Annotated in this window: 49 protein-coding genes and 3 tRNA genes (1 of these 52 running past the window's edge); 47 read left to right on the plus strand and 5 right to left on the minus strand. The window is 44.1% G+C overall.

The features are described 5' to 3' along the window. Nucleotides 1-85 precede the first annotated feature (85 nt). From DWW81_RS10190 to DWW81_RS10200, 3 genes are all read right to left on the minus strand, one after another. Nucleotides 86-170 (minus strand) — tRNA-Tyr (locus tag DWW81_RS10190). 21 nt (nucleotides 171-191) lie between these two features. Beyond that, a tRNA-Thr gene (locus DWW81_RS10195) sits at nucleotides 192-267 on the minus strand. A gap of 98 nt (nucleotides 268-365) precedes the next feature. Further along, nucleotides 366-442 (minus strand) — tRNA-Pro (locus DWW81_RS10200). A 390-nt stretch (nucleotides 443-832) separates the two neighbouring features. On the opposite strand from DWW81_RS10200, the gene DWW81_RS10210 reads away from it, so the two are divergent. The 38 genes from DWW81_RS10210 to DWW81_RS10390 all read left to right on the plus strand — a co-directional run bounded on the left by DWW81_RS10210 (nucleotide 833) and on the right by DWW81_RS10390 (nucleotide 41,731). Beyond that, nucleotides 833-1,804, plus strand: a complete 972-nt coding sequence (locus DWW81_RS10210) for a hypothetical protein (protein WP_117897627.1) — start codon at nucleotides 833-835, stop codon at nucleotides 1,802-1,804. A 251-nt stretch (nucleotides 1,805-2,055) separates the two neighbouring features. After that, nucleotides 2,056-2,925, plus strand: coding sequence for a substrate-binding domain-containing protein (locus DWW81_RS10215; protein WP_117897631.1), 870 nt, complete (start codon nucleotides 2,056-2,058; stop codon nucleotides 2,923-2,925). Nucleotides 2,926-3,129: 204 nt separating this feature from the next. Beyond that, complete coding sequence (gene pstC / locus DWW81_RS10220; RefSeq protein ID WP_117897630.1) at nucleotides 3,130-3,966, plus strand: phosphate ABC transporter permease subunit PstC; 837 nt, start codon at nucleotides 3,130-3,132, stop codon at nucleotides 3,964-3,966. A gap of 5 nt (nucleotides 3,967-3,971) precedes the next feature. Further along, a complete protein-coding gene (gene pstA, locus DWW81_RS10225; RefSeq protein ID WP_022287587.1) occupies nucleotides 3,972-4,817 on the plus strand; it encodes a phosphate ABC transporter permease PstA in 846 nt (281 codons plus the stop codon). Between the two features lie 3 nt (nucleotides 4,818-4,820). After that, complete coding sequence (gene pstB, locus DWW81_RS10230; RefSeq protein WP_022287586.1) at nucleotides 4,821-5,576, plus strand: phosphate ABC transporter ATP-binding protein PstB; 756 nt, start codon at nucleotides 4,821-4,823, stop codon at nucleotides 5,574-5,576. A gap of 36 nt (nucleotides 5,577-5,612) precedes the next feature. Further along, nucleotides 5,613-6,272: a phosphate signaling complex protein PhoU gene (gene phoU / locus DWW81_RS10235; RefSeq protein ID WP_117897626.1), complete on the plus strand. Its 660-nt coding sequence runs from the start codon at nucleotides 5,613-5,615 to the stop codon at nucleotides 6,270-6,272. Between the two features lie 159 nt (nucleotides 6,273-6,431). Further along, nucleotides 6,432-8,213, plus strand: coding sequence for a Na/Pi cotransporter family protein (locus DWW81_RS10240; protein WP_117897625.1), 1,782 nt, complete (start codon nucleotides 6,432-6,434; stop codon nucleotides 8,211-8,213). A gap of 18 nt (nucleotides 8,214-8,231) precedes the next feature. After that, a complete protein-coding gene (locus DWW81_RS10245) occupies nucleotides 8,232-8,909 on the plus strand; it encodes a response regulator transcription factor (RefSeq protein WP_117897624.1) in 678 nt (225 codons plus the stop codon). 27 nt (nucleotides 8,910-8,936) lie between these two features. After that, nucleotides 8,937-10,667, plus strand: coding sequence for an ATP-binding protein (locus tag DWW81_RS10250; RefSeq protein ID WP_117897623.1), 1,731 nt, complete (start codon nucleotides 8,937-8,939; stop codon nucleotides 10,665-10,667). Nucleotides 10,668-10,980: 313 nt separating this feature from the next. Next, nucleotides 10,981-11,754: a DUF4261 domain-containing protein gene (locus DWW81_RS10255; RefSeq protein WP_022287580.1), complete on the plus strand. Its 774-nt coding sequence runs from the start codon at nucleotides 10,981-10,983 to the stop codon at nucleotides 11,752-11,754. 280 nt (nucleotides 11,755-12,034) lie between these two features. Then, on the plus strand, nucleotides 12,035-13,456 hold the full coding sequence (locus DWW81_RS10260) for an MBOAT family O-acyltransferase (protein ID WP_117897622.1): 1,422 nt from the start codon (nucleotides 12,035-12,037) through the stop codon (nucleotides 13,454-13,456). A 14-nt stretch (nucleotides 13,457-13,470) separates the two neighbouring features. Next, entirely contained in the window at nucleotides 13,471-15,729 is a 2,259-nt protein-coding gene (locus tag DWW81_RS10265; protein ID WP_117897621.1) for a DHHW family protein, read from the plus strand. A 975-nt stretch (nucleotides 15,730-16,704) separates the two neighbouring features. Further along, on the plus strand, nucleotides 16,705-17,010 hold the full coding sequence (locus tag DWW81_RS10270; protein WP_117897620.1) for a hypothetical protein: 306 nt from the start codon (nucleotides 16,705-16,707) through the stop codon (nucleotides 17,008-17,010). Between the two features lie 79 nt (nucleotides 17,011-17,089). Continuing rightward, nucleotides 17,090-17,254 carry a hypothetical protein gene (locus DWW81_RS13280; protein WP_181981542.1) on the plus strand — a complete coding sequence of 55 codons (165 nt, stop codon included), beginning with the start codon at nucleotides 17,090-17,092 and terminating at the stop codon, nucleotides 17,252-17,254. 59 nt (nucleotides 17,255-17,313) lie between these two features. Beyond that, entirely contained in the window at nucleotides 17,314-17,895 is a 582-nt protein-coding gene (locus DWW81_RS10275; RefSeq protein WP_243004738.1) for an L-2-amino-thiazoline-4-carboxylic acid hydrolase, read from the plus strand. A 21-nt stretch (nucleotides 17,896-17,916) separates the two neighbouring features. Continuing rightward, entirely contained in the window at nucleotides 17,917-18,501 is a 585-nt protein-coding gene (locus tag DWW81_RS10280) for an L-2-amino-thiazoline-4-carboxylic acid hydrolase (protein WP_117897619.1), read from the plus strand. Nucleotides 18,502-18,521: 20 nt separating this feature from the next. Further along, the gene (locus DWW81_RS10285) at nucleotides 18,522-18,959 is read left to right on the plus strand and encodes an N-acetyltransferase (protein WP_117897618.1); all 438 of its coding nucleotides are present in this window, start codon (nucleotides 18,522-18,524) and stop codon (nucleotides 18,957-18,959) included. Between the two features lie 25 nt (nucleotides 18,960-18,984). Next, nucleotides 18,985-20,784, plus strand: a complete 1,800-nt coding sequence (locus DWW81_RS10290; RefSeq protein ID WP_117897617.1) for an HAD-IIIC family phosphatase — start codon at nucleotides 18,985-18,987, stop codon at nucleotides 20,782-20,784. Beyond that, nucleotides 20,777-21,022 (plus strand): acyl carrier protein, encoded by a 246-nt coding sequence (locus DWW81_RS10295; protein WP_022288344.1) that lies wholly within the window; start codon nucleotides 20,777-20,779, stop codon nucleotides 21,020-21,022. Before DWW81_RS10290 ends, DWW81_RS10295 begins: the two co-directional genes overlap by 8 nt. Before the next feature lie 183 nt (nucleotides 21,023-21,205). Next, nucleotides 21,206-21,769 (plus strand): hypothetical protein, encoded by a 564-nt coding sequence (locus DWW81_RS10300; RefSeq protein WP_022288345.1) that lies wholly within the window; start codon nucleotides 21,206-21,208, stop codon nucleotides 21,767-21,769. Between the two features lie 19 nt (nucleotides 21,770-21,788). Then, nucleotides 21,789-22,319: an inorganic diphosphatase gene (locus tag DWW81_RS10305; protein WP_038670519.1), complete on the plus strand. Its 531-nt coding sequence runs from the start codon at nucleotides 21,789-21,791 to the stop codon at nucleotides 22,317-22,319. A 772-nt stretch (nucleotides 22,320-23,091) separates the two neighbouring features. After that, a complete protein-coding gene (mraZ, locus tag DWW81_RS10310) occupies nucleotides 23,092-23,511 on the plus strand; it encodes a division/cell wall cluster transcriptional repressor MraZ (RefSeq protein ID WP_256320806.1) in 420 nt (139 codons plus the stop codon). Then, nucleotides 23,511-24,446, plus strand: a complete 936-nt coding sequence (rsmH, locus tag DWW81_RS10315) for a 16S rRNA (cytosine(1402)-N(4))-methyltransferase RsmH (protein WP_117897616.1) — start codon at nucleotides 23,511-23,513, stop codon at nucleotides 24,444-24,446. The genes mraZ and rsmH overlap by 1 nt, the downstream gene beginning before the upstream one ends. 73 nt (nucleotides 24,447-24,519) lie before the next feature. After that, nucleotides 24,520-24,996 carry a cell division protein FtsL gene (locus DWW81_RS10320; protein WP_038670523.1) on the plus strand — a complete coding sequence of 159 codons (477 nt, stop codon included), beginning with the start codon at nucleotides 24,520-24,522 and terminating at the stop codon, nucleotides 24,994-24,996. Between the two features lie 155 nt (nucleotides 24,997-25,151). Then, nucleotides 25,152-27,485 carry a penicillin-binding transpeptidase domain-containing protein gene (locus DWW81_RS10325; protein WP_117897615.1) on the plus strand — a complete coding sequence of 778 codons (2,334 nt, stop codon included), beginning with the start codon at nucleotides 25,152-25,154 and terminating at the stop codon, nucleotides 27,483-27,485. A 25-nt stretch (nucleotides 27,486-27,510) separates the two neighbouring features. Then, nucleotides 27,511-28,959, plus strand: a complete 1,449-nt coding sequence (locus DWW81_RS10330) for a UDP-N-acetylmuramoyl-L-alanyl-D-glutamate--2,6-diaminopimelate ligase (protein ID WP_038670527.1) — start codon at nucleotides 27,511-27,513, stop codon at nucleotides 28,957-28,959. Between the two features lie 165 nt (nucleotides 28,960-29,124). Then, nucleotides 29,125-30,486, plus strand: coding sequence for a UDP-N-acetylmuramoyl-tripeptide--D-alanyl-D-alanine ligase (murF, locus tag DWW81_RS10335; RefSeq protein ID WP_117897614.1), 1,362 nt, complete (start codon nucleotides 29,125-29,127; stop codon nucleotides 30,484-30,486). Next, the gene (locus tag DWW81_RS10340; RefSeq protein ID WP_117897613.1) at nucleotides 30,483-31,526 is read left to right on the plus strand and encodes a hypothetical protein; all 1,044 of its coding nucleotides are present in this window, start codon (nucleotides 30,483-30,485) and stop codon (nucleotides 31,524-31,526) included. Before murF ends, DWW81_RS10340 begins: the two co-directional genes overlap by 4 nt. A 24-nt stretch (nucleotides 31,527-31,550) precedes the next feature. Then, the gene (locus tag DWW81_RS10345; protein WP_117863108.1) at nucleotides 31,551-32,777 is read left to right on the plus strand and encodes a putative peptidoglycan glycosyltransferase FtsW; all 1,227 of its coding nucleotides are present in this window, start codon (nucleotides 31,551-31,553) and stop codon (nucleotides 32,775-32,777) included. Between the two features lie 15 nt (nucleotides 32,778-32,792). Further along, nucleotides 32,793-33,920: an undecaprenyldiphospho-muramoylpentapeptide beta-N-acetylglucosaminyltransferase gene (murG, locus tag DWW81_RS10350; RefSeq protein WP_117892253.1), complete on the plus strand. Its 1,128-nt coding sequence runs from the start codon at nucleotides 32,793-32,795 to the stop codon at nucleotides 33,918-33,920. A gap of 28 nt (nucleotides 33,921-33,948) precedes the next feature. Beyond that, a complete protein-coding gene (locus DWW81_RS10355; RefSeq protein ID WP_117897612.1) occupies nucleotides 33,949-34,854 on the plus strand; it encodes a hypothetical protein in 906 nt (301 codons plus the stop codon). A gap of 61 nt (nucleotides 34,855-34,915) precedes the next feature. Continuing rightward, nucleotides 34,916-36,175: a UDP-N-acetylglucosamine 1-carboxyvinyltransferase gene (gene murA / locus DWW81_RS10360; RefSeq protein WP_117897611.1), complete on the plus strand. Its 1,260-nt coding sequence runs from the start codon at nucleotides 34,916-34,918 to the stop codon at nucleotides 36,173-36,175. An 18-nt stretch (nucleotides 36,176-36,193) separates the two neighbouring features. Beyond that, nucleotides 36,194-37,297: an FtsQ-type POTRA domain-containing protein gene (locus tag DWW81_RS10365; protein ID WP_117897610.1), complete on the plus strand. Its 1,104-nt coding sequence runs from the start codon at nucleotides 36,194-36,196 to the stop codon at nucleotides 37,295-37,297. A gap of 255 nt (nucleotides 37,298-37,552) precedes the next feature. Continuing rightward, nucleotides 37,553-38,683 carry a cell division protein FtsZ gene (ftsZ, locus tag DWW81_RS10370; protein ID WP_117897609.1) on the plus strand — a complete coding sequence of 377 codons (1,131 nt, stop codon included), beginning with the start codon at nucleotides 37,553-37,555 and terminating at the stop codon, nucleotides 38,681-38,683. Between the two features lie 319 nt (nucleotides 38,684-39,002). Then, nucleotides 39,003-39,992 carry a hypothetical protein gene (locus tag DWW81_RS10375; RefSeq protein ID WP_022288360.1) on the plus strand — a complete coding sequence of 330 codons (990 nt, stop codon included), beginning with the start codon at nucleotides 39,003-39,005 and terminating at the stop codon, nucleotides 39,990-39,992. Nucleotides 39,993-40,001: 9 nt separating this feature from the next. Further along, nucleotides 40,002-40,559 carry a FumA C-terminus/TtdB family hydratase beta subunit gene (locus DWW81_RS10380; RefSeq protein WP_022288361.1) on the plus strand — a complete coding sequence of 186 codons (558 nt, stop codon included), beginning with the start codon at nucleotides 40,002-40,004 and terminating at the stop codon, nucleotides 40,557-40,559. 236 nt (nucleotides 40,560-40,795) lie between these two features. Then, nucleotides 40,796-41,356: a sigma-70 family RNA polymerase sigma factor gene (locus DWW81_RS10385; protein WP_117897608.1), complete on the plus strand. Its 561-nt coding sequence runs from the start codon at nucleotides 40,796-40,798 to the stop codon at nucleotides 41,354-41,356. Between the two features lie 96 nt (nucleotides 41,357-41,452). Next, entirely contained in the window at nucleotides 41,453-41,731 is a 279-nt protein-coding gene (locus DWW81_RS10390; RefSeq protein WP_022288363.1) for a zinc-ribbon domain containing protein, read from the plus strand. Nucleotides 41,732-41,780: 49 nt separating this feature from the next. On the opposite strand, the gene DWW81_RS10395 is transcribed toward DWW81_RS10390, so the two are convergent. After that, nucleotides 41,781-42,605 carry an AraC family transcriptional regulator gene (locus tag DWW81_RS10395; RefSeq protein WP_243004737.1) on the minus strand — a complete coding sequence of 275 codons (825 nt, stop codon included), beginning with the start codon at nucleotides 42,603-42,605 and terminating at the stop codon, nucleotides 41,781-41,783. A gap of 100 nt (nucleotides 42,606-42,705) precedes the next feature. Between DWW81_RS10395 and DWW81_RS10400 the strand changes: the two genes are divergently transcribed. Together DWW81_RS10400 and DWW81_RS10405 are read left to right on the plus strand one after the other, a co-directional pair. After that, a complete protein-coding gene (locus DWW81_RS10400; protein WP_117897606.1) occupies nucleotides 42,706-45,708 on the plus strand; it encodes a glycoside hydrolase family 2 TIM barrel-domain containing protein in 3,003 nt (1,000 codons plus the stop codon). A 10-nt stretch (nucleotides 45,709-45,718) separates the two neighbouring features. Further along, complete coding sequence (locus DWW81_RS10405) at nucleotides 45,719-49,204, plus strand: sugar-binding domain-containing protein (RefSeq protein ID WP_117897605.1); 3,486 nt, start codon at nucleotides 45,719-45,721, stop codon at nucleotides 49,202-49,204. A gap of 37 nt (nucleotides 49,205-49,241) precedes the next feature. On the opposite strand, the gene bsh is transcribed toward DWW81_RS10405, so the two are convergent. After that, the gene (gene bsh / locus DWW81_RS10410) at nucleotides 49,242-50,216 is read right to left on the minus strand and encodes a choloylglycine hydrolase (protein WP_117897604.1); all 975 of its coding nucleotides are present in this window, start codon (nucleotides 50,214-50,216) and stop codon (nucleotides 49,242-49,244) included. 190 nt (nucleotides 50,217-50,406) lie between these two features. On the opposite strand from bsh, the gene cls reads away from it, so the two are divergent. From cls to DWW81_RS10445, 7 genes are all read left to right on the plus strand, one after another. Continuing rightward, the gene (gene cls, locus DWW81_RS10415) at nucleotides 50,407-51,963 is read left to right on the plus strand and encodes a cardiolipin synthase (RefSeq protein WP_117897629.1); all 1,557 of its coding nucleotides are present in this window, start codon (nucleotides 50,407-50,409) and stop codon (nucleotides 51,961-51,963) included. A gap of 291 nt (nucleotides 51,964-52,254) precedes the next feature. Continuing rightward, nucleotides 52,255-53,685, plus strand: a complete 1,431-nt coding sequence (gene mgtE / locus DWW81_RS10420) for a magnesium transporter (protein WP_117897603.1) — start codon at nucleotides 52,255-52,257, stop codon at nucleotides 53,683-53,685. A 501-nt stretch (nucleotides 53,686-54,186) separates the two neighbouring features. Then, a complete protein-coding gene (locus DWW81_RS10425; protein ID WP_022288371.1) occupies nucleotides 54,187-54,723 on the plus strand; it encodes a sigma-70 family RNA polymerase sigma factor in 537 nt (178 codons plus the stop codon). After that, a complete protein-coding gene (locus DWW81_RS10430) occupies nucleotides 54,716-55,387 on the plus strand; it encodes a DUF4367 domain-containing protein (protein WP_117897602.1) in 672 nt (223 codons plus the stop codon). The genes DWW81_RS10425 and DWW81_RS10430 overlap by 8 nt, the downstream gene beginning before the upstream one ends. Before the next feature lie 39 nt (nucleotides 55,388-55,426). Then, nucleotides 55,427-55,636 (plus strand): hypothetical protein, encoded by a 210-nt coding sequence (locus DWW81_RS10435; protein WP_117897601.1) that lies wholly within the window; start codon nucleotides 55,427-55,429, stop codon nucleotides 55,634-55,636. 15 nt (nucleotides 55,637-55,651) lie between these two features. After that, on the plus strand, nucleotides 55,652-56,863 hold the full coding sequence (locus DWW81_RS10440; RefSeq protein ID WP_117897600.1) for an ABC transporter permease: 1,212 nt from the start codon (nucleotides 55,652-55,654) through the stop codon (nucleotides 56,861-56,863). 1 nt (nucleotide 56,864) lies between these two features. Further along, nucleotides 56,865-57,671, plus strand: partial view of a hypothetical protein gene (locus tag DWW81_RS10445; RefSeq protein ID WP_117897599.1) — the 5' portion only. It continues 471 nt past the right edge of the window; 807 of the gene's 1,278 nt are visible here — the first part of the coding sequence; the start codon lies at nucleotides 56,865-56,867; its stop codon lies beyond the right edge, outside the window.

Genomic DNA, 57,671 nt, shown 5'->3' on the forward strand with positions numbered 1-57,671 from the left:
GCCTATCGAATTTCTTAATAATAGTGTCCAATATGATTGACAAACCTACAAAACAAAAAAAGCCCGCAGAAGTCTGCGAGCTTTTTGGTGGGAGAAGGTGGATTCGAACCACCGAAGCTAGAAGCAACAGATTTACAGTCTGCCCCCTTTGGCCACTCGGGAATTCTCCCATATGAATGAAAACAAAATAATGGAGCTGGTGGACGGACTCGAACCCCCGACCTGCTGATTACAAATCAGCTGCTCTACCAACTGAGCTACACCAGCTTGTATTGCTTGATCTGTCGAACTGACGATATCTATTATATCATATCTCCAAGCACTTGTCAAGCACTTTTTATTTTGTTTTCATTTTTTTAATAAAGTGGTCGAGGCGACAGGACTTGAACCTGCGGCATCTTGGTCCCAAACCAAGCACTCTACCAAACTGAGTTACGCCTCGTAGTTGACGTTGCACACGGTGGGGAAAAGTCTCCAGCCACGGAAAAGTTCCAAGCTTTGTGTGCCTTGAGCTTCATAGATGTTTCTGTGAAGCATTTGTCTGCGTCATCAGACAGCTTAATTATTATACTCCCCAATGCCTGCTTTGTCAATAGGTTTTTTATCACTTTGTATACTTGCACAATTACACCCTGCTTAAAAGCGATACAAATGTCATTCTTCAACAAATTACACCGTGATATCATACTAAAATATCAAAAATAATGTCCATAAAAGAGCCTTTTTTAAAAGAATGGTATAATTTGATGATATTTTGGTGAAACCTGTTGATTTTTAAAATGGTTTGTGTTATCATTATATTTAACAGATAATATTCGGGAGGAAAGTAAAAATGAAAACAAAGGAATGTCCTTTTTGCCATAAGGAAATATCCGAAGAAGCAATACTCTGTAAGTATTGCCATAACCTGCTTATAGACGAAAGCACGCCTGTTACGGAAGACAGCAAGCAGGAGGAGCAGAATTTCACCTCTGCTGACGATGCCGACAGAACAAGAGTGTTCACAAAGCAGGAGGCACAGGAGTATGAAGAGAAAACAAGAGCCTTTACCGTGCCTAAACAGCCGGAAGAGCCTACAGAGTTTTTCTCCACACCAATAGCTGATAGCCATGATAATAATGACGGCTCTGAGAATTATCAGGATAATTATGATAATGGCGGTTATCCTGACGATGAAAACGATTATTCCGATGATGATACAGAGGATAACGATGACGCTTCCAGAAAGAAGCTCTTTGCAATTACTGCCACTATCACAGTGGGTATACTTGTGGTGGTCATTCTTGCTATAGTCGCAGGCTATAAGATCTTCGGCTTTGGCGGAACAAATAATAAGACCACTACTACCACAAAGCCAAAAACAACTGTTGCCGATGATGACGACAGTAAGGGAGGCGTGTTTGTCGATACCGAGAGCAGTGCAGTTTCTACCGACACAAATACCACTACCTCACAGCCGGCTGACGAAAGCTCAACACCAGCCACCGAAACTTCTGCACCTGATACAGAAACAACGACAACTACCACGACAACTGCCTCAGATACAGAAACTACCACAACTACCACAACTACAGCAGACTCAAAGCCTGATGAAACTACAACAACTACATCAGCTGAGAGCGGAGATTCTGCAAAGGCTGTCACCGCTATCTCAGCTCAGATAGACGGCAAGGTGTCTTCATATGAATACAGAACTGAGGACGCAGGCTTCCTGTATTATTACTTCTTTACAGAAGACGGTCACGGCTACAGCGCTGCATATAATAAGGCAGACGGCTCAGTTGTTCTTGAACAGAACTACTGATTTTAAATAGAATATCACCGATTTTACAAAGTGCGTTTTCCTTGTGAGAACGCACTTTTTTTGTGTGTAAACTCCTTTGCAAACATCTTACAATGACTTTACTTTACTTCGGTTACTGATTTTACAATGCTGATGTATCATAAGTATATCACCTGAATAGAAATAACATGAGGACCTGCACACAGGGTGCAGAGAGAAAAGGTGCAAATCAAAAAGCCCCAAGGGCAAGTATAAGAAAGAGGTTTTATATCATGAAAACAAGAACATCAAAACTGGCAGCGATCTTTACATCAGTTGCACTTGCAGCTGCAATGCTCGCAAGCTGCGGTGGAAGCTCAGATAAGATCACAGTTATCTCCCGTGAAGACGGTTCAGGAACAAGAGGCGCATTCATCGAGCTGACTGGTATCGAAGAAAAAGATTCAAACGGCAATAAGACCGATAACACAAAGAAAGACGCCCTTATCTGTAAGTCAACAGACGTTGTGCTTACTCAGGTGTCAGGAGATAAGAATGCTATCGGCTACATTTCATTCGGCTCACTGAACGATACAGTAAAGGCTCTTAAAGTAGAGGGCGTTGAGCCTTCAACAGCAACTATCGAAAGCGGTGATTATAAAATAGTAAGACCTTTCAATATCGCTGTTAAAGACGGACTGTCAGACGCCGCTCAGGACTTTGAGAACTATATCCTCAGCTCAGAAGGTCAGGATATCATCGAAAAGGCAGGCTACATAAAGATCGACAAGAGCGCAGCAGCTTATGCTTCAAACAACGCTTCCGGTAAGGTAGTAGTCAGCGGTTCATCATCAGTAACACCGGTTATGGAAAAGCTGGCAGAAGCATATCAGAAGGCAAACACAAACGTAACAGTAGATGTTCAGCAGTCAGACTCCTCAACAGGTATCAAGGACGCTATCAACGGCACATCTGATATCGGTATGGCTTCAAGAGATATCTCAGATGACGAGCTTTCACAGGGTATCAAGTCTGTAACTATCGCTCAGGACGCTATCGCAGTTATCGTAAATAAGGATAACGCAGTTGACGATATCACAATGGACGAGATAAAGGCTATCTATACAGGCTCAAAGACAACATGGTCTGACGAAAGCAAATAAGCTATCAAGTTAATTCTCCATAAAGATTTGCACAAGACAAAACTTTGGGCGGCACAGCAAATTGTCGCCCCATTTGTCTGAGCAAAAACAAGTGAAAAATTTTCAGAGGTGATAATTACGTTGACGGAAAACACAGCGGTGGCAGCGAATACAGCCGCTCAGAAGCCAACAGCAAAACAAAGTTCCCACCTGCTTGAGAAAGCGATGAAAGCATTGTTTTTCCTTTGCGCCTGCGTTTCAGTTGCGGCAGTAATAGTAATATGTATCTTCATGTTCGCTAAAGGCTGTCCTGCGATCGCCGAAATAGGCGTGGGAAACTTCCTCTTCGGAACAGACTGGAGTCCTAGAAACGTCCCTGCTTCATATGGTATCTTCCCTATGATAGTAGGCTCTCTATACTGCACAGCAGGAGCTATCATAATAGGCGTGCCTATAGGACTTTTAACAGCGATATTTATGGCAAAGTTCTGCCCTAAAAAGCTTTTCAAATGGCTCATGCCTCCAATAAATCTTCTTGCAGGCATACCGTCCATTGTATACGGCTTTTTCGGCATGGTAGTTGTAGTTCCTGTCATAAGAAACCTTTTCGGCGGAACAGGAAACAGCGTGCTTACAGTTTCCATTATCCTCGGTATCATGATACTTCCTACTATCGTGGGCATGAGCGTGAGCGCACTTAAAGCCGTTCCTGACAGTTACTACGAGGGCGCAGTCGCCCTTGGCGCAACACACGAAAGAGCAGTGGCAACAGTCGTTTTCCCTGCCGCAAAGTCAGGCATACTGGCAAGCGTTATCCTTGCAGTGGGCAGAGCCATAGGCGAAACAATGGCAGTTATCATGATAGCAGGAAACTCCACTATCATTCCACACTCCCTCCTGGACAGCGTCCGTACCCTCACAGGCAATATCGTAATAGAAATGAGCTATGCCGAAGGACTTCACTATGACGCTCTTATAGGAACAGGCGTTGTGCTGTTCGTGTTCATTCTTCTTCTGAATCTTTGCTTTAACCTTGTCACAAACAGAAAGGATAAAGGGTGATAAAAATGTCAGACAGAATGAAAACCTATAAAACACACCCCATGTCATTGGTGTTCAATATCCTAACCAAAATAGCAGTTGTGCTTACTATAAGCGTGTTCGTTCTTATCGTGGGCTATGTGGTGATAAAGGGCGTTCCTTATCTGAAACCGTCCCTCTTCGCAAAGACCTATACCACCGAGAACGTGTCAATGCTCCCCGCTATCGTGAACACCTTTGAAATGCTTCTGGTGTCCCTGGCAATAGCCGCACCTCTGGGCATATTCTGCGCAATATATCTCGTTGAGTATGCAAAGAAAGGCAATAAATTCGTCAGAGTCATAAGACTTACTACAGAAACACTCTCAGGTATCCCGTCCATAGTGTACGGACTTTTCGGAAATATGTTCTTTGTGCTTGCCCTTAACTGGAAGCTCTCAATGCTTTCAGGTGCGTGTACATTGGCAATAATGGTGTTGCCGCTGATAATACGTTCTACCGAAGAGGCTCTCAAATCTGTCGATGACAGCTTCCGTGAGGGCAGCTACGGACTTGGCGCAGGAAAGCTCAGAACTATCTTCGTTATCGTTCTGCCTCCTGCAATAAGCGGTATCCTCTCAGGCGTTATCCTTGCAATGGGAAGAATTTTCGGCGAAACAGCCGCCCTTATCTATACCGCAGGAACTATCGCCAAGTATGCAGGCCTTACAGACTCAGGACGTACCCTTTCTATCCATATGTATTCACTTTCAAACGAGGGACTTTATATGAACGAAGCAAGCGCTACAGCAGTTGTCCTGCTGGCAGTAGTCCTGCTTCTTAACGGACTTGCGTCCCTTGTTGCCAGAAAGCTTTCCAAAGGAGGAAACTAATAAATGACACAGCCAAAACTGCAGGTGAAAAACTGCGATCTCTTTTACGGAGATTTTCAGGCTCTCAAAAATATAAACTTGTCCATAGCCGAAAAGGAGATAACCGCATTCATAGGCCCTTCAGGCTGCGGAAAATCTACTCTTCTTAAATCCCTCAACCGTATGAACGATCTCGTGGAGGGCTGTAAGATAACAGGGGATTTTACCCTTGACGGGGAGAATATCTATAAAGATATGGAAATAACCGAGCTTAGAAAGCGCGTGGGAATGGTTTTCCAGAAACCAAACCTCTTTCCGATGTCCATATATGATAATATTGCATACGGTCCAAGAACTCACGGCATAAAGAAAAAAGCCGACCTTGACGAGATAGTAGAAACAACTCTCCGTCAGGCTTCCGTGTGGGACGAAACAAAGGACAGACTTAAAAAGTCAGCACTGGGTATGTCAGGCGGACAGCAGCAGCGTATCTGTATCGCAAGAGCACTCGCCGTAAAGCCGGAGGTGCTTCTTATGGACGAGCCTACATCAGCCCTTGACCCTATCTCCACTATCAAAATAGAGGAGCTTGCCACAGAGCTTAAAAAGAATTACACTATCGTTATCGTCACCCATAATATGCAGCAGGCGACCCGTATATCCGATAAAACAGCCTTTTTCCTCCATGGCGAGATAGTCGAGTTCGATGAAACTCAGCGTATCTTCTCAAATCCAAAAGAGCAGAAAACACTGGAGTATATCACAGGACGTTTCGGATAAACGCTTTGGAAATATAGGTGAAAGGAAGAAATATCTATGCGTGCAAATTTTGACAATAAGCTCAGCGAGCTTAATAAAAAGCTGCTTTCTATGGCAGCAATGACAGAGCAGATAATCGCAATGTCAATAAAATCTCTTGAAGAGCAGGATACAAAGCTTGCCCGTGAAACGGTGGAGTTTGACGCCAAGATAAACGAGGCGGAGCGTGAGGTAGAGAGGATCTGTCTTAACCTGCTCTTGCAGCAGCAGCCTGTTTTTGCCGAGGATCTCAGACGTGTGTCCGCTGCACTTAAAATGATAACCGATATCGAGCGTGTTGGCGATCAGTCAGCAGATATTGCAGATCTGAATATCCGGCTTATAAAGAAAAAGCAGAAATGGGATCTTAGCGATATCAGTGAAATGGCAAGAGCCGCCACACAAATGGTGAACGACGCTATCGACGCCTATGTGAACGACGACGAGAACCTCGCCCGAAAGGTCATAAGCTCTGACGATAAAATAGACGAGCTTTTTGTAAAGACCAAGGATAAGATAATCGACGAGATAGCAGCCGATAAAGCAAACGGTGAAAAAGCCATAGATACCCTCATGGTGGCAAAATACTTTGAGCGTATCGGTGACCATGCGGTAAATATCGCAGAATGGGTAGTATTCTCCGTAACAGGCGTCCATAAAACAGAAAGAATCATGTAAAATATCATTATAAAAGGCGGAAATACCGCCTTTTTGCTCTTCTTGTACGATTTTACTCAGATTTTACTCAGCCTGATTTGTTATTTTACAATTATGTTGTATAATGTTCATTGTAAACATTGTAACAATAGTGTAAAATTATTATCAGGGAGTGTCAGTATGACGATTTTTAATGTTCTGACCCTTATAGGCGGTCTTGCAATGTTCCTCTACGGAATGAATGTAATGGGTAACGGGCTGGAAAAACTCGCAGGAGGAAAGCTTGAAAAGATATTTGAAAGGCTCACCTCAAACCCTATCAAGGCAATGTTGCTTGGACTTTCTGTAACAGCGGTCATTCAGTCCTCCTCAGCCACCACAGTAATGCTGGTGGGCTTTGTAAACGCAGGCATCATGAAGCTCCATTCCGCCATAGGCGTTATAATGGGCGCAAATATCGGTACTACCGTAACAGCGTGGATATTGTCTTTGTCAGGACTTAACGGCGACAGCTTTCTTATCAATATGCTCAAACCGTCCTCGTTCTCGCCTATCCTTGCGATAATAGGCGTTGCAATGCTGACGTTCTCCAAAAACGATAAGAAAAAGGATATCGCATCTATACTCGTAGGCTTCGCAGTGCTCATGTTCGGAATGGACTCAATGAGCGGTGCAGTCGCACCTCTGAAAGACGTTCCTGAGTTCGCAGAAGTCCTTCTCTGGTTCAAAAACCCTATTCTGGGCGTTCTTGCAGGCGCACTTCTTACCGCTATCATTCAGTCCTCATCTGCTTCTGTTGGTATCCTTCAGGCTCTCTCAGCCACAGGTGCAATAACCTTCGGTTCAGCTCTCCCTATAATTTTAGGACAGAATATAGGTACTTGCGTAACAGCCCTGCTTTCATCAATAGGCACAAGCAAGAACGCAAAGCGTGTTGCAGTCGTACATCTCTATTTTAATATAATAGGAACAGTGCTTTTCCTTACAGTTTTCTATCTGCTCAATGCCTTTATCGGCTTCTCGTTCGTTGACGGAGTTGTGGGCGCAAAGGAGATAGCTATTGTGCATACTATATTCAACCTGTCAACATCTATCATACTTCTGCCATTTATCAAAGTCCTTGAAAAGCTTGCCTACCTCACAGTCAAAGACAAAGAGGGGGAGGGAAATAAGGACAATATTGAAGAGCAGTTCAAGCTTCTTGACGAAAGATTTCTCCAGTCACCGTCTTTTGCAGTTGAAAAGTGCAGAGAGCTTACAAACCGCATGGGCGAGATAGCAAAAGAAAGCATAGACATGGCAATGAGCATCTGCGTCGATAAGTACGATAAGGAAAAGGCAGAGCAGATAGCCGCAAATGAAGCAGCCGTCGACCTCTATGAGGATAGACTCGGCACATATCTTGTAAAGCTTTCGAGCCGAGATCTTTCTGCAAAGGATTCTCAGTCGGTTTCAACTATACTTCATGTTATAGGCGACTTTGAGCGTATCTCCGACCACGCCATGAATATGGTGTCCGTTGCCGAGGAAAAACAGCAGAAGGATCTGAATTTCACATCACAGGCAACAGCCGAAGTAAAAGTTATGTGCAGTGCCGTAAGAGATGTTTTGGATATCGCCATGGAAGCCTTTGAAAAGCACGATCTGGAGCTTGCCACAAGAGTTGAACCGCTTGAGGAAGTGGTGGATAAGATAAGAACAAAGCTTAAAAACCGCCATGTAAAAAGGCTTCAAACAGGTGAGTGTACAATAGAGATGGGCTTTGTGTTCTCCGACCTGCTCACAAATTTGGAAAGAGTTTCAGACCATTGCTCAAATATAGCGGTTTGTCTTATACAGGAAAATGACGAAAGCTTTGACGTCCACGAGTATGTTCAGATGCTTAAAAATTCAGGCGAGGGCTTTGACGGACAGGTCAAACGCTACAGCGAGAAATACGCTCTGCCTGCTAAAGAGTTTTAACGAAAAGGGGTAAGATCTATGGCACTTATATATTGTGTAGAAGACGATGACGGAATAAGAGAGCTTATATCCTGCGCACTTAAATCAGGCGGATATGAGGTGAAAGCATTTCCAAAAGCAAAACCGTTTTATGAAGAGATAAGAAACAAAGAGCCTTCGCTGGTGCTTCTTGACATAATGCTTCCTGACGAGGACGGCTATTCTATACTTTCAAAGCTCAAAAAAGACAGCCACACTCAGGACGTTCCTGTTATAATGCTTACCGCAAAATCAAGCGAGCTTGATAAGGTGTCAGGTCTTGAAATGGGCGCAGACGACTATATAACAAAGCCGTTCGGCGTAATGGAACTGCTTTCAAGAATAAAAGCCGTTTTAAGACGTGCAGGCAAGCAGAACGCCGAGGCCGATGTCATAGAAGAACAGGGTGTATCCCTTGACGCATCAAGACGTATCTGTACATATAACGGTCAGGAGGTCGTTTTGACCTATAAGGAATTTGAGCTTTTGATGTATCTTATGCGACATAAGTCCATAGCCGTGAGCCGTGATAAGCTTATGGAAATGGTCTGGGGCTATGAGTTTGCAGGGGAAACAAGAACTGTTGATATGCACATCAAGACCCTCAGACAAAAGCTTGAATCCGCAGGCTGTACGGATCTTATCAAAACAGTCCGTGGCATAGGCTACAAAATATAAAAATTTTCAGATAAGGAGGAACAGCATATGCAGAAAAAACTCTATAAAGTCATGACGATACTTGTTTCATGTACAGTGCTGTTTTTTCTTTTAGTAGCAGGCTCTCTCGGATATTCTACCTATCAGCGTTTCACTAAAAATGAGCTTAAATCCGCTGCAAAGCTCGTTGCCGCAGGAAACAATAAACCCTCAGAAATGGCTGATATTTTGGAAAGATCAGTAGAATATGATGTCCGTGTCACCTTCATCGACGCACAGGGCAATGTAAAATATGACTCCGAAGCAGATCCCGCCAAAATGGAAAACCACTCCGACCGTGAAGAGTTCAAAGAGGCTATGGCAAATGGCGAGGGCGAATCCACAAGATTTTCCAAAACCCTTGGATATAGTACATATTATTATGCCATAAAGTATAACGGCGGCGTGTTGAGATTTTCTACAGATAAGGCGAACCTTGCAGGGGTGTTCCTTGCAGTGATACCAATGCTTGTGGTGTTCGCAGGAGGAATAATCTTTATCACCACCATAATCTCCATAAAGCTTTCAGAAAGCATGATAAAGCCGATAAATTCCCTTGTAAAACAGCTTGACCTGAGAAACGAGAATATCGGTCAGTTTGAAACGCCTTATGAAGAACTTGAACCTATCATAAAAAATGCAGACGTTCTTATGGGACGAATACATAAGAACATGAATAAAATAAAGGCAGAGAGAGAAAAAATATCACTTATCACTGAAAATATGGTTGAGGGCATGATACTTCTTGACGAGGACATGACAGTGCTTTCAGTAAATAAGAGCGCCTTGAAAATTCTCGGCAACAGCTTTGATCCTACGGAGCATACCAAGATAGACCATATGACCAACGATCAGCAGATAATAGGTCTGCTTGAAGAAGCCAAGGAAAGCGGTGCAGCAAACGGTATCATCACAGAAAAAAGCCGTTTTTACCGTACCTTTGCAAATAAGGTCTACAGCGAAAATACCCTTGATTTTGGTATCATAATCTTCTTTGTTGACGTAACAGAGGAGATACAAAGTGAGCAGATACGCCGTGACTTCTCAGCCAACGTATCTCACGAGCTTAAAACTCCGCTTACCACCATAAAAGGCTTTGGCGAGCTTCTTGAAAACGGCATTTTCACCAAGGAAGAGGACGTGAAGAAATACGGCGGTATGATATATCGTGAAAGCGAAAGACTTTTGTATCTTATAAACGATATTATCAGGCTTTCCCAGATAGAGGAGCAGGAACACGTTTTGTCTGATAAAATAGACCTGCTGAAAACCGCCCATGACGTAGAGGAGATACTCCGTCACAAGGCAGATAATAGAGAGGTCACAATGACCATTGAGGGCGAACCTGTTCAGATATACGGCAATCAGAGCTACATCACAGAACTGTTTTTAAATCTCATGGACAACGCCATAAAGTACAATCGTGAGGGCGGAAGTCTTAAAGTAACGGTCGGCGCAGAGGACGGCAAAGCCGTGGCAGTGTTCAGCGACACTGGCATAGGTATATCCGACGAACATCAAAGCCGAATCTTTGAACGTTTTTACCGAGTTGATAAAAGCCGTTCAAAGCAGACAGGCGGCACAGGCTTGGGGCTTTCTATTGTAAAGCATATAGTCGCATATCACAGCGGCGAAATACAGCTTGAAAGCGAACTGGAAAAAGGCACGACCATAACAGTGAAGCTGCCTTTCAACGAGCCTGAAACACAGCAGGCTGAGGAAACAGCGGTAACAGAATAATAACCACGCCGTTCTGACGAGAAGTCGGAACGGCGTTTTTGTCAGGTACATGGTATACAAATTATTAAGGGGAAGGGCGATAAAGAAAGGACAAAAAAACAAGCGGGCGACCAAAGGTCGCAACCAGTATGCCGCAAAAGTGTTAAATCAACGGGCGAACGCTGTTCGCCCCTACAAAAAAATCATCGCCGCAGGCGATACCATAATTCCTCACTCCTCATTCCTCATTCCTCATTTACCTCCCCCCTGTTGCATTTTCTCCCTAAGTGTGCTATAATGACCTCAACAGACTTTATCTTATGGAGGTAACAAAATGTCAGAAGAAAACAAAAACGTTCAGGAAACCAAGGACGATAAAAAGGAAGGCAACGTCCTTGCAGGATTCGTTCTCTACACAGACGCTAATATGGATTGGCTCAGATTTAAAAAGTTTCTGAAAGACGATTGGAACATCGTTCCGCAGGACGATGTAAAAGACAACGCTATGGTATTCAAGGTTGGCGATATGGTGGTCGCTTGCTCACTTATGCCTAATCCGGTTCCTAACAAGGAAGCTGAAAATGCGGCGAAATATAACATTCTCTGGAAAGAGGGTGCAAACGAGGTCGCTAAGCATCAGGCGCACGTTATGCTCGCTGTAATGAACAAAACAAGCGCTGTTGAGCAGGCTATACTCTTTGCAAAGGTGGCAAGCTCTCTGCTCAAGCTCGATAACGCTATCGGTATCTATAAAGATCCGACAGTTTATGAGAAGAATTTCTATGTGAACTTTGCCGAAACTATCAAAGACGGCGAGTATCCGATGCCTATTCTTATCTACACAGGTATGTATCTTGCTAAAACTGGTCTTTGCGCTTTCACATCAGGCATGAGATTTTTCGGATATGAGGAAATGGAGATAGTTGACTCTCCAAAACAGCCTAACGACCTGCTTGGATTTTTGCTTTCTATCTCCGAGTATGTGCTTTCTGAGGGCGTTGAGCTTAAAGACGGCGAAACTATCGGCTTCTCTGAGGAGCAAAAGCTCCCTATCACTCTGTCAGACGGCGTGAGCGTACCTGGAAAGACCCTGAAAATAAAGTATTGATAAATACTATCAATGTTATTGTAGGGGAGCGGTGCAATTTCTGCTTTGCAAAAATACGATGTCCCGTTTGTGGTTATTCATTCAATTTGTAAAGAATAAATTTTCATATTATTAGCCGTACAAATTGTGCGGCTTTTTTTGTGCATAACCGAAAAACTTTCCGCGGACCTCTGTTTTAATTGACTTTTAGTGTGTTCAGTGATATACTTAAATGTGTATCGCCTTTTGTCGGAATAAGCCGACAATGGCTGTTTTATCAATTTTTGTTAGGAGTTTTGTTGTGGTATTTGCAGATCTATTTTTCTTGTATTTTTTCCTGCCTGTGTGCCTGATATGCTATTTTATCACACGCAGTACAGCCATAAGAAATGCAGTGCTGGTGGTGTTTTCACTTATCTTTTACGCATGGGGCGAGCCTGTCTGGGTGAGTATCCTCATAGTTTCCTCCCTTGTGGACTACATAAATGGTCGGGTGATAGAAAAACACCCCGAAGGCTGGCAGGCAAAAGCGGCGCTTGCATGGTCGCTTGTCTTTAACCTTGGGGTGCTGTTCGGTTTCAAGTATACGGCGTTCTTTGTGGAAAATCTCAACAATTGGTTCGGTCTAGGCATACCGGTGCCTAATATCGTTTTGCCTATCGGTATCTCTTTCTATACGTTCCAGACTATTTCCTATACCGTCGATTGCTATTGGGGCAAGGTCAAGCCGCAGAAAAACTTCGGCAGATTTCTTTTGTATGTATCCATGTTCCCACAGCTCGTTGCAGGACCTATCGTAAGATACTCCGTTATCGGCGAGGAGATAAACGAAAGAAAGACCACCGCCAAGGATATCTCCGACGGCTTTTCAAGAATAATCCTCGGACTTGGCAAAAAGGTCATTATCGCAAATAATCTCAGCACCATTGTAACAGCCCTTTTCGGATCTGTTTCAAACGGCTATGAAAATATAAAGACCCTCTCTGTGGCAGGCACATGGCTTGGCGCAATTCTTGTGGGTCTGTGGTATTATTTTGACTTCTCAGGCTATTCAGATATTGCTATCGGTCTTGGCAGGATATTCGGCTTCCACTTTGATGAGAACTTTAAATATCCTTTTATCTGCAAAACTATCTCAGAGTTCTGGCAGAGGTGGCATATCTCCCTTAGCTCATTTTTCAGAGATTATGTGCTTTATCTCCCTATCTTCGGCAAAAGAAGAAAATACGGCGGACTTTTCCTTGTATGGTTCTGCACAGGACTTTGGCACGGCGCAAGCTGGAACTTTGTTTTCTGGGGACTTTACTATGGAATGTTCATATTCTTTGAAATGCTCATAGGCAAAAAGCGCATGAAGAAAATGCCCGTACCCCTTGCACATATCTATACAAAGCTTGTTATTTTCATAGGCTTCGGAATATTCTATTTTGAGAACCTCGCCTCCCTTGGTACGTTCTTCAAGGCACTTGTTGGAGCAAATGGAAACAAGCTGACCGATACAGTTACACAGCATCTTTTCATGAACAATATCTGGCTTTTTGCAGTGGCAGTGCTTTTCACAATGCCTGTTATACCAAAGATCAAAGAAAAGGCGCTCTCTGCAAAGGGTACGGCTTGTCTTATGCAGTCAGCAGGTATCCTATGCAATGCGGCGATACTTGTTCTCTCAAGCGTTCTGCTTGTGAACACAACAAACAATCCGTTCTTGTATTTCAGATTTTAGGCAGGTGAAAGAGTATGGCAAATAATAAAGATTTTGAAAAGGACTTCAAACTGCCTGATACAAAGGCTCTTTCAGAAGCCTATACAGAATATCTTGACAGCGTTACTTTCGGTGGAAAGCCTATAGGAGAGGAAAAGAAAAAGCCTGAAGCTGTCAGCACGGCAAAAGTTGACGAAACGGAGAAAAGCTCCACTGTCCATGACGAGATAGTGGAAAAGATAGTCAGAAAAAACAAGGCTCTCAGCCACAGCATTTGGACGGACGAGCCTGTTTTGAAGCCAAAGAAAAGCGTATGGCTAAATACTGATGATGATAATGAAGAAGCATTGAAAAAAGTTGAGAAAAAAGCTGAAAAAGTTGAAAATTCTCAGTCTGTACAAAAAGCTCAGGATAAAAATGCTGAGGAAAAGGCTTCTGATAATGAAGTTATTATCCCATTTTCCAAAGAGAAAAATCACATAAATGGCACTAAAAAAGAGATATCTGTGGCAGTTTCAGCAGACGGAACTGTGAAAAAGCTGCCGAATAAGAAGAATTTCGTGCTGAAGATACCTGACAGCTATTATAGGGAATATGACGCAGCGGCACAGGATAAAGGCCCTGTTATCGCAGGAAAAAGGGTCGAGATAATCGACAAGAGAAGCCCTGAGAAAAAGCCTGAGAATGCTCAGAAGCCAAGCAGGGTAGAGGCGACAATAAATGTCAGAGTGCCTGTTCAGAAAGAGCAGGAGCCTGTCAGGAAAGCTGAAAAAAAGGCTGAACCTAAATCTGAGCCGAAACCTGATCCTGTGGAAAAAGAAGAAAGCGATGCTAAGGCAGAGGAAGCTTACAGAAAAGGCATCGAAAAGGCAAAAAAACGTCGTGAGGAACGTGAAAAGGCTAAGAAAAACAATATTCATGAGCTGGAGTTTAATGTTATAAACTCTGTTGTTTGCCTGCTTATTGTTTTCGGCGTGTTTGCGGCACTGCTTGTGATGAAGCGTGAAAGCGGTTTTATACAGTCAGAAAACAGAAACCTTGCGACATTTCCAAAATTTTCGCTGTCATCATATTTTGACGGTGACTTCACAAGCGGAATAACCAAATATTTTACCGACACTGTTCCAAACAGAGAAAAGCTTAAATCTTTCTGCTCTGATTTCACGAATATGCTTGGAATAAAGCTTAATGATACTGTTATATCGGGCGATTTCAAGACGGTGGAAAAAGAAGAACTGGATCAGGATAAGATCGCAAAAACAACAACTGTAACAGCTTTTACAGGCTCGAGGACCACCACCACTGCGGATACAAAGACCACCGACACAAGCACAACTACGAAAAAATCAACGGAAAGCGAAAAGGTAGTTGACGTGCCTGACAATCTTGACGACGGTCAGTGGGAGGGTGACGTTATAGTATCAGGCAAGGGCAAAAACGTCCGTGCAATGGGTGCTTACTACGGCACTTTCGAGAACGGCGACAAGTATGCCAACACCATAAACAAATGGAAGGCTGACCTTGGTGACAGCGTGAACGTATACAATATGTCTATCCCGACTTCGGCGGCTTATTATATGCCGAACAATCTCAAGGACGCTGTTTCAGATCAGAAAGACAATATCGACAATATTGCCGCAGGTCTTAACGGAATAATCAACACCGATGTTTATGACGCTCTGGCTGAGCATACAAAGGAATATATCTACTCAAGAACGGATCATCACTGGCAGCCTTTGGGAGCATATTATGCGGCGCAGGTTTTTGCCGATCAGTCGGGAATAGATTTTCCAGACCTTGATACCTACGATAAATGGGAGATAGACGGCTTTGTGGGAACGATGTATGCTTACAGCAATTACAACAGCGAGTTGAAAAAATATCCTGACAAGTTCATTTACTATAAGCCTGACAATAATGATGATCTGACGGTAAAGTATTACGATACGGAGTTTAAAAACCCTGTGGAGTCTACGCTGTTTTTTGACTATGCAGAGGGCGTGAACTGCTATTCTGCGATACTCAACGTGGATCAGGAGATAGCAGAGATAGACACGGGCGTGGACAATGGCAGAGTGCTTGTGGTGTTCAAAGACAGCTTTGGAAATGCTCTGATACCATTTTTCACCCATGGCTTCTCAAAAATCTATGTTTGTGATTTCAGATATTTTGATATAAACGCTATTGATTTTTGTAAAGAAGTGGGTTGCACAGACCTGCTGTTTGCAATATCGTTGACGAGCTGTTCAACGCCTAGTAAGGTGGATTGTTTGAATAATATTAGGATACAGTAGGAGCTTAAGTGAGGAGTGGAGTTAAGTGAGGAGTGAGGAGTGAGGAGTGAGGAATGAGCATAGCAGACCAAAGTAAATTGCAAGCATAAAGTAAAATAAAGCACCGAGCGAAGCGAGAGATAAAGCGCACGCTCAAGCCCGGCGCTAGAGGGCTTGTGTGGTCTAGGGGCAAAGCCCCTAGCGGAGTATGAGGCAGAGCCTCATTCGGCGCAAGCCGACAAGGTGCAGATTTAATGAAAAATAGCATAAAGAAGTCAGATATTAGATGAAAGTGATATTGGAGAATTAAATCTGCACCGCCTTTCTAGCCCATAGCAAAACGTAGGTACGCAAAGAGCGGAGCGATTTTGCGGAGGAATAAACTATCCCGAATATCTGTAGGGGTGAACAGCGTTCGTCCGTGTTTAGAATTTGTTATAATTTCAGAATTGTAGGGGGACAAAGGCTGTCGAGGGGTCGGGACGTCGGGGGCGCCGTCCCCTACAAGCGTGATAGGATAGTTTTTTTTGTTCTGTCCTGCAATGGTTGTAATCGTGGACTTGTTTCTTCGACGGGCGAACGCTGTTCGCCCATACAGACTTGTTGCCGTAATGTTGTCCGATATATATATTCAATTTTCAAGTTGCGTTCGGGGTGTGACATTGGGAATTATGCCCTTGGTTGCGTATACACAAAATATCATATGCACACCCACGCTTTGACACAAGTACTCTACAGCCTGTTCCAGAAACGCACCTCGGATTCACTAAGTCGCAGGGCTTGTACGTGCCCGCAAGTATCAAAACGCTTTCTACTTATCCCGAAAATCACCCCTTTTGTTGCATAAAAAATGCAACAATTGCAGAAATGTTGCCAAATTAAAAGATAAATCATTTGTTTGCACAAATTTGTGGGGCGAATTTTGTGCAGGGTGATGATAAAATGTGAGTTATCAGAAAATAAAAAATAGATGCTTTTGGCATAGGGGGTATGCATATGAAGAAATTTTTGGCTATAGCGGCTCATGTTATCAGTGGTCTGGGAAATGACATTTTGGGCTGGGTGATAATCATTAGCTTTGAGCTGACAGGCAGTGAGGGGAAGTTTCCGGACGATGTTTTTCATTGGATAATTTTTGCTTGTGGTTTGATACATATTGCGGTGAGCGTGCTGTACAGTTTGTTGGTTTGGAAAAAGGGTATGGCGAATTGTCACGCTCGGTCGGGGAAAATTTTGGCGGTGTATGATATAATTATGGCACTGGTGCCCTATTTGTACTGGTTTGCGGTGTGTGTGTTCTAGGTTTGGGTAAGGTAAAGCTAACGGACGAGGTTTGCCGTATGGCTTTGGATAATATGTGATAGGCTGGAGGTTGAGCGTTATGAAAAAATTTAGGACGGTGGCGGCTGTTGTTATCATGTTTTTTGCGGCTATGGCTGGCTATTTTGTCGGGGCAGCATTGCAGGAGGAAATGGGCGGTGCGATACTGTTTGCGGTGATAACCGGGTTTGCTTGCGTTATTTACAATATAGATAATCGGGAATAGAGTTGGCGTTGTTTAACGTATAGAAAGGTGAAAATATGGAAAATACGTTTAGTGTGAAGATGATATTTCACTTTTATCACAGTGTGGTAAAGGCGGAGCTTAAAAGGAGAGGCTTTCCTAAAGAGGTGGCTAAGAAGATAGAGGAAGAACATGGGAAGATAGTTGCGAGGGCTAAGGATATTGGTAAGTCAAAGCTTTTGAGTTCGTACATTATGGCGAGCTATTACATTGCCATGAACAGGAGCACAGGAAAGTCTGCGGAGGAGAATTACGAGATATTCCGTGACGGGCTTTGTGCTTCAAAGCTTTTTCACAAGGTCATGGGTGATGTGGACAGTTATCTTGACCCTAAGAAGATGCCGGGGCGTTTGAAATGGTCGGAAGACAGCCACAAGAGGTTATATGAGAACGATTGGGTGGTGGATATTCTGCCGGGCAATGGTGAATATGACCTTGGGTATGATTATCACGAATGTGGGGCGTGCAAGCTTTGTAAGGACGAGGGGTGTCCTGAGCTGGCGGCTTACATATGCAGAATGGATTTTGTGCTGGCGGACATGATGAACATGAAACTCGTTAGGACGGGGACTATTGCTGAGGGTGCATCTTACTGCGATTTTAGGTACAGCAGGAAGAAGTGACAGCAGAAAGGTGCGGTGAAAATGAAAATAAAACAGCAAAAGCAGATAAAGGCGTTTTTGGCAGAGAGTTTCGGTAATGACAGGGGCGGAAAGCTGTTTGAGATGCAGGACAAGGCTCTTGGGGAAATCATCGGGAACACAAAGGGCAAGACGGAAAATCAGATGAAAACGCTTATACAGACCATTTTGCCGAGGATAGCCCTTTACAAGAGTTTCATTGCGGCGGGGCTTTCTGATGATGATGTATACAAGTATATGCGCAAATATATGCTGGAGATAGTGGCGGCGAAGAAACATTCTTCCACGGTGAAAATGGAGATAGTGCCTGGGTTTTATGCGATATACAGCAGGGTATTTTTGAAGATAATGCGCACCACTGATCTTCAGGAGAGCGTTCAGGAGCATGGTAAGGATTATTTCAACGTCACCATAACAAAGTGCCTTTGGCACACGGCTTGTGTTGAAAATGGCTGTGAGGAGCTTTGCAGACTGTTTTGTGATGTTGATGATGTTACATACGGCGGACTTAAAAAGATAGGGTTTACCAGGACTAAGACGCTGGGGTACGGCGGTGACTGCTGTGATTTTCATATGTTTAGGAAGTAGTGGGAGCTTGGTGAATTATCATGCAGATAAGAAAGCTTCAAAAATCGGACATTGACAGGGTGGCTGATATATGGCTAAACGCCAATCTGAATGCACATTACTTTATTCCTTCTCAATACTGGAATGATAATTTTGAGCCAGTAAAAGATATGCTGCCGCAGGCGGAAGTTTATGTATACGAATGTAATGGAAAAATACAAGGCTTTATCGGGATAAATGGTGGATATATCGAGGGCATTTTTGTTTCAGAAGAAGTGCGGTCGCAGGGGATAGGAAAACTGTTGCTGAACTATGTAAAAGATAGAAAAGCTAAACTGTCTTTAAACGTTTATCAGAAAAATACTCGGGCGATACGTTTTTACGAGAGAGAGGGCTTTGATATCAAATGCGAGGGTCTGGACGAAGCTACCGGTGAAAAAGACTATGAAATGATATGGGAACGAGAACCGGATCTATAGGTCATATACAAAAAGCGAGGGCAATATGAAAGAGTTGGAGTATCCATTTGACAATGGGTTTATAATGAAAAAGAAAAGGTCGCTGAAAAGGCAGCTTTTGGGCGACGGAACGGTGCGGCTGAAAAAGAGAGTGGCTGTGCTGGGCGGCTCGACTACGGACGATATCGTGTCGGTATTGGAGCTGTTTTTGCTTGACATGGGCTTTGAATGTGAGTTCTATCAATCGGAATACGGACAGTTCTGGCAGGACGCTGTGTTCTCAAACGAGGAGCTTGACCGCTTTAAACCTGATATCGTTTATATACACACGAGCCTTAGAAACCTCAGCTTTTCACCTACCCCCAGATCGGGCGAAGAGGAGATAGAGCAGGGGTTGAACGCTGAGCTTGACAGGCTTTCTCAGGCTTGGGACGGAGTGAAAGAGCATTTCGGCTGTCCTGTGATACAGAACAATTTTGAGCTTCCGTTTTTCCGCCTTATGGGAAACATGGACGCTTCCGACAGGCGTGGAAAGGTGAACTTCGTCACAAGGCTCAATTCGGCTTTGTATGACAGGATAGCCCGGAGGCCGGAGGTTTATCTCAATGATATAAACTGGCTGTCAGCGGCATATGGGCTTGAAAAGTGGAGCGAGCCTAAGTATTGGTATCTCTACAAATATGCGCTAAATATCGAGGCTATACCTGAGCTGGCTTTTCAGGTGGCGAATATTATAAAGGCTATCTTTGGCAAGAACAAAAAGGCGCTGGCTCTTGACCTTGACAACACTCTTTGGGGCGGCATCGTTGGTGACGACGGTGTGGAAAATCTGGAGATAGGCAAGGAAACGGCTGAGGCAATGGCTTATTTTGAGTTTCAGCAGTATGTTAAGGCGCACAAGGACTTGGGCGTGCTTTTGACGGTATGCTCCAAAAACGAGGAAGAGAACGCTTTGGCTGGGCTTTCCCACCCTGAGGGCGTGCTTAGACCTGATGATTTTGTGGCGATAAAAGCCAACTGGCTGCCAAAGGACAAAAATATCGTTGACACGGCTGAGGAGCTTAACATTCTTTCTGAGGCGTTTGTTTTTGTGGACGATAACCCTGCGGAGAGGGAGATAGTCAGGGGACAGCTTGGGGGAACGGCTGTGCCTGAGATAGGGGAGGTCACGGACTACATAAGAGTGCTTGACCGTTCGGGATATTTTGAAACTGTTACGCTGTCGGAGGACGATCTCAAACGCAATGATATGTACAGGGCGAACGCTCAGCGTGCAAAGGCGCAGAGCAGGTTTGCGGATTATCATGATTATCTTTTGAGTCTTGAAATGACGGCAGAGATAGGGGATTTTTCGCCTTTGTATCTGCAAAGGATAACTCAGCTCACCAACAAGAGCAATCAGTTCAATCTCACCACAAAGAGATACACTGCGGAGCAAATGGAGGCGGTCTATAACTCTGATGAATACATAAGGCTGTATGGAAAGCTTTATGACAAATTCGGTGACAACGGCGTTGTGGCGGTGACTATCGGAAAGACAGACAGCGAGGACAAGGGCAGGCTTGATATCGAGCTTTGGCTGATGTCATGCCGTGTGCTGAAAAGGGATATGGAGCTTGCTATGCTGGATAGTCTGGTGGCACAGGCGAAAAAGCGTGGCATAAGGGAGATATACGGGCATTATTACCCTACGGCGAAAAATAAAATGGTGGCAGGGCTGTATGAAAGCTTTGGCTTTGAGAAGATATCTCAGGACGAAGAGGGCAACACGGCTTGGCGGCTAATGGTTGAGGGGTATGAGGATAAAAATACTGTTATAAAGGTGAAGGAGGAGCATTATGCTTAGCAAGGACGAGATAATTGAAAGACTTGATGATGTTTTCAGAGATGTTTTTGATGATGATACTTTGGAGGTGGACGAGAACACCACGGCTGACGATATTGAGGATTGGGACTCTATCGAGCATATCACTCTTATCGGTGCGGTGGAGGACGAGTTCAAGATGAGGTTCAAAATGGGCGAAGTTTCAGGTATGAAAGATGTGGGCGAGATGATCGGCATTATTGAGCAGAGAGGCAAGTAACAGGCTGTTTGCGAAATATGCGTGAGAACGCTGTTCTTTTTCTGAATTTTGTGATCTCTAGCGGCGGTATGGCTGAAAGGCTGTACCGCTGTAAACTTTTAATGTAAATTCATAGGTTATACTTGAAATATCTGCGAAAATGGTTTATACTATTGGTAATAAAACTATTTTACGGAGGATATTATGGAAGATAATTTTACCCTCTGTCAGGGCGTATCTGTGGGCGGAGCGGAAAAACTGCGGTCTTGTTGCCACATTCAGGGGGATAATATAAGGGGTGTGTTGAGTTGTGACATCATGGCGAAGGTCGCCTGCGGTGTTATAGAGAAGCTCGCTGAGCCTATATTCTTCTTTCTGGAGCTTCCTGACAGCGAGAGAGATGGATACAAGACCTATTATCTTGATAACTGCACGAAAGAGGTCGCCCTTGCCATAATGAAGCGTTACGGCACTGTGCTTGTAAATGACGGAGTATCGAGATTTGGATTTGGCTCGCACAAGAATGACGAGGAGATATATTTCACAGACTATCAGGAATTTCAGATATACTCACGCAATCCAAAGAAACTTGAGAAGCTTTTTGACAGGCTTGGGATAGACGTTGTGGGCGAAGATGAAGTTGTAACACTGTGGGACTTGATAAACGAGGACAACGCCGGTTGTATCTCATGCGTTGAGGCAGACGGCGAAACGGTTTTTGACATACCTGAAAATCTAAAGTCTGAGGGTATGTACGAAGCTGAATGAAAATACAGGAGGAATGTACATGAACATCTGGCACGATATTTCACCAAAAGTGATAACAAAGGAAAAATTCACGGCGGTAATAGAGATACCAAAAGGCTCAAAGGTAAAATACGAGCTTGACAAGACCACGGGTCTTCTGAGAATGGACAGGATACTTTACACATCGACCCACTATCCTGCAAACTATGGTTTTATCCCTAGGACGTATGCAGAGGACGGCGACCCGTTGGATGTACTTGTGCTTTGCTCGGAAACGCTTGCACCTTTGTCTTTGGTTGACTGTTATCCTATAGGCGTTATCTCCATGCTTGACAATGGTGCGGCTGACGAGAAGATAATCTGCATTCCGCTCAATGATCCTACATACAACATATATAAGGACATTTCAGAGCTGCCTAAGCACATTTTTGATGAGATGTGTCATTTCTTCTCGGTATACAAGGCACTTGAACACAAGGACACTGTGGTCGATGATGTTAAGGATCGTGAACACGCTACTGAGATCGTGGCACAGTGTATCGACAGATACATTGAGAATTTTTGCAAGTAAATAACTGAGGCTTGGCGGACGCACCGATGTGCGTCCGCTTTTTTACTGCATATTGTATTTCTACCCTTGCAGTTGCCTTTTTTGCCACTTTATTTTGCGGTTTTGTGCAATTTTACTATTATTTTTGGCTGTTTTAACGTTAAAAACCCTCTCTCACGCTCCATTCCTCTTCAAACTTTATTTTCTTTATCTAAGCAATGAAAATTTACAAAATCGGATAGTGTAATAATTAAATTAGAAAACAAATTTCCTTGTTACCGAATTTTAACCTTTTTACGACACTATATTCTACCGTTCATCACCCTTCTTGCTTTTTCTGTCACAGCGTCAGAAATAATTGTGCTTTTTTTCGCAAAACCTATTGACGTATACTATATGTTGTGTTACAATAACTTTATAAGGTCAATACGATGTGAATGTATGGGAGTTTTACGGAAATATCTGTTATCTTTATACAGGTGCAAATGTTTAAGGTACCACAAGATATTGTATGATGTAAAATTAATTAAAAGTTTACAAATTACAAGATGGTGACAAATTAAAAGACGAAAGTTACAAAATCCCCCTAAAATCTCTCTAAAATTGACCAAGTGTCCAAGAAAAATCCCTTGCAAAAATTCACTTTGGGAAATATTACTGTTGCAATTTTCTATAATATAGTGTATAATTATTGTACGGTGGTTAAAAGTGCAAAAAAGTGGTGATGAGTGCTTCAAAAGTGGCATTTCATTGCTTAACTCGGTCAAGGGAGGTGAACGGCTTGCAGGCGTGCTTGCTTAAAGGAACTTACAATCAGACTATGGACGCTAAGGGAAGAATGACTTTTCCTACTAAGCTCAGAGAGCTTATCGGCGAGCGGTTCATTGTAACTAAAGGTATAGACGGCTGTCTGTTCGTTTATTCCCTTGAGGATTTCGAGAAAAGAGCCGAAAAGATCAGAAGTCTGCCTATGGCTAAGGCGAGAGCTTTACAGCGAAGCTTTATGGCGTGGGCGTGCGAGGTCGAGCCTGACAAGCAGGGCAGGATACTTGTTCCGCAGTCACTGAGAGAGGTGGCAGGGCTTGAAAAGGAGATCGTTGTGGCCGGAGTATCTGACAGATGTGAGATATGGGATAAAAAGCGCTGGGACGATTTCAACAGCAGCATTGATGATAACGAGCTTATGGAAGCTCTGGAGGGGCTTGATTTTTAATGGAATTTAACCACATTCCCGTACTGCTTGATGAGTGCCTGGAGGGTCTGAACATTCGACCTGACGGCATTTACTGCGACGGCACTGCCGGAGGGGCAGGACATTCGAGAGAGATCGCTAAAAGGCTTGACGGCGAAAAGGGCGGCAGGCTTGTGGCTATAGACAGAGATCCCGAGGCGGTGAAAACTGCGACTGAGCGGTTGGCAGGCTATCCTGCGACTGTTGTGAGAGGGAATTACTCTGAGATAGACGAGATATTTGAAAGGCTCGGAATAAGCGGTGCTGACGGCATTCTTATGGATCTGGGCGTTTCCTCTTATCAGCTTGACAATGCGGAGAGAGGCTTTTCCTATCACAATGACGCGCCTCTTGACATGAGAATGTCAGGGGAGGGGCTTTCCGCCAAGGACGTTGTGAACGGATATGATTATCAGAGCCTTGCGAGGATAATTTTCGAGTACGGCGAAGAAAAGTTTTCAAGAAGCATTGCTTCTAAGATAATAAAATACAGAGAACAAAAACCGATAGAGACAACTATGGAGCTTGCCGAGATAATAAAAAGCGCAGTTCCGCAGAAGGCAAGGCGTGAGAAAAACCCTTGCAAAAAGACTTTTCAGGCTATCAGGATAGAGGTAAATAAGGAGCTTGAACATTTGAATATCGCTCTTGACAAGGCGTTCGATTGTCTTAACGTGGGCGGCAGGCTTTGCATAATCACTTTCCACTCGCTGGAGGACAGATTGGTAAAGCAGAGATTTCAGAGCTTCTGCAAGGGCTGTATATGTCCGCCTGATTTTCCACAGTGCATATGCGGAAGAACGCCTAGGGGAAAGCTTGTGAACAGAAAGCCTATAGAGGCTGATGAAAAGGAGCTTGCGGAGAATAACAGAAGCCGCAGCGCTAAGCTCAGGGTGATCGAGAAGATCAAGGACTGAGTGAAATTTGTGTGAAATTGGGAATGTGTAAATAACGGGCTTGCCCGTGGATCGTGAGAGGTGTTTTACCGCAATGGCAAAGGTACATAACTTGGCATTTGATTACAGTGCCTATGACAACGCTCAGGAGGCGGAGGCTCAAAGAGCCATAAAATATAAGAAAAACCCTGCACTAAAGCAGAAAACCGTATCGGTAGTAGCTGTGATAGGCATTTGTTTGCTGGTGGCTGTTGTTCTTGGAACGATGATATACGGCAGAGTCGAAATATCAAGCCTATGTTCGGAGCAGACCAGACAGGAGGAACAGCTTGCTCAGCTTCAGGGAGAGAATGTAAGCTTACAGTCAGAGCTTGCTCAGAAGACCAATATGTCAAAGGTCGAGGAGTATGCTGAGAATGAGCTGGGACTTAAAAAGCTGGATAAATCTCAGATAGAGTATGTAACTGTGGAGTCAGACTCGGTGGCAAAGGTGGTAAAGGCCGAGGACGACAATGTGTTCGTTAAGATAAAACACTGGTTCAGCTCTGTTCTGGAATATATCGGGGCTTAGTGAATAAAATAATTATGGGGAAAGTTAGGGACAAGATATTTGTGCTTAGCTTTCTTGTTCTATTAATTTGTATGTGTGAAAATACGATATTTGCCGTATCATGCTAAATTATTGAAGATTTTGTATGTGCGGTGATGTCCTGAGAGGAGATATTTATGACCGACAGACCAAGTGCCAGAATGAAACAACGTCTGAATATTTGGCTGAGCCTGCCTGTGGCGGCGATACTTATATATACGGTTGCGACCATCTTTTCAGTGTCTATAAAGGACGGCAAGAAGTGGCAGTCCCTTGCAAACGCTCAGCAGCTTAAAAGCACGGCTGTTTCAGCGTCAAGAGGCACTATTTATGATTCAAACGGAACGGTGCTTTCTCAGAGCGCAACGGTCTATACTGTTTATGCAGACCCTCTTATGCTCAAAGAAAAGCTTGATGACAACGACAAGAAGATAGAGGAGCTTAAGGGATATATAGCCAAAGAGGACGATGCGTCCAAGAAGGCTACATATCAGCAAAGACTTGACGCAACGAAATCAGGGGACGAATGTCTTGACGAGCTTGTGGAGTTTTTGGCACTCAATCTTGAGATAGACACTAACACTGTGAGAGAAAAACTCACTAAGACGGATACTCAGTACATCGTGCTGAAAAAAGAGGTGGAAAAGACCGTTTCCACGGCTATCGAGGATAAGCTCACGGAGCTTGGCATTGACGGCGTAAGGTGCGACCCTACCACAAGGCGACTTTATCCACAGAATACTCTTGCTTCTGTTGTTCTTGGTCACACGGACTATGAGGGCAACGGCATATATGGTCTTGAAGCTTACTATGACGATTATCTCAGCGGCATTGACGGCAGGATAATCACTGCAAAGGCAAGCGACGGAACTGAGATACCATACAGATACAAGCAGAGCTATGACGCTCAGGACGGCGACGATCTTAATCTGAATATCGACGCCAACATTCAGTATATCCTTGAAAAAGAGCTTGCAAAGGCAGTTAAGGAAAATCAGCCTACTGACAGAGCCTGCGGTATCATAATGAATCCTAAGACGGGTCAGATATACGCAATGGCGACTTCTGATCCTTATGACCCTAATGAGCCTGCGGCTATCTCCGATGAAAAGACGGCGGCGGAGCTTGCGGGGCTTGATGAAGATTCAAACGATTACAAGCAGAAACAGCTTGACGCATGGTCCCTTCAGTGGAAGAACAAGGCGGTTTCAGAAACATACAATCCGGGTTCTGTATTCAAGGTCATAACAGGTGCTTCGGCTTTGGAAGAAAAGGCTATCACTCTTAATGATACTTTTGGCTGCGGCACTCAGATACAGGTGGAGGACACGACTTTCCACTGCTGGTCAACTACCGACCACGGTTCGCAGGATCTTGCCCAGGCAATGCTAAACTCATGTAACCCTGTATTCATTCAGATAGGCATGAAGCTTGGCTCTGAAAAGTTCTGTCAGTATTACAATGCGTTCGGCTTCAACGAGCTGACAGGTATCGACCTGCCTGCGGAATCAAATTCTATCAGTATGCCGCTTAGCAACATGGGCCCTGTTCAGCTTGCTTCATCTTCATTCGGTCAGACAAATAAGGTAACGCCGATACAGATGATAACAGCTTACTCGGCGGCTATAAACGGCGGTTATCTTGTTACACCGCAGGTAGTGAACAGCATAACTGACGAGAACGGCAACATTGTAAAGAAAATGGACACTGTTGTAAGACGTCAGGTCATTTCTGAGGACACCTCCGCTTCTATGAGAGAGATACTCGAGGGCGTTGTTGAAGGTCAGCCCGGCTCTAACTGCTATATAAAGGGATACAGGATAGGCGGTAAGTCGGGTACTTCACAGAAAATGGACGAGGACCCGACCGGTCAGACGTATGTTTCTTCATACTGTGCATTCGCTCCTGCTGACGATCCGGAGATAGTAATGCTCGTAATGGTAGACCACCCCACAGGCGAGAAATTCTACGGAAGCCAGGTGGCAGCACCTATATGCGTGAACGTGCTTTCAGACGTTCTGCCTTATGTGGGGATCTTCCCTGAGTATGACGAGAGCGAGCTTGCAGACTTGCAGGTTTCAGTACCTAGCGTTCAGTATTATACTGTTGAGGAAGCCAAAAAGACACTTGAAGATCTTGGACTTGAGGTCAAGGTCAAGGGCGAGGGCGACACTGTTGTTAAGCAGACGCCTGTTGCCGCAAAGATAGAGCATGGCGGATCGGTTGTGCTTTACACAGAAGCAAACGCCAAGGAAGAAACTGTTACGGTGCCTGAACTTAAAGGACTTACAAAGGAGCAGGCAAAGGCTACGCTTGATATGTATGGTCTTAACTTGACGGCAGAAGGCTCAGGCTATGAGGAGGAGGGTGCAGTTGCACAGTCCGATCAGAGCGTGGGAGCAGGACAGAGCGTTCCAATGGGAACGGCTGTGTCGGTAACATTTGCAGTGACCTCGGTAGGCTCACAGTAAGAAACCATGATAAGGAATGATAATTATGAAACTATATGATATCATAAAGGACGTTGCGAAAACTTCTCTGCCTGATATGGAGATAAGCGACGTTACGAGCGACACAAGAAAGGCTGTCAAGGCAGGCTCGATGTTCGTGTGCATAAAAGGAAAGACCTTTGACGGACATGACGCTGCTAAGGACATGATAGAAAAGGGCTGTGCAGTTGTAGTCTGCGAAAGAGATCTGGGGCTTGACTGTCAGATAATCGTGGAGAATACGAGAGAGGCTTTCCCTCTGCTGTGTGCGGCATTTTTCGGTCACCCTGAAAAGGAGCTTACTCTTATCGGTGTAACAGGCACTAACGGAAAGACGACTATAACAACTGTTATAAAGAAGGTGCTTTCTTCATTCGGCTGTAAGGTTGGTCTTATCGGCACTTGTCAGAACGAGATAGGCGACGACGTTTATCCTACTGCAAGAACTACTCCTGAACCTTATGATCTTTATGAGCTTTTCAGAAAAATGGCTGACGAGAAGTGCGACTATGTTGTTATGGAAGCTTCCTCGCAGGGCTTAGAGCAGAAAAGACTTTCAGGCTGTCATTATAAGGTGGGCGTTTTCACTAACCTGACGCAGGATCATCTTGACGTTCACGGCACGATGGAAAATTACTATCAGGCTAAGAAGATACTTTTCACTATATCTGACAACGCTATCATCAATATAGACGATGAATACGGCAGAAGATATCTCAAAGAGATAAGCTGTCCTGCGAAAACTTATTCATGCTGTACAAAGGCTGATTTCAGAGCAGAGGATATACTGCTTTCAGCAAGCGGTGTGAAGTATGTTTTCACTGACGGAAAGATAAAGCACAATGTTTCATTCAATATGCCCGGACTTTTCAACGTTTCAAACTCGCTGGCTGTTATAGCCTGCTGTGAGACCCTTGGATTTGACGTTGACAAGACTATCAGAGCTTTGGGGACTATGCAGGGCGTAAGAGGAAGAGCGGAGATAGTTCCAACAGGCAGAGATTTCACTGTTATATGCGACTATGCTCACACTCCTGACGCACTTGTGAACGTGCTTTCGGCTATAAAGAACAGTGCAAGCGGAAAGGTAAAATGCCTTTTCGGCTGCGGCGGAAACAGGGACGCTTCTAAGAGAAGCCTTATGGCTGCGGCTGCGGCGGATAATGCTGATTTTCTTATCGTCACTTCCGACAACCCGAGGAATGAAGATCCGCAGGATATCATAAATGATGTTCTGGTTGGTTTGGAGGGCAAGACAACCCCTTACATAACTATCGTTGACAGGCGTGAGGCTATCCACTGGGCTATACATCATGCGGAAAAGGACGATATCATCGTGCTTGCCGGCAAGGGCCATGAGGATTATCAGATACTTGCAGGTGGTGTGAAGATACATTTTGACGAGAGAGAAGTCGTTGCGGACGCTCTTAAAGAGCTTGAAGCTGAGGGCAGATAAGAGATAGAAAATAACATATTTGTTATGTAGTGGAGCAGCGCAATTTCTGCTTTGCAGAAATACGATGTCCCGTTTGCATCGTTTCGGCGATGAATGAAAATAGATATATATTTATAAGAAAAGGGAAAGGAGATACTGCCGAGAAATTGGCGGATAAGAATTAAAATGGAAAAATTAAGCTTACAGGAGATAATATCGGCGGTTCACGGAAGCTACGGCTATCCTGCTGACGTTGAAATTTCCGATATCTCCACCGATACGAGAACAATAAAGCCAGGTTCGCTTTTTATTGCACTAAAGGGTGAGAATTTTGACGGACATAACTTTGCCGCAAAGGCTATGGAGCTTGGTGCGGAGGCTGTTGTCACGGAAAGACCTGTGGAGGGTGCAAGATGTATGATAGTTGACTCCACTGCAAGGGCATTGCTCGACATTGCGGGGTATTACAGGTCTAAATTCGATGTTAAGGTAGTTGGCGTAACAGGAAGCGTGGGAAAGACCACCACTAAGGATATGATAGCCCTTGTTGTGGCGCAGAAATACAAGACGCTGAAAACTCAGGGCAACCACAACAATGAGATAGGTATGCCGCAGACGCTTTTCGGTCTTGACAGCAGCTATGAGGCGGCTGTTATCGAAATGGGTATGTCACATCAGGGGGAGATATCGAGAATGTCAATGTCATGTCAGCCTGACGTGGCTGTTATAACAAACATCGGCATTTCACATATTGAAAATCTCGGCACGCAGGAAAACATTCTCAAGGCGAAGCTTGAGATACTTGACGGTGCGGCTTATGACGCTCCGCTGATACTTTGCCGTGATGATAAATTGCTTGCAGGGGTGCAGTTACATTCTGACAGAAAGGTTTATTACTATTCTGTATCAAAGAAGGACTGCGATGTTTATGCAAGCGGTGTTAAGACTGTTGACAACAGCATAACATTTACTATAAACTATGAGGGCGGAAAGATAGCCGCCCAGATAAACTGCTTGGGCGAGCATAATGTAAAGAACGCTCTTGCGGCGTTCTGCGTGGGTCTTGCGCTTGATATTTCTCCTGAGGATATTGTAAAGGGCATTGCTCAGTTCAAACCGGAGGGTTTAAGACAGAATGTTACCGTCATTGACGGAGTTACATATATAGTTGACTGCTACAACGCTGCACCTGACTCAATGAAAGCGAGCCTTTCGGTGCTTTCACAGGCACAGGCGGAGGGCAAGCGTATTTGCGTGCTTGGAGATATGCTTGAGCTTGGCAAGAACTCAAAGACCTATCACAGAAATGTGGGAGAGTATGTTGCGGCTTCAAAGGCTGACCTGCTTTACTGCTTTGGCGAGGACTCAAAGTGCTATATAGAGGGTGCTGAGAAAAAGGGCTTTGCAAAGGAAAATTGCAGGCACTTTGAAAGCAGAGATGACCTTGCGGCGGCTTTGAAAGAGGTAGTTGCAAAGGGCGATGCTGTGCTTTTCAAGGGAAGCAGAGGAATGAAGCTTGAAGAAGTGTTCAATGCACTGACAAAATGAGTTGGAGCGTGCAGGCGGTGATACTGGGGTGTGAAATGGTGCTGGGATATGTTCTCGGCAGAGTGTTCATACCATATTTCCGCAGGATAAAAACAGGCAAATTCGATTTTTATATAGGCAACAGGTTCGCAAAGGACGGCTCTGAGCCGAAATTCGGCGGAGTTGTCATAATGCTCTGCGTTATATTCGGCATTGTTACGGGAGTTATATTTTATGACTCGCAGGCGGTGCTGAGTTTTGAGAACGGAGAGTTTTCAAGGCGTGTGTTTATCGCTCTGGGCGGAGTTTTGATGCTCACGGCTATCGGGCTTTCGGAGGACTATGTTAAGGAGAAAAAGCTTGGCATAGGCATGAAGCCTTTTTACAAGATATGTATGGAGTATCTTATATGTCTTGGAGTGTGCGTGGGACTCAGATACTGCGGAGGAGTGCAGACGGCAGTGCTTATGCCTTTTCACTTGGGCTATGTGCAGTTCGGCGGGCTTTTTTATCCGCTTTTTCCGCTGTTTATGACAGTGGGGATAAACATGGTGAAGATACACGATTGCGCAGGCGGTAAGACCGACACGGGTACTGACGGGCTGTGTGCTGTAACGGCTTTGATATTTTCGGCAGGGCTGTCAAGCGGTCTTGCGGCAGGGGCAGGCTCTGACGCCGCTCGGCTTTTTGCTGTTTGCACAATGGGTGCGGCAGGAGGCTTTCTCTTTTGGGGGTGCAGTCCTGCGAAGCTTTATTTGGGCGAGTCGGGTGCGCTGGCGCTTGGGGGTCTTATGACTATGGCGGTGCTGCTTTCGGGAGAATATTTCGTTTTCCTGCCGGCAGGTGCGGCGGTGGTCGTTGACGGAGCTTGCGGGCTTTTGCAGTATATCGTTTTTAAGATAAGAAAAAAGCTGCTTATGAAAGGTTACACGCTTCATGAGCATTTGCAGAAAAAGGGTCACGGGGATCATGCCGTGATCGGGATATTCGCTGTGATATCTGTGGCAGGGGCTGCGGCGGCGATAGCGTTTTTGATATATTCGGGAAAGTTTTTCATATAGAGATTTTGTTGGGAGGTTGTTTGTTTGGCTATAAGAGGTCCTAGACGTGAACGTGACGGAAGCATAGTGTATAATAGTCACGTTCCTCTTAAACAACCTGTGGCACAGGCAAAAAGAAAACATAGATTCAGATTTATACTTACGGAGATAGACAAGCCGTTTTTTATTCTAGTAATGGTATTGCTTGTATTCGGACTTCTGATGATGTTTTCTGCAAGCTATGCGTGGGGTCTGAGTGAATATAACGATGGATATTATTATCTGGTGAGCCAGCTCAAGTCTGCCGGACTTGGTCTTCTTCTGATGTTTGCAACGAGCTATCTTGATTATCACTTCTTTCAGAACACTAAGATAGCATATATTGCGTTTATCGCCACATATCTTCTTACGTTTTATACAGCTCTTTTCGGAATAGACGTTGCCGGTGCAAAGCGTTGGATACAAATAGGTCCGATCAGCTTTCAGCCGTCGGAGCTTCTGAAGGTAACGTTCATTATTATTTTCGCATACATAATGTCGGTGAATTATCCTAAGTTCAAGGATTGGAAATTCTGTATTATACCGTTTACTGTGATAATGGGCGCGGTGGCGCTAGTGCTTATTTTTCAGAGGCATATGTCGGCTGTTATGCTGGTGGGTATCATGGGAGTGTCTATGATGTTCATAAGCGGTATGCCAAAAAAGACCTTCTGGAAATTTATCGGTGTGTGTGCTGTTTTCGGGGTGCTGCTGCTGATATATAAAATGGCGTCAGGCTCAGGCTTTTCTTATATTTCAGATCGTATACAGAGCTGGAAAAATCCTGAATCCGACCCTAGCGGAAAGACCTTTCAGACCTATGAATCTCTATTGTCTATAGGCTCGGGCGGCTGGTTCGGTCTTGGATTTGGAGAGTCAAGGCAAAAATACTATCTGCCTGAGTCGCAAAACGACTTCGTTTTCGCTATTATCTGCGAGGAGCTTGGCTTCGTGGGTGCAATGGTAGTGGTACTGCTGTTTGTGCTTTTTATAATCGAGGGCTTCATGATCGCTTCAAGAAGCAAGGATCGTTTTGGTATGCTTCTTGCGGCTGGTATAACAATACAGATAGGCTCGCAGGCACTTTTCAACATTATGGTAGCCTGCAACGCTTTCCCTAACACGGGTATTTCACTGCCGTTTTTCAGCTACGGCGGTACTGCACTGATGATACAGCTTGCAGAAATGGGTATCATGCTCAACGTTTCACGTCAGTGCATCAAAAAAAAGTAAAGAGGTATTAGTTCTATGCTCAGAGTTTTACTTGCAGGCGGAGGCACGGCAGGTCATGTAAATCCTGCTCTTGCCATTGCGGAGATCATAAAAAAACATTATCCTGACGCTGAGATAAGCTTTGCGGGAAATCCTGAAAAGCTTGAGGCAAGGCTCGTGCCTGCGGCGGGATATAAGTTCTATCCTATAAAGATAGAGGGCTTTCAGAGAAAGCCTAACTGGGTAAATCTCAAAAGAAATATCCATGCGGCAGGGTGTCTTGTAAAGTCAGGAAGCACTGCAAAGAAGATAATAAAGGAAGCAAAGCCTGATCTTGTTATAGGAACCGGGGGCTATGTTTCAGGACCTATAGTTAGAAAAGCCGCTAAAATGGGCATAAAGACGGCTATCCACGAGCAGAACGCTTTTCCGGGCGTAACAAACAAGATACTTGCAAAGTCTGCAGACGTTGTTATGCTCACTGTGAAAGAGGCAGAAAAGTATATGCCCGAAAATGCCAAGACTGTGGTGACAGGTCTGCCTGTAAGGGGAGCTTTCAACACCATGTCAAAGTCGGAGGCTAAAAAACAGCTTGGTTTTGATGAAAATGAAATATGTGTGCTTTCAACAGGCGGAAGTCTGGGTGCGAGAGTGCTTAATGAGAATATCGCAAAGCTTTTGAAATGGTATCAGGACAATGATGTTAAGGTCTGTCATATACATTCCTACGGCACTTATCAGGGCTATAAGGACTATCCTGAAAAGCTCAGGGCTATGGGTATAGATATCAACAACAGCAGACGTATCATAAAGGATTATATCAATATGCCTGTGGCAATGGCTGCGGCTGACCTTGTTATATCAAGGTGCGGAGCAGCTTCGCTGGCGGAGCTTGAAGCAATGGGCAGAGCTTCTGTGCTTATCCCGTCGCCTATGGTGGCTGAAAATCATCAGTATTACAACGGCATGGTATTGCAAAACGCAGGAGCAGGCTTTGTTATCGAAGAAAAAGACTTGACGGAAAAGCTTTTTATCGATACTGTAAAGGGGCTTATAGAAGATCCTGAGAAACTCAGACAGTGCTCGGAAAACGCTGCAAAGCTTCATGTTGCCGATACTGAGGACAGGATATTCAAGGCTTTAGAGCCACTTATTAAGGGATAAGGAACGTAAAATTTAAGGGGATAAAATAATGGATAAGAATTACAGACAGTATAACAAGAGGGCTTCAATGGACAGCATTGAAGTGCCTGATGTTGACAAGATAAAAAAACTGTCAGATAAAAAGTTCAAGGGCAGCGGAGTGAACCGCACCGCCGACGAGATTTTTGACGGAGAAAAGTTCAACAAGGCAGGGGAGTTCGACCGTGCCACAAAGACTTACGATGACCCTACCAAGCACAAGGAAGAGGACGATGAGGACGATTTCCTTGAGGACGCTGCGGCTATGCCTGCACAGGCGGCGACAGGTCTTAGCAAGGGAGTAAAGGTGGGAGATTCATATGTTAAGCGCGGCAAGATAATAAAGACAGTTGTGGCTGTTATTATTGTGCTTGTGCTTATGGTGTTCTTCTTCCCACCGCTGTTTTTCAATGACGCAGACAAGAGCGTGGTTAGATATGATGACAACGTGTTCAAAACAATGGGTATGACGGATTTTAAAACATATGCGCTGTCAAATTATTCTGTATACAACGAAGAAGCTTTTGGTTCTGAGTTGAGTTCAAGCTATCGTTTTGCAGATATAGTGTTCAATATCAAAAACCCGTCTCCTTTTGAGATAAAGATACCGCAGTATGAGATCAGCCATGTTTCTTCTGAATATGACAACGCGGTATGCTATGCGACCAGCGTTACAACAAACAGCGACGGCGAGGTCATAGGCGACACTGTTCCTCCGTTTTCCTCCAAGGAGGTCACTGTAAGGATACTTGTGAATATCACTGATATGGACGATAGTACGTTTGACGATTGCGTTACCGGCATGATACTTTCAACTAAGGATATGAAAAAGAAGATAGGCAAGGACTCCTATCTGCCTTGTTTGCCTGCTTTTATGCCTGTTTCAAACGCTACAGAGATATATATCAACAAATAGCTTTAACCTATATGGGCGGTCCTGCATAAGATAAGTCAAAACCTTAAAAGGAGCGACGCTTATGCAACGGCTTATCATTCAGGGAGGAAGCAGGCTGAACGGAGAGATAACCGTTCAGGGAGCAAAAAACGCAGCTCTGCCGCTGCTGGCAGGGTGTGTTCTTATAAACGGAGAGATCAGGCTACATAACTGTCCTGCACTTTCGGACGTATTTGCGGCTTGCCGCATTCTGTCGGTGCTTGGGGCAAGGTGCAGCCGTGAGGACGGCTGTGTTACTGTGGATGCAAGGGGCGCTGTAAAGACCTTTGTGCCAGATGAGCTTATGAGAGAGATGCGTTCGTCGATCGTTTTTCTGGGAGCTGTTCTTGGAAGAACAGGTGAATGCAGGCTGTCATTCCCGGGAGGGTGTGAGCTTGGTCCGAGACCTATAGATATGCACCTGTGCGCACTTAGAAAAATGGGCGTTAGGATAAACGAGGAGTATGGCGTGCTTAGCTGCACCTGCCCGAGAGGGCTTAGAGGGGCTAGGATAGACCTTTCGTTCCCCTCTGTGGGAGCGACTGAGAACATCATGCTTGCGGCTGTTCTGGCAAAGGGTGACACGGTTATATACAATGCGGCAAGAGAGCCTGAAATATGCGATCTTGCGGAGTTTCTGAACTGCTGCGGTGCAAAGATAGGCGGCGCAGGGGGCGGAACGATAACAATAAGCGGTGTGGAAAAGCTACACGGCTGTGAATACTCTGTCATGCCCGACAGGATAGTTGCGGCGACTTTTATGAGTGCGGCGGCGGCAACAGGCGGCGAGATAGGTCTGCTTGGGGCAAGGGCAGGGGATATCCGTGCGGTCATACCTATATTTGAGCAAATGGGCTGTCAGGTATTTCTATATGAGGACAGGATATTTATAAAAGCGCCTAAACAGCTAAAAGCTGTGCGGACGGTGAGGACTATGCCGTATCCGGGATTCCCTACGGACGCTCAGGCGATAGTCACGGCGGCACTTGCTAAGGCAAAAGGCACCAGTGTGGTGGTGGAAAATATTTTTGAAAACCGCTACCGCCATGTTGACGAGCTTGTGAGAATGGGTGCGGATATAAAGACAGAGGGAAAAGTGGCTGTTATCGAGGGCGTGAAGGAGCTTTACGGAGCAAAAGTCCGTGCGCCTGACCTCAGAGGCGGTGCGGCGTTAGCTGTGGCGGCGCTTTCGGCAGAGGGAGAAACATCTCTCACTAATATAAAGCTTATGGACAGGGGCTATGACTGCATTGAAAATGCTTTTACGCTTCTGGGCGGAAACATAAAACGTGTAAATTACTAGCAGTTAGGAAAGAGTAAAATGAACGGAACTTACAAGGAAAACAGAATGAACTCACAGCAGCCTGCGGCACGTCGGCAGACAGTGAATATGCGCAACGTGTATGTTGCCGGATTTTTTGCGGCTGCGGCGCTGCTGCTGGTGCTGAGTATGTTTTTGTTTTTTAATGTGTCGGAGATAAAAATAGAGGGCGTTACCCTTTACGAACAGGATCAGATCCTTGGCGTGGGGGGCGTTTCAACGGGACAAAACCTTGTGAGGACGAATACGGATATAGTTGAAAAGCGTTTGAAAGATACTCTTGTGTATCTTGATGATGTCAAGGTCACAAAGAAATTTCCGTCAACACTTGTTATAACCTGCACGGAGGCTGAAAAGGCGGCTGATATCGAGTATAAAAACTCTTACTATGTGCTGTCTGCTTCGGGAAAGATACTTGAAACGAAAAATCCTGCTCCGACAGGGGATATACCTGTTGTAAAGGGCTTTGAGCTTAAAAGCCTTAGTCAGGGTGACAAACTTGCTTCTGAGGATTCATTTAAGGCAGATATTCTTGAAGAGCTTCTTGATGATCTTCATGAGCTGAAATTTAAAAATATAGACTCTATTGACCTCACTACCCGTTCGGATATTAAGCTTATGTATGACGGCAGGCTTGAAATAAAGCTTGGAAGCTCGGTGGATATGGAATACAAGCTTACATATCTTAAGGCGGTAATTGACGAGAGCATTACTGACGATTACGAGGGTACGCTTATTTACAACGGTGCTGACAGCGGCATTTCGGCTATTCCGAAATCGCAGGACGAGTCGTCAAAGCCTGACGACACAAGCTCTGCAAAGCCAGATGACAGCAGCAGTGCGGTATCGGCTGATACTAATATTGATGACGGCAGCACATGGGACAGTGATAACTCATGGTCAGGGGACGATAGCCAAGGCTACAGCGACGATACCAACGCATGGGACGGCAATGATGATGCTGACAATGCAGGCACAGATCAGTGGACAAACGAGAACGGAAACACCGACTGGGGATATGATAACGGCGGCGATCAGGGCTATACCGACAATGGATATGCTGACAACGGCTATGTGGACGATCAGACGAACACAGATTGGTAGGGGTCAGGATAACTAATTGTATAGTATACACAAATGAAACTGAAAAATCAGTCGTTTTATTGATAATTAATAAAAAATTTATAATGGTTTCATTTAAGTTCTTTACTTTTTGACAAAAGTATGATAATATATTATTGTATCTATTTATGTGCATATTCGGCACATAGGCTTTTTTGCATTTTATTTTTGATTTGATAAATTGATATGTAAAAATACGGAGAAGTATGAAAATTCGCTTTTAGGAGGAGTTCTATTATGGGTTACGAGTATGTTGAAGAGCCAGTCGTAGGCGCAAAGATCAAGGTAATCGGTGTCGGTGGCGGCGGTGGAAACGCACTTAACTGTATCGCACAGGCCGGTATCGAGGGAAATGTTGAATATATCGCTGTTAATACTGATATCCAGGCACTGCATAAGTCAGCTGCACACACACAGATCCAGATAGGTGAGAAGCTTACTCACGGTCTGGGCGCAGGTGCAAAGCCTGAGATCGGCGAGGCTTCCGCTCAGGAAAGCAAGGACGAGATCGAGAACGCTATCAAGGACGCTGATATGGTATTCATCACAGCAGGTATGGGCGGCGGAACAGGTACCGGTGCTGCACCTGTAGTTGCTGAGATCGCACAGTCACTTGACAAGCTCACTATCGCAGTTGTTACAAAGCCTTTCAAATTTGAGGGCGCTAAGAAAATGGAGAGAGCAGAAAAGGGTATCGAGGCTCTTATCAAGCACGTTGACGCTCTTATCGTTATCCCTAACCAGAACCTTATCACAAACGAGATGCGCCTCACTATGAAGCAGTCTTATGCTATCGCTGATGAAGTTCTTAAGACAGACGTTATCGCTATCGCTGAGATCATTACAAGACATGATGAGATCAACGTTGACTTCGCTGACGTTACTACTATCCTCAAGGGTGCAGGAAGAGCGCATATTGCTATCGGCCACGGCGAGGGCAAGGATAAGGTACAGGATATCATCAATCAGGTCATTTCTTCTGATCTGCTTGAAACTTCTATCAAGGGTGCAAGAAGACTTATCGTAAACGTTACAATGAGCGAGGATCTCCTTATCAGTGATATGGACGAGCTTACTGCTGCTATAGCAGACGCTGCTGACGATAACGTTGAGATCATTTTTGGTAACGGTACAAATCCTGATACCAAGGACGCTATGGACGTTACTGTTATCGCTGCTGACTTTGTTGACAGAAATGACGTTCCTGAGGCTGCTGCACCAAAGGCTGCGACAACATATACTGCAAATTTTACTCAGAAGGCTGACGACGCAAAGGCTGACGCTGAAGCGATGCACAAGGCTGGCGTTAAGGCTGCTGATAATCCAAATTATTACGACGATATCTTCAATATCTTCAAGAACAAGTAATAATGCTTTCAAAGGCGGATCGGCGTTTACGCTGTCCGCCTTGTTTGAACCAAAATCAGAAAACGTTTACACAGCTAAAGAGATTTTCGTATTCTCAGAAAATTATCATGATATTGAAAATTTTTCGCAAAAGCACTTGAAATCTTACGGAAAATTTGATATAATTATTCTGTGATAAATATGATTTTAAGACATTTTGTATAAATTTCAGTTGCTATTTTGTATGGAATAATGAAATTTTTGAAAACGGCTTAAATCAGTTGAAAAATAACGTGGTTTATTGTATAATAGAGATAATCACTAATGTGGAGGGATTGAAATGGCTAGTAATGGTTATTTAAGAACGGTTAGAGTCGGCGGATTTGATAAGCAGGACGTTCTTGCTTATGTAGACGACCTTACTTCTAAAATTTATACTCTTGAGGCTCAGGTCAATGACCAGAACGAAACTATCGAACGTCTTGAGAAGCAGGGCGGCGCTCAGAAGCAGGACTTCGAGGGCAAGAAGGAACTTGAGAAAAAGGTAGAAGAGGCTAAAAACAAGATAGCCGAGCTTATGGCTAATACTGATACAATGAAGGTTCGTATCGCTGACTATGAGCAGCAGGTAACTGAAAAGGACGCTGAGCTTGAAAAGCAGAAGCAGGAGATCGAGGATCTTAAAGAGAAACTCGAAACTGCTGAGGCTAATGCCGGCACAGCCACTCCTGCATTCGATCTTGGAAGCGTGTTCATGGAAGCTCAGAACACAGCTAATAAGGTCGTTCAGGAAGCTAAGAAGGCAGCTAAGCAGATGGAAGATGAAGCTAAACAGCTTCAGGATCAGGTTCTTGCTGACGCAAACGCACAGGCACAGAAGCTTGTTACAAATGCTCAGACAGAGGCTGATACTACACTTCAGACAGCTAAGTCAAGCGCTGCTGCAATGACGGCTGCCGCTAAGCAGGAGGCTGAAGCTGTTACAAGTGCTGCAAACAAGCAGGCTGCCGAGGTAACTTCTAAGGCTAATGCAGAGGCAGAGGCTGTTACATCAAAGGCTAACGCAGAAGCCGCTGACGTAACATCAAAGGCAAATGCTGAGGCTGCAAAGGTAGTAAGCGACGCTAAGAACGAAGCTAAGAACATCAGAGCACAGTCTGCTGATCTGAGAGAGTCTGTTAAGACACAATTCACAAGTCTGAGCGAAACTGTTCAGCAACTCGTTACATCACTTAACGATCTGTATGGCAATAGTATCGGTGCTGTAAACACTGCAAGAGATCTTATTGACGATGGTCTTTCTCTTGTAAGCGATGATGACGCTGAATAATAGTTTGTCATGTCGGAAATAAGAAAGGTGCGTTCCGAGGAGCTTAAAGCGGTGAGTGGAGAGCTTAAATGCGGTGACAAGATATTGCTTTCGGGTGTTGTGTATACTGCAAGGGACGCTGCACATAAAAGATTTAATGCTTTGCTTGACGAGGGAAAGGAACTTCCTATCCCTTTGAAAGACGCTGTTATCTACTATGCCGGACCTACTCCTGCACCTGAGGGAAAGCCTATCGGTTCATGCGGACCGACCACTTCAGGAAGAATGGACAGGTTTGCTCCGAGGCTGCTTGATCTTGGATTGGGCGGAATGATCGGCAAGGGCGAGAGATCACAAGAGGTAAGGGACGCCGTGATAAGAAATGGTGCTGTCTATCTCTGTGCTATAGGCGGTGCGGGCGCACTTGCCTGCAACTGCATAAAGTCTTGTGAGGTAGTGGCTTTTGAGGAGCTGGGCTGTGAATCTGTGAAAAAACTTTACGTTGAGGATTTTCCTCTTGTTGTGGCTGACGATTGCCACGGAGGGGATATTTTCAGCGATGGCAGAGCAAAATACTGCCGTGTATAACATCAAAGTTGCGTAAATTGCGGTCAGCCGTGTATTTCGACACGGCTGACTTTTTGTTTGTTGAAAATCACAAGAATACATTCTTAAAACTGTGGTATGTTACAAATATTTTCACAGGGACGGCGGATTTCGTCAATTCTCTTGACTTTTATGGTCTAAAATGGTATTATAACATTACGCAGTGGCGTCAGAATGGGGCTTTGCGGTAATTTCTACGATTAGGTGGGCGGTATTTTTTGAGAGGCGATCGGCAGGATCAGCAGGAAAAGCTTTCAGATGAGCAGCTTGTGCTAAATGCACAGAGTGACAAAACGGCTATCGGTGAGCTTATTGCGAGATATATCTGTACGGTGGAGTTTCTGGCAAAAAAATATGGCGCTGAGGTTCACGAGGATCTTGTCCAAGAGGGGCTTATGGGGCTTCTGGGTGCGGTTAGGACCTATCGTGAAGACAAAAATGCGAAGTTTTCAACTTACGCTACAAAATGTATAAAAAATAAGATCATTTCGTCTGTTCACAGAAATGCACTTCTTTCAGGCGGCGAGGAAGCTGACCTTGAGGCTATTCTTGGCGGCGGTGGCACTGTACCTGAGGAGGTCGTAGTGGAGCGTGAGGAGCTGAATGAGCTTTATGATAAGATCACTTCTGCACTTTCGGAGCAGGAAAGGCAGGTATTTCAATCGTTTTTGAGAGGAATGTCATACAATCAGATAGCATTAGGCTTGGGCACGTCGGAAAAGGCGGTAGACAATGCAATGCAGAGAGTCAGACGGAAATTGAGATCACTGTTGAGATAGGAATATGGCCGTATAGCTTAATAGCAGAGCGTTGTTTATTCAAAGGTGTCGGTGCAAATCCGACTAGGCACAATTTTATGTAATGAGGTAAGAACCATGTACGAAGACAAGACATTAGTATGTAAGGAGTGCGGAAACGAGTTCGTTTTCACAGCAGGAGAGCAGGAGTTCTATGCTGAGAAAGGTTTCGTAAACGAGCCACAGAGATGTAAAGCTTGCAGAGATGCAAGAAAGGCTGCTACAAAGTCTGAAAGACAGACTTATACAGCAACTTGTGCTTCTTGCGGCGGCGAGGCTGTTATTCCTTTCAAGCCAAGAGAGGACAGACCTGTTTACTGCAGCGAGTGTTTCGCTAAGATGAAGGAGCAGGGCTAATTTTCTGCATAATTGAGCTGCCTTTGGGCGGCTCTTTTTTTGGTTGTTGTTATTTGATCTGGCGGAAAGCGGAGGGGGTCATTCCCTCGTATCTTTTGAAAAGCTTGCAGAAATAGCTTTCTGAGCAAAAGCCTGTTTCCTCGGCTACCTGCTCGATGCTTTTTTCTGTACCGGTAAGCAGGGCTTTGGCTTCTTGGATACGGCGTTTTGCGATGTATTCCATTGGACGCATACTGAGTTTTTTGCGAAAAAGCAGACAAAGGTGCTGTTTAGTTACTCCTGACACACTGCAAAGCTCGTCCATTGTGATGGGGGAAGAATAGTTGTAGTTTATGTAGTCCAGTGCTTTCATAAGGGCGGAGGATACTGACGTGGCAGGGTCTTTGTAGGCGATAAGGCGGTAAAACTCCATAAGAAAATCATACAAATAGCCAGAGGCTTTGTAATTGCCGAAAATACTGTCGGTTCGCAGAGCATTGTGCATTTTGCGGAAAATATGCTCGAGCATTTTTGTGTCGCTGAGGTGAAAGGTTTTAAACTCGGTAAGGCTGAACTGGGTAAGGATATCCTTGGCGGCATATCCGCAGGGGACTATCCAGTGGATATCCCATATATCCTCTTCCGGATAGTATTCGTGGGGCGTTTCAGCGGGTATGAATATGGCGGTATCATGTGGTATGGGAATGGCTTTATTCTCAAAGATAAGCGTGCCGCTGCCTTTGGTGCAGTAGAGTATCTGGTCATAGTGATAGCCCTCGGGTCTTATAATGTGATCCTGACAGTGCTGCTGACCCATATTTTGCAGATATAGCGGCAGGGACTTTTCGTTTCCCAGGATAGGATAATCGGCAAAGAACAAAAATATCAACTCCATATTCATATTGTTATAAATTAATAATATCATTCATTGACTTGCCTGTCAATAGCTGATAAAATAATTACAGTAATTTATAAACTTGTAAAGGAGAACAGCTATGGATATTTTAAAGCTTGCGTCGGAAAATTCGCCAAGATCGAAAATGATATATCATGAGGATACTCAGGCATTGCACATCGGCACGCTTGAAAAGCACTGCTATTTTGTGCCGTTTGCAAAGGGGCAGGATCCTTTTGAGGATCGTAAAAATTCTCAGCGAATGGAGCTTTTAAACGGCAACTGGGGTTTTCGCTATTATGACAGCATAATAGACCTTGAGGACGATTTTATTCATGAAAAGTTTGAGAACACTATCCCGGTGCCGTCAAACTGGCAGCTTTACGGTTATGACAAGCCGCAGTATACGAACGTGTGCTATCCAATACCATTTGACCCGCCTTTTGTGCCTGACGATATACCTGTGGGAGTTTATCAGCGTGAGTATTGCTACTCACATGACGGCATGGACAGGGTGCTTGTGTTCGAGGGTGTGGATAGCTGTGTTTATTTGTATGTGAACGACAGCTTTGTGGGATATTCACAGGTTTCTCACGCTACGGCTGAGTTTAATATTACGCCGTATCTTGCTGAGGGCAGGAATATCATTACTGCCGCTGTGCTGAAATGGTGCGACGGAACTTATCTTGAAGATCAGGACAAAATAAGGCTTTCGGGAATTTTCAGAGATGTTTATGTGCTGTCAAGACCGAAAATGCGTCTTGAAAATTATATCGTGAAAACTGTTCTCGGTGAAAATGGCTCTGCAAAGCTTAGCTTTACGGCTTTCGGCTGTGATGTTTCTGCAAGGCTTTGCGACAGCGATGGTGTTACAATGGCTCAGTTTTCGGCTTATGACGGTGAGAGGGCTGAGATAAAGTTAAAAAACGTCAAGCTTTGGAGTGCTGAAACGCCTTATCTTTACAGGCTTACTATCAATGCAGGCGACGAGGTTATCGGCGAGGAAGTTGGCTTCAGAGATGTAAAGGTGGATAAGGGCGTTGTTAAGATAAACGGCAGGGCGGTGAAGTTCAAGGGTGTAAATCGTCATGACAGCTATCCTGACACGGGATATTATGCTTCTTATGAGCAGATGAGAGCTGACCTTGTGCTTATGAAAAAGCACAACATAAACGCTGTGAGAACGTCACATTATCCTAACTCCCCAGTGTTTTATCAGCTTTGCGACAGACTGGGGCTTTATGTTATTGGCGAAGCGGATCTGGAGTCACATGGCTGTGTGGAGGTCTATTATGACTACAAGTGGGACTATTCAGATTACAACGGCATTGCGATGCTTGCCTCTGACGAGAGGTTTGGCAATGCCATAAAAGATCGTGGGGAATGTCTTGTAAAGCGTGACATAAACCGCCCTTGCGTGGTGTTCTGGTCATTGGGCAACGAGAGCGGATATGGCAAAAATATGCTTGATGAAGCTGAGCTTATAAAGAGGCTTGATGATACAAGGCTTGTGCATTATGAAAGCACACACTGCCTTGACGGAACTTCCGACAGCGTGCTTGACGTAGTTTCAGGTATGTACTGGGATCTAAACGGGCTGAAAGGCTATCTTGAAAAGCCTGAGGAAAACAGACCTCTTGTGCAGTGTGAATACTGCCACGCCATGGGAAATGGCCCTGGCGATCTGGAGGATTATCACAATGTGTTCTATTCCAATGAGCGTTTCTGCGGCGGCTTTGTGTGGGAGTGGTGCGACCATTCTGTACCGCTTGGTAAGACGGCTGAGGGTAAGATAAAATACGGCTACGGCGGAGATTTTGGGGAAAGACACAATGACAGCAATTTCTGCATGGACGGTCTTGTTTATCCTGACAGAACGCCACACACAGGACTTCTTGAGGTAAAGCAGGTATACAGACCCGTGCGTGTAACAAAAGGGGAAAGCGAGGGAAGCTTTGTTTTTTCAAGCACGCTGGAGTTTGTGAACGCTGGGGATATTCTCGATTGTCACTATGAGATAACGGACAAAAATGGTATTATACATATCGGCAGAGTGGATTTTGACATCGAGCCTATGGGAAGCACTGTGGTGAATGTTCCCAATGCTACAGCGGAGTATGAAAATGAAACATTCATAAGGTTTATTTTCACTGCAAAGGAGGACACTGACTATTGTGAAAATGGCTATGAGGTGTGCTTCGATCAGCTTAGAATAGCAGAGGGCAAGGCTTGTAAGGTCGCTGAGGTGAAAGAAAATGTTAAGGCTGTGGAAACGCCTCTTGATATCACTGTGACAGTGGGAGATGTTGTTTACCGCTTTGACAAGCGTAAGTCGGCGTTTGTTTCTGTGAAATTCGGCGGCAGAGAGCTTCTTGACAGACCTTTGCAGTATAACTTCTTCCGTGCGCCTACGGATAATGATGTCATGAAGTACAATTGGTACAAGGTGCATCTTAATGACTTTGATGTGAAAAGCTATGGCTGTGAGCTTTCAGCGAGCGAGAACAGAGCGGAGATAAGCGTCACACAGTCTTTTGGCTGGTCCATACAACAGCCGTTTTGCAGGCTGAAAGCTGTTTATATTATTGACGGCAGTGGGCTTGACATAAAATGCGAAGCGGAGTTTTCAAATAAGATAGATATGCTTCCAAGGTTCGGTATAAGGCTTTTCATGCCAAAAGATTTTTCAAGGGCGGAATATTTCGGATATGGTCCTACGGAAAGCTACATTGACAAGCGTCATGCTTGCTATATTGGCAAATTTGCGGCTGATATCGGGGATATGCACGAGGATTATATCAGACCGCAGGAAAATTCATCGCACTATGGCTGTCGATATCTCACTGTGTGCGGTGGGGACACTAAGGTGAAGTTTACCGCTGACAAGGAGTTTTCATTCAACGCTTCTCAGTTCACGCAGGAGGAGCTTGCGGCAAAGGCGCATAACTATGAGCTTGAAAGGTGCGAGAGCAATGTTATCTGCGTTGACTATGCAATGGCAGGGGTAGGTTCTAACTCCTGCGGACCAAGGCTTGCGGAGAAATATCAGCTTGAAAAGCCTTTGATAAACGCACATTTTCACATTCATATAAATAAAGTATAAAGGAGTTTTTATGGATATCTGTGAAACATACTCAAACAGAAAGCTTTTTTGCAACGATTGGGAATTTTACAAGGCGGCTTTCGGCTCTGACTACTCAGAGAACTTTGCTTTCAAGCCTGTGGACATTCCTCATGATTGGCTTATTTATAATACAAATGACCTATATGAAACTTCTACAGGCTGGTACAGAAAGGCTTTTTCTTACCAAAAGAAAGATGGCATACGCACTTTTATCCGCTTTGACGGAGTTTACATGGACAGCAAGGTGTATGTGAACGGCACTTTGGCAGGAGAGTGGAAATACGGCTACTCGGCATTTATGTTCGATATCACCGACCTTGTCAAGGACGGAGAGAATGTTGTTACTGTTCGTGTGGATCATCACTCGCCAAACTCCAGGTGGTATTCGGGAGCAGGCATTTTCAGAAAGGTTTGGCTTTGCGAAAGCCCTGAGATACGCTTCGGCAATGACGGCATTTACATCACAACGGCTAAAGACGAGGACGAATGGCAGGTGACTGTGAAGGCTGAGATGCTTCGTCCTGTGGGTACTCCTCTTGGGGGAATCCGCATCAGGAACACTATTTTTGACAAGAACGGCAGAGAGGTGGCAAGCTATGAGTCTGACGCTTGTGGGGCGGATATTTCCTGCATACCCGAGGCGGTGCGTGTGAAAGGCGTGAGCTATTCTCTCACTGAGCAGAACATGACAGTGAAAGACCCTGAGCTTTGGGATATCGCCTCGCCTGTGCTTTACACCATGGTGTCTGAAATTATTGTTGACGGCGGCTGTGTACAGCGTATAAGTCAGAAATTCGGCTTCAGGACTATCAAATTCAAGTGCGACAGCGGTTTTTATCTCAACGGCAGACACGTTAAGCTCCACGGCTCATGCGAACACCATGACAACGGCTGTCTTGGGGCAGTTTCCAATCCTGCGGCTATAAGGAGAAGATTTAAAAAGCTACGCAAAATGGGCATAAACGCTATCAGAACCTCTCACAATATGCCTGCGGAGGAGTTTATGGACATCGCTGACGAAACAGGTATGCTCATTCTCTCTGAGGGCTTTGATATGTGGGAGAGGCCAAAGACCGACTATGACTATGCTAGATTTTTTGATGAGTGGGTAGAAAAGGACGTTGCTTCATGGGTGCGCCGTGACAGAAACCGCCCTTCTATCATAGGCTGGAGCGTGGGAAATGAGATTTTTGACACTCACGCTGACGAGAGAGGTCAGGAGGTAACGGCTTGGCTCAAAAGGCTCGTTAGGCTCCATGACCCTGATGGCAACGGCTATGTTACATTCGGCTCTAACTATATGCAGTGGGAGAACGGTCAGAAATGCGCTGATATTCTCAAGCTTGCAGGCTATAACTACGGTGAAAGACTTTATGAGGAACACCACGACGCTCACCCTGACTGGATGATATACGGCAGTGAAACGGCTTCTGTTGTTCAGAGCCGTGGAATTTATCATTTCCCGCTGTCTGAAACCTTGCTAACTGACGATGACGAGCAGTGTTCATCTTTGGGCAATAGCTGCACAGGCTGGGGTGCAAAAAACACTGAGGCTTGCATTATCCCTGACCGTGAAGCTGAATACTGTGCAGGTCAGTTCATTTGGACAGGCTTTGACTATATCGGCGAGCCTACTCCATACAGCACGAAAAACTCATACTTCGGTCAGTTCGACACAGCAGGCTTTGCAAAGGACAGTGCCTATGTTTTCCGTGCAGAGTGGACAGACTATAAGGCTGACCCATTCGTGCATATTTTCCCATACTGGGATTTCAGCGACGGACTTCCTTGCGACGTGAGAGTTTGCTCAAATGCTCCGAGAGTTGAGCTTTTCAAGGACGGCGTTTCAATGGGTGCATATGATATCGACCACAAGCATGGCAAGGAGCTGACAGCGAACTATGTCATACCATATGAAAAGGGCGAGCTTAAAGCTGTTGCATATGACGAGAATGGAAATATCATCGCAGAGGATATACAGCGTTCATTCGGGGACGCTGTTAGGATAGAAGCTGTCCCTGACAAGACAGAGATACTTGCAGACGGCTCTGACCTTGTTTATATTGAGATATCTGCATTTGACAAGGACGGCACTTTCTGCGCAAACGCCAACAATCGTGTGAACGTCAGCGTTGAGGGTGCGGCAAGGCTAATGGGTCTTGACAACGGCGACAGCACTGACTATGACCAGTATAAAGGCACATCACGCAGGCTTTTCTCAGGAAAAATGCTTGCTGTTATCGGCTCAACAGACAAGACAGGGGAGATAAGGGTAACGCTTACATCAAAGGGTCTGCCAGACTGTGTTGTTACGCTTGATGCTGTTGAGGCAGAATATGACAGCGGCACATCATCACTTGAAAACGTGGCATTTGCTCCTGCCGAGTGCGGCAGGACAGACGAGATACCTGTGAGAAAGATAGAACTTTATACTGATACTTTTACTCTTGACAAGGATAACCCTGAGATAACAGTGAAATATAAGGCGCTCCCTGCCAATTCGGATTATGCTGAGGATATAGAGTTCAGGGTAACAAATGAAAAGGGCATAACATCTAATCTTGCAGAGTGCGAGGTAACAGCAGACAGCGTAAAGGTGAAAGCAAAGGGTGACGGAAGCTTCTGGCTTCGTGCAATGTGCAAAAACGGTACTGAGCGTTATCACATCATTTCTATGCTCAAATTCACCGCTGAGGGACTTGGAAACGCACTTACCGACCCTTATCAGTTCGTTATCGGCGGACTATTCACAAGGGCGAGCGACAACGTTTCAAGCGGCATGAAGAAGGGTGTAGGCTTTGCCATGGGCAAGGTAACATCATGGGCGGCATATGATAATCTGGACTTCGGCAGTGCAGGCTCTGACACTGTTACGGTGCAGATATGGGCGAACACCCTTGACCCTGTTAAGATAAGCTTTTATGACGGGATACCGGACGAGGGCGGAAAGCATCTGGGCACGTTCAGTTATCATAAAAAGCCTGAGTGGATGATCTTCAAGCCTGAAACCTTCAAGCTTTCAAGAAAGCTCAAGGGTATTGAGACCCTTTGTATCCTCACTGAGGACGGTTTCCAAGTGGGCGGTTTCAACTTTGAAAAGGTGAGCCGTGAATTTGCGGTGAATAATGCGGCTGATGCTGACAACATTTATGGTGACAAGTTCACAAAGGGCGAAAAGTGCGTGACTGAGATAGGCAACAATGTTATGCTTGATTTCGGCGAGTTCGATTTCTCTGAAAAGCAGCCGAGCAGGCTTGTTATAAGCGGAAAGTCACCGCTTTCCCTCAACAGCATACATCTTATTTTGAATGGCAGCGAGGGCGAAAACCGAATACTCTGCGAGTTCAGGACAGATGACAGCGAAAATTATGCCCAGAAGAGCTTTGATATCTCAGGTATCAGCGGCAAACAGAAGGTTTCATTTGCGTTCCTGCCGGGAAGCAACTTTGACTTTGAATATTTCAGATTTGAGTAACAAAAACGCTCCGTACAGATTTTGTACGGAGCGTTTGCTAGTTCTGAAAGTTTATTATCTCGTTGGTTATCATAGGGTAGGCAATAAGCTTGGCGGAGTCAAGGTCTTCTTTGTGCATATCAACAGCGGATATCTGATGTCCGTTGTAGGTGGTGTAATAGTAAATGCCCTTGTCAGTATTGCAGCAGCTTGTATAAATGGTTATCTCATACTTGCCCTCTGCCACCTCGCAGCAGCCTCTTTGCTGGTCAACTGAGTTTAAGATGTGGAAGAACTGGCTCACACTGTCCTGCTCGTCTGCACCTGAGCGTGAGTTCATTTTCACAAATGCGGCTCTTATAAATCTTGATTGTGATGACAGGTCGCCCGGTAGTCCCATTGCGCCCATGCCACGGCTGTAGGAAGTAAGGTCAAGCTTGTCTGAAAAAGTGTTTTCAGGCTGTTTTGGAGAAAGTCCACGGAAATCGTTTAGTCTGAACATCTGCATATCAAAAGGAGGATTGTTCGTCAGCACTCCCACGGGATCGTTATAGACCTTTATGCCTTCTTTTACAGATTCCACTACGATACAATCGTTCTTGTCTGCTATTATCCAGTGGAGCTGACCTGACGGCATTTGCAGGCTGAACTGAGTTTTGGTTATGTTTATCTTTTCTATAAGCGTCCTTGCTTCTGTCACGTTTGCACACTGACAGAGTATCCATGGGATAAACTCAAACTGTGCAACGTTGTCTTTGCCGTCTATATCATCACGGTAAAAGGCATTGCCAACAAAGTTAAGACCTGCCATGGCAAGACCTTTTTCATTGGCGGCGTCATAGAAAAGAGGATAATCCTTAGCAACATGAGCAGTGCCTATTACCGCATAATGGGTAGCTATCCTGCCCATATTAACAAAGTTAAGGTGAAAGTTTCTTGGCATTATGACTATTTCCTCACCGTAGGAGCTTTCATAGTCAAGAGTTCTTCCAAAGTAAAAATCGTTCGTTTTATAAGTTGCCGCAGTACACATTTTGTTACCTCCAATTATATTATTTTCGTAGGGGCGGACAGTTCGCCCACCGGCTGACAAAGCTATCCGCAGGACTCGTTATATTTAATATAACACTTTTTGCAGTTAAAATCAATGGCGTTGACTTATGTTAAAAAAATTGTTATAATAATGGTAACATCGCATAATGATAGTGTTTTGTTGTCCTAAGATGATAAATGAAAGGAGCGAAACGGAGTTGACGTGGAACAATGTAAAGAAAATAGCAGGCAGAGTGGTGGCGGTGATAGTTCCTGTGGCGATGCAGTTTTTGTGGTATCTTCTCATACTTAAATGGCTCAGCAAGGCGGCAGGGCTTCTCAGCATCGTGCTTACTGTGCTGTCATTTCTGTTTGTGCTTTATATCAACACAAAGCGTGAGGAGAGCAGCTACAAGACCCTTTGGCTTATTGTGATACTTACTTTTCCCGTGCTTGGTGCAGTTATGTATATAATTTTCGGCAATAACAATACTGCGAAAAAGCTTGAAAAGAATATCACAAAGGCAAGGCTTCACATGGACTATGAGCTTCCTGACGGGGAAAAGTGCATAGGAGAGCTTGAACGTGAGGACAAAAGGCTTGCTCAATCGGTGAAAAGAATAAGCGACGCAACGGGATTTCCTATGGTGAAGCTTGACAGCGCAGAGTATTTTTCCGTGGGCGAGGAAATGTTCACTGATATGTGCATGGAGCTTGAAAAGGCTGAGAAATATATTTTTGCGGAGTATTTTATTTTGCAAAACGGCAAGTTCCTTAACACTATGGTGGATATAATGGCGAGAAAGGCGGCTCAGGGCGTTGACGTCAGGATAATGTATGACGACCTCGGCAGTATCGCAACATATTCTCTTGCAGACGCTTTGAAGCTTGGTGAGAAAGGTATAAAATGTGTGCCTTTCAATCCGTTCCTTTTTATAAAATCACAGCTCAACAACCGTGACCACAGAAAAATAATGGTGGTGGACGGCAGAGTTGCATACAGCGGCGGAATAAATCTTTCGGACGAGTATATAAACATAGGCTCGAAATATGGTCACTGGAAAGATATCGGCTTTAAGATAACAGGCGAGGGCGTAAAAAGCTACACCTATATGTTTATGGAGTTCTGGAACGCTTTTTCAAATGACTTGATACCTCATGACCTTGTGGGGGAGAGCTTTGAAAAAGAGGGCAAGGGTGGCGACGGCTATGTTTTGCCTTATTATGATTCCCCTATGGTGGACGAAAATGTGAGCAACACGTTTTTTTCTGAGATGCTCTATGCCGCAAGCGATTATGTGTGGTTCTACACACCGTATCTTATGCTTGGTGACAGCCTTTTTGACGCTTTTATAAGGGCGGCTAAACGTGGGGTCGACGTGCGCATCATAATGCCCGGTATCGCTGACAAAAAGGTGGTTTTCAGGCTTTCAAGGAGCTATTACCGTCAGCTTATCGAGGCAGGAGTGAAGATATATGAATACACCCCTGGGTTTGTTCATGCAAAGGGCTGTATATGCGATGACAAGCTTGCGGTGCTGGGTTCGGTAAATCTTGATTACAGAAGTCTTTTCCTGCATTTTGAGTGCAGTTCTATATTCTATGATTCGTCTATAATAAAGACCTTTAAGACGGACATTCTGGACACTCAGAGCAAGTGCAAACAGCGCACGCTTGAGGACACAAAGCGTGGTTTCTTTGGACGGCTCATTGACGGCGTGCTAAGGATATTTGCACCATTGCTTTAACAGCTTTTTAATATTAAAATAAGATTTTGGGTGTTGATAGATCTTTGCTAAAATGGTATAATATCAAAGGACTAGTATAATACGGAGGTGAATAAAGTGGCAAACAGCGACAGTTGCGGGTCTAACGGGCAATTATGTATATATGTGAACACAGCCGACGGGCTTCGCTTTGCGTTGCCGTTTTATTCGTTGTGATCTGATATATCTGCCCGTGTGTGACCTGTCATGCACGGGCATTTTTATGCCTGTTTGTCCCTCACGTCATAAAAAAATGAAACGGAGGACAAGCAAATGAAGAAAAATGAACTGAACAAAAATGTAATTTTAAACGAGGACACAGTAAAGAACATTCACTGCGACGAGATAACCGCTGTCATCAACAGCAATGATTCCCCGAAAGCCATGATGAACAAGCTTGACGATTATCATGGCAGTGATATCGCAGAGGTAATAAGTACGTTTTCTGTTCTCAACAGAAGAAAATTCTATCGTGTGTGCAGTCTTGAAATGCTGGCAGAGATATTTGAATATCTTGACGAAAAGCAGGCAGGGGAGTATCTCAGGGAAATGGATATCCACAAGGCTTCGGAGCTTATATCGGAGCTTGACACTGATACAGCGGTGAATATTCTGTCTGAAACAGATAAGGACAGGAGAAGCCTTATTATAGACGCTGTTGCACCTGATGTACGCAGTGAACTCAAGCTTATCGCTTCATTTGATGAGGAAGAGATAGGAAGCAGAATGACCACAAACTGCATTATTATTGACGAGGACATGACTGTAAAGCAGGCAATGAATGCTCTTGTTAGTCAGGCGAGAAAAAATGACAACATCTCAACGCTGTTTGTGGTGGACGAAAATAAGGTTTTCAGCGGAGCTATAGATCTCAAGGATCTTATCACGGCTGACAGCGAGGTGGAGCTTGAGAGCATAACGGCAACTTCTTTTCCATATGTTTACGCCAACGAGCAGACTGCCGATTGTATCGAAAAGCTGAAGGATTATTCAGAGTATATCATACCGGTGCTTGACGATTCAAACAGGCTGCTGGGAGTTATCACAGCGCAAAACATCATCGAGGCATCAGATGATGAAATGGGCGAGGATTATGCAAAGCTTGGCGGTCTTTCCGCAGAGGAGGATCTTAACGAGCCTGTGTTGCAGAGTGTGAAAAAGAGATTGCCGTGGCTCCTTGTGCTGTTGGGACTTGGCATGGTGGTGTCCACAGTGGTGGGAGCGTTTGAGAAAGTTGTTGCACAGCTCACTCTTATTGTGGCGTTCCAATCGCTGATACTTGACATGGCGGGAAATGTTGGTACACAATCCCTTGCAGTGACTATCCGTGTGCTTACAGACGGAAGCCTTACTGCAAAGCAGAAGCTTCACCTTGTGTCAAAAGAAATGCGAGTTGGACTTCTAAACGGCACTCTTATAGGCATGCTGTCGTTCATAGCGGTGGGGCTGTATATTTTCTTTTTCAAGGGCAAGGGGTTGGTATACTCCTTTGCAATGTCGGGCTGTATAGGCATTTCACTTATACTTGCCATAATAGTATCCAGTGCAGTGGGAACGCTCACACCGCTTTTATTCAAGAAAATAAAGATAGATCCTGCCGTTGCGTCAGGCCCTATGATAACCACGCTGAACGATCTGGTGGCAGTTGTGGCTTACTATGGAACTAGCTGGATATTCCTGCTGAATGTTTTGAAGCTGGGGTAGAAAAAAATAGAATAAGATAAAAAAGCCGATCGCATCCGTTTGGGTGCGGTTGGCTTTTTCAGGTTTGGCTATTAGATTCAAGGTAATGCCTATCTTATTGAATAATTTTGCATTTGGAGTTTTCTTCAATTTCTGAAAAGACCTTTTTTTGATCGATTATTGAATCATAGTATGACTTCCTTATTTCTTTGACCAAAACTAATTTGTTATTCTCAATTTTTTTGAATTGATAAATGCCATAGATCTTATGGTTGAAAAAGTAAATGAAAGATACCAGTTTTTCATCTGACAAAAGTTCACCATTTTGTGCATCATATTGTTGATTTATATTTGAATTTTTGTAGCTTTAACTAAATTGAACGGCTCAATCATGTTAGTTTTATACAAGTATAAATTGCAAAATGTATTATAATTTCGGGTTATAAGTTTATTTGTTGGTATCTTGAAAAGTATGTCAATATGTGTTATACTTAGTAACATAAGTAATTCAGGGGGAATCAAATGTTAGCTGTATGTATGACCTTGATAGACAACGATAAGGATCAGACGTCTTTTGAAGATTTTTATTACAGAAATCGTCAGATAGCCTATGCTTTTGCATACAAGATCTTGAATAATTCTGCGCTGGCAGAAGAGGCTTGTGCAAATGCTTTTTTCAGCATCGCAAAATGTTTTAAAAAAATTCACAATTATTCTTTGCACGATATGGACGCATATCTTATTAGAACTATTAGAAACGCCTGTTATGCGATCTACAATAAGGAAAATCAAAATCCAACATCGTCTATATTTGATCTTAAGGTGGAAGATGAGCCGAGTGAGGATTTTTATGATGATATTGACTTAGATCTGCTTATAGATGCGGTAAGAAAGCTGGATGATAAACTAAAGTCTGTGATAGCATATAAGGTCTATTATGATCTGACTGCTGATGAGATCGCACAGATCATGGGCATTTCTAAGAGAACGGTATTTAATTATCTGAACAAAGCCAAAAGACAAATTTTAGATTTGATCGGTGGTGATCGTTTTGAATGATAAGTTAAGACGGGCAATAAAAACAGGCATAATTGATGAAGACTATAAGGATTATTTGGCTGTTGAGAAAATTCCACATGATTTTTCGGAAAAATATGAGCAGAGAATTGGCGAGCTGATAAAAACTAACAGAAAAAGCGGTCACAGACATATAAGGATCACTCTAAGATTTGCTGCGGCGATAATAGCTGCGGTGCTTGCAGTCGGCTCTGTGACAGTTGCCGCCGTACCGCCGCTGCGTGAATGGTTTGTTGGAGTTTTTGTGACGCAAGGGGCATCTCATTCTAGTGTAAGATTTGCAGATGGTGATATTGAAGATAATAGTTTGTCTGTTGCCAACAATGTTATGACTCCTGACTTCATTCCTAGCGGTTATGTATTGTCAGAAGATTTTATAGACGATTTTACACACATTGTGACTTATACAAACGGCACGGAGCAAATTCAATTCACTCAAAATGATATATCGGCTGGAATGAATATAGATATTGATGATTTAGGTGCAAGGCAAATAAAAATAGGTAAATATGACGGATATATTTCAATAACTGAAAATGATATTATTCTTGTTTGGACTGATAAATTATTTTCATGCTCAATCGTTGGAAATGCGAGCGAAAGTGACATAATTCGTATGGCAAATTCAGTTAAGTCTACAAATTAAAAATTCGTGATTTATTACGAAACGAGAAAGGAAATAAGTATGATTATTAAGAAAATTGTTACGGGAATTGTTGCATTGGCTATTGTAAGCACTATGGCTGTTACTACTGCATTAGCAACTACGTCAGCAACCAAAGAGGTATATGGTCAGTCATATGCTTATTATATTCATTGTGTAGAAGTTAAAACCGATAAGGATAATCAGTATACTATAGACGATGTTTATTACCGTATAAATCAAAATAAGTAATATTAAGAGGACTAAATGAAATACGTTTTTATTAACCTGAAAAATTTTGCCGTAAAGAATGTGCTTATCTTTATTCTATTTATTGTTTGCGCCGTTACTGATGTGCTTATAATATTGTTTTCACATGGTGCATTTCAGAATTTTAAAGCAAGCAAGGATTTTGAAAAGCAAAAGAAGTATGTATTTAACTATACTTTTTCATTTGGCGATATAATAGATACTCAGGAAGACAGTGATGGCAGGATCTTGTCTTATTTTGGAACAGATTCTATAACTCCTGTTCAGCTTCGGGAGGTGCTTGACAAGCTTGATGATAATTCTAAAGCGTCAATGCCGGGTATGTATTTTAGTTTAATGTTTGATCAAGACGAGCTTAAAATTGATGAGTGTTTTGACGGCGGTCAACCGTATCTTATGTCTGCGGTGCGCATTCAATATGATAAGGAGTTGAATGATTATAGTTTATACGAATCATATGTCGACAACATGAGTATACGCAAAGGCAGATATTTTACTAAGGAAGAATATGCTTCAGACGAAAATTTGGTCGTGCTGCCTAGCTGCGCAAAAGACGATATGATTGGCAAGAATGTTGAACTGCTTGGCAAAAGCTATAAGGTCATAGGCATATTCGGTAATACTGTACAAGAGGAATTTCAGGTGCCATTTAAAACGTTGGGTGATAACTGCACTATTTCAAGCATAAGTTTTCTTGATGACAATGCTCTAGATACAGAAAGCTTTTTTAAGCTGAAAAAAGCTCTCAGCGAAGTTCTAACGTGTAATGTTAATTTTCCTCCGATAGACACGATCGATATGGCTGAAATAAAATTCTACAATTCCGTTATATTTATGTCCGTAGCCGTTGCGATAGCTTCTGCAATAAATCTTGCAATGCTTTTCAGATACATAATAAGATCCCGTGCTAAACAGACTGCTATATTCATGCTGTGCGGCTGTACTTCAAATAAAATAAGACGGATGTATATAGCCGAGATAGGTATGATATCAGTGACGATATATGTGATATTTGCATTGGTATTCAATTATGCGCTGCTTCCTAAGCTTACTTTGTTTTTTGAGTATATCAAGGTCGCATATAATTTCAGGGTATATATGACCATATTTGGAATATATATTATTTCTATTTATTTGTTCCTTAACATTGTGATATTGTTTACAAATAAAAGATCCCCTGTGAAAATGATGAAAGAGAGGGGAAAATAATATGATAAAATATGGTTTAAAAGAATTTGCAAGAAATATCTACAGCAATATTTTTATCGCTGTTCAGCTCGCCATTGCGTTTATTATAATGTCGGCGGCTGTTTCTTCTGTTCTTTCAAGAATAGAGATGTATACTCCTGTAAAGAAATACTTTCCTGATGGCAAGGGACTATATATATGTAATATATATGATACTGCTCCTCTTGACGGTGAGCTTAAAAATATTGATGATGTGGAGTCGGTGACAAGCGGATATGATACAAGCTTGTATTATTCTCCGTCATCAAAAGATCTATCTAATGGACTTGGTGACGATAGAATGAGCGTTAATGCTTTATCTGAAGATATGATAAAGTCATTTACGCCGCAGATGAGTTCGGGAAAATGGCTGTCTAATGCGTCGGCTAACGGAGATTTGATACCTGCTGTTGTGACTGAAAACAGCAACTACAAAACGGGTGACATAGTTACCATTATGCACAAAGAGAAAGTAGTGGAGATGTCCCCTGATGATGAGGATTTTGACTATGCTGATCCTTATAAGTATGAGTATGTTAAGAACAAGGTGGAAATTGTCGGTGTCATAGCTGACGGCTCACAGTTGCTGGGGTTTTCATCTGCATATTTAGGCACTGAGGATAGTATAAAAGAAAAGCCTGATTTCAGAGATCTTTATGCTAATGTTAATAAGCATGGCAACATGATGCTGATAGTTCCGACAGACTGTCTTAAAGATATAAACTGTAAAATATATCCTTGTGGCAATCAGATAGTAACGTTAAAGGATAATGTAAGCAATGAGCGTTTT

This window comes from Ruminococcus sp. AF17-1AC, assembly GCF_003461385.1.
In the GTDB taxonomy this organism is placed as follows: Bacteria; Bacillota; Clostridia; order Oscillospirales; family Ruminococcaceae; genus Hominimerdicola; species Hominimerdicola aceti.

What these genes read in the sequence shown, in the direction of transcription:
- DWW81_RS10365 (WP_117897610.1), top strand. Translation starts at nt 36,194, where the DNA reads ATGAACGGAACTTACAAGGAAAACAGAATGAACTCACAGCAGCCTGCG.
- DWW81_RS10380 (WP_022288361.1), top strand. Translation starts at nt 40,002, where the DNA reads ATGTCGGAAATAAGAAAGGTGCGTTCCGAGGAGCTTAAAGCGGTGAGT.
- DWW81_RS10270 (WP_117897620.1), top strand. Translation starts at nt 16,705, where the DNA reads ATGAAGAAATTTTTGGCTATAGCGGCTCATGTTATCAGTGGTCTGGGA.
- DWW81_RS10440 (WP_117897600.1), top strand. Translation starts at nt 55,652, where the DNA reads ATGAAATACGTTTTTATTAACCTGAAAAATTTTGCCGTAAAGAATGTG.
- DWW81_RS10295 (WP_022288344.1), top strand. Translation starts at nt 20,777, where the DNA reads ATGCTTAGCAAGGACGAGATAATTGAAAGACTTGATGATGTTTTCAGA.
- DWW81_RS10250 (WP_117897623.1), top strand. Translation starts at nt 8,937, where the DNA reads ATGCAGAAAAAACTCTATAAAGTCATGACGATACTTGTTTCATGTACA.
- pstB (WP_022287586.1), top strand. Translation starts at nt 4,821, where the DNA reads ATGACACAGCCAAAACTGCAGGTGAAAAACTGCGATCTCTTTTACGGA.
- DWW81_RS13280 (WP_181981542.1), top strand. Translation starts at nt 17,090, where the DNA reads ATGAAAAAATTTAGGACGGTGGCGGCTGTTGTTATCATGTTTTTTGCG.
- DWW81_RS10405 (WP_117897605.1), top strand. Translation starts at nt 45,719, where the DNA reads ATGGATATCTGTGAAACATACTCAAACAGAAAGCTTTTTTGCAACGAT.
- DWW81_RS10300 (WP_022288345.1), top strand. Translation starts at nt 21,206, where the DNA reads ATGGAAGATAATTTTACCCTCTGTCAGGGCGTATCTGTGGGCGGAGCG.
- pstC (WP_117897630.1), top strand. Translation starts at nt 3,130, where the DNA reads ATGAAAGCATTGTTTTTCCTTTGCGCCTGCGTTTCAGTTGCGGCAGTA.
- DWW81_RS10390 (WP_022288363.1), top strand. Translation starts at nt 41,453, where the DNA reads ATGTACGAAGACAAGACATTAGTATGTAAGGAGTGCGGAAACGAGTTC.
- murF (WP_117897614.1), top strand. Translation starts at nt 29,125, where the DNA reads ATGGAAAAATTAAGCTTACAGGAGATAATATCGGCGGTTCACGGAAGC.
- ftsZ (WP_117897609.1), top strand. Translation starts at nt 37,553, where the DNA reads ATGGGTTACGAGTATGTTGAAGAGCCAGTCGTAGGCGCAAAGATCAAG.
- DWW81_RS10325 (WP_117897615.1), top strand. Translation starts at nt 25,152, where the DNA reads ATGACCGACAGACCAAGTGCCAGAATGAAACAACGTCTGAATATTTGG.
- DWW81_RS10330 (WP_038670527.1), top strand. Translation starts at nt 27,511, where the DNA reads ATGAAACTATATGATATCATAAAGGACGTTGCGAAAACTTCTCTGCCT.
- rsmH (WP_117897616.1), top strand. Translation starts at nt 23,511, where the DNA reads ATGGAATTTAACCACATTCCCGTACTGCTTGATGAGTGCCTGGAGGGT.
- DWW81_RS10245 (WP_117897624.1), top strand. Translation starts at nt 8,232, where the DNA reads ATGGCACTTATATATTGTGTAGAAGACGATGACGGAATAAGAGAGCTT.
- phoU (WP_117897626.1), top strand. Translation starts at nt 5,613, where the DNA reads ATGCGTGCAAATTTTGACAATAAGCTCAGCGAGCTTAATAAAAAGCTG.
- DWW81_RS10290 (WP_117897617.1), top strand. Translation starts at nt 18,985, where the DNA reads ATGAAAGAGTTGGAGTATCCATTTGACAATGGGTTTATAATGAAAAAG.
- murA (WP_117897611.1), top strand. Translation starts at nt 34,916, where the DNA reads ATGCAACGGCTTATCATTCAGGGAGGAAGCAGGCTGAACGGAGAGATA.
- mgtE (WP_117897603.1), top strand. Translation starts at nt 52,255, where the DNA reads ATGAAGAAAAATGAACTGAACAAAAATGTAATTTTAAACGAGGACACA.
- cls (WP_117897629.1), top strand. Translation starts at nt 50,407, where the DNA reads ATGATAAATGAAAGGAGCGAAACGGAGTTGACGTGGAACAATGTAAAG.
- DWW81_RS10285 (WP_117897618.1), top strand. Translation starts at nt 18,522, where the DNA reads ATGCAGATAAGAAAGCTTCAAAAATCGGACATTGACAGGGTGGCTGAT.
- DWW81_RS10265 (WP_117897621.1), top strand. Translation starts at nt 13,471, where the DNA reads ATGGCAAATAATAAAGATTTTGAAAAGGACTTCAAACTGCCTGATACA.
- DWW81_RS10240 (WP_117897625.1), top strand. Translation starts at nt 6,432, where the DNA reads ATGACGATTTTTAATGTTCTGACCCTTATAGGCGGTCTTGCAATGTTC.
- DWW81_RS10340 (WP_117897613.1), top strand. Translation starts at nt 30,483, where the DNA reads ATGAGTTGGAGCGTGCAGGCGGTGATACTGGGGTGTGAAATGGTGCTG.
- DWW81_RS10210 (WP_117897627.1), top strand. Translation starts at nt 833, where the DNA reads ATGAAAACAAAGGAATGTCCTTTTTGCCATAAGGAAATATCCGAAGAA.
- DWW81_RS10255 (WP_022287580.1), top strand. Translation starts at nt 10,981, where the DNA reads ATGTCAGAAGAAAACAAAAACGTTCAGGAAACCAAGGACGATAAAAAG.
- DWW81_RS10425 (WP_022288371.1), top strand. Translation starts at nt 54,187, where the DNA reads ATGTTAGCTGTATGTATGACCTTGATAGACAACGATAAGGATCAGACG.
- DWW81_RS10400 (WP_117897606.1), top strand. Translation starts at nt 42,706, where the DNA reads ATGGATATTTTAAAGCTTGCGTCGGAAAATTCGCCAAGATCGAAAATG.
- DWW81_RS10395 (WP_243004737.1), bottom strand. Translation starts at nt 42,605, where the DNA reads ATGGAGTTGATATTTTTGTTCTTTGCCGATTATCCTATCCTGGGAAAC.
- murG (WP_117892253.1), top strand. Translation starts at nt 32,793, where the DNA reads ATGCTCAGAGTTTTACTTGCAGGCGGAGGCACGGCAGGTCATGTAAAT.
- bsh (WP_117897604.1), bottom strand. Translation starts at nt 50,216, where the DNA reads ATGTGTACTGCGGCAACTTATAAAACGAACGATTTTTACTTTGGAAGA.
- DWW81_RS10215 (WP_117897631.1), top strand. Translation starts at nt 2,056, where the DNA reads ATGAAAACAAGAACATCAAAACTGGCAGCGATCTTTACATCAGTTGCA.
- DWW81_RS10375 (WP_022288360.1), top strand. Translation starts at nt 39,003, where the DNA reads ATGGCTAGTAATGGTTATTTAAGAACGGTTAGAGTCGGCGGATTTGAT.
- DWW81_RS10320 (WP_038670523.1), top strand. Translation starts at nt 24,520, where the DNA reads ATGGCAAAGGTACATAACTTGGCATTTGATTACAGTGCCTATGACAAC.
- DWW81_RS10355 (WP_117897612.1), top strand. Translation starts at nt 33,949, where the DNA reads ATGGATAAGAATTACAGACAGTATAACAAGAGGGCTTCAATGGACAGC.
- DWW81_RS10280 (WP_117897619.1), top strand. Translation starts at nt 17,917, where the DNA reads ATGAAAATAAAACAGCAAAAGCAGATAAAGGCGTTTTTGGCAGAGAGT.
- DWW81_RS10305 (WP_038670519.1), top strand. Translation starts at nt 21,789, where the DNA reads ATGAACATCTGGCACGATATTTCACCAAAAGTGATAACAAAGGAAAAA.
- DWW81_RS10435 (WP_117897601.1), top strand. Translation starts at nt 55,427, where the DNA reads ATGATTATTAAGAAAATTGTTACGGGAATTGTTGCATTGGCTATTGTA.
- pstA (WP_022287587.1), top strand. Translation starts at nt 3,972, where the DNA reads ATGTCAGACAGAATGAAAACCTATAAAACACACCCCATGTCATTGGTG.
- DWW81_RS10275 (WP_243004738.1), top strand. Translation starts at nt 17,314, where the DNA reads ATGATATTTCACTTTTATCACAGTGTGGTAAAGGCGGAGCTTAAAAGG.